The sequence below is a fragment of the Sulfitobacter sp. SH22 genome (genome assembly GCF_965641905.1).
Classification (GTDB): domain Bacteria; phylum Pseudomonadota; class Alphaproteobacteria; order Rhodobacterales; family Rhodobacteraceae; genus Sulfitobacter.
In genome coordinates, this window is sequence record NZ_OZ282573.1 from 1,369,890 (window position 1) to 1,427,045 (window position 57,156).

General features: G+C 60.4%; 52 protein-coding genes (2 of these 52 running past the window's edge). 26 read left to right on the top strand and 26 right to left on the bottom strand.

Going from position 1 to position 57,156, the window contains the following annotated elements; genetic code table 11:
• The 8 genes from ACSQ13_RS08725 to ACSQ13_RS08760 all read right to left on the bottom strand — a co-directional run.
• Positions 1–582, bottom strand: the 5' portion of a protein-coding gene (locus ACSQ13_RS08725; RefSeq protein ID WP_295512002.1) for a hydroxymethylglutaryl-CoA lyase. 276 nt of this gene lie to the left of the window's left edge; only the first 582 of its 858 coding nucleotides appear in the window; its start codon is at positions 580–582; the stop codon falls past the left edge of the window.
• A gap of 53 nt (positions 583–635) precedes the next feature.
• Positions 636–1,289, bottom strand: coding sequence for a glutathione S-transferase family protein (locus ACSQ13_RS08730; RefSeq protein ID WP_176249382.1), 654 nt, complete (start codon positions 1,287–1,289; stop codon positions 636–638).
• Positions 1,286–3,235, bottom strand: a complete 1,950-nt coding sequence (locus ACSQ13_RS08735) for an acetyl-CoA carboxylase biotin carboxylase subunit (RefSeq protein WP_176249383.1) — start codon at positions 3,233–3,235, stop codon at positions 1,286–1,288. The genes ACSQ13_RS08730 and ACSQ13_RS08735 overlap by 4 nt, the downstream gene beginning before the upstream one ends.
• A 131-nt stretch (positions 3,236–3,366) precedes the next feature.
• Positions 3,367–3,783, bottom strand: coding sequence for an ASCH domain-containing protein (locus tag ACSQ13_RS08740; RefSeq protein WP_295512000.1), 417 nt, complete (start codon positions 3,781–3,783; stop codon positions 3,367–3,369).
• Positions 3,784–3,793: 10 nt separating this feature from the next.
• Positions 3,794–5,398 (bottom strand): carboxyl transferase domain-containing protein, encoded by a 1,605-nt coding sequence (locus ACSQ13_RS08745; RefSeq protein ID WP_176249385.1) that lies wholly within the window; start codon positions 5,396–5,398, stop codon positions 3,794–3,796.
• A gap of 34 nt (positions 5,399–5,432) precedes the next feature.
• The gene (locus tag ACSQ13_RS08750; RefSeq protein ID WP_295511998.1) at positions 5,433–6,956 is read right to left on the bottom strand and encodes an AMP-binding protein; all 1,524 of its coding nucleotides are present in this window, start codon (positions 6,954–6,956) and stop codon (positions 5,433–5,435) included.
• A gap of 3 nt (positions 6,957–6,959) precedes the next feature.
• Positions 6,960–7,448 (bottom strand): lysozyme inhibitor LprI family protein, encoded by a 489-nt coding sequence (locus tag ACSQ13_RS08755; protein WP_295511996.1) that lies wholly within the window; start codon positions 7,446–7,448, stop codon positions 6,960–6,962.
• A complete protein-coding gene (locus ACSQ13_RS08760) occupies positions 7,445–8,608 on the bottom strand; it encodes an isovaleryl-CoA dehydrogenase (RefSeq protein WP_176249388.1) in 1,164 nt (387 codons plus the stop codon). Before ACSQ13_RS08760 ends, ACSQ13_RS08755 begins: the two co-directional genes overlap by 4 nt.
• Positions 8,609–8,750: 142 nt before the next feature.
• Between ACSQ13_RS08760 and ACSQ13_RS08765 the strand changes: the two genes are divergently transcribed.
• Complete coding sequence (locus ACSQ13_RS08765) at positions 8,751–9,221, top strand: pyridoxamine 5'-phosphate oxidase family protein (RefSeq protein ID WP_295511994.1); 471 nt, start codon at positions 8,751–8,753, stop codon at positions 9,219–9,221.
• A gap of 57 nt (positions 9,222–9,278) precedes the next feature.
• Here the strand turns inward: ACSQ13_RS08765 and ACSQ13_RS08770 are convergent, their stop codons facing one another.
• Positions 9,279–10,469: a DegT/DnrJ/EryC1/StrS family aminotransferase gene (locus ACSQ13_RS08770; protein WP_295511993.1), complete on the bottom strand. Its 1,191-nt coding sequence runs from the start codon at positions 10,467–10,469 to the stop codon at positions 9,279–9,281.
• A gap of 4 nt (positions 10,470–10,473) precedes the next feature.
• Positions 10,474–11,145, bottom strand: a complete 672-nt coding sequence (locus ACSQ13_RS08775; RefSeq protein WP_295511991.1) for an HAD-IA family hydrolase — start codon at positions 11,143–11,145, stop codon at positions 10,474–10,476.
• A 118-nt stretch (positions 11,146–11,263) separates the two neighbouring features.
• Here ACSQ13_RS08775 and glmU point away from each other — a divergent pair, with 118 nt between their 5' ends.
• The 4 genes from glmU to ACSQ13_RS08795 are packed head-to-tail and all read left to right on the top strand — an operon-like array spanning position 11,264 to position 15,702.
• Positions 11,264–12,616, top strand: coding sequence for a bifunctional UDP-N-acetylglucosamine diphosphorylase/glucosamine-1-phosphate N-acetyltransferase GlmU (gene glmU, locus ACSQ13_RS08780; RefSeq protein WP_176249392.1), 1,353 nt, complete (start codon positions 11,264–11,266; stop codon positions 12,614–12,616).
• A gap of 2 nt (positions 12,617–12,618) precedes the next feature.
• Positions 12,619–14,439 (top strand): glutamine--fructose-6-phosphate transaminase (isomerizing), encoded by a 1,821-nt coding sequence (glmS, locus tag ACSQ13_RS08785; protein ID WP_295511990.1) that lies wholly within the window; start codon positions 12,619–12,621, stop codon positions 14,437–14,439.
• Positions 14,439–14,996, top strand: coding sequence for a pyridoxamine 5'-phosphate oxidase family protein (locus ACSQ13_RS08790; protein ID WP_176249394.1), 558 nt, complete (start codon positions 14,439–14,441; stop codon positions 14,994–14,996). Before glmS ends, ACSQ13_RS08790 begins: the two co-directional genes overlap by 1 nt.
• Positions 14,989–15,702 carry a DNA alkylation repair protein gene (locus ACSQ13_RS08795; RefSeq protein WP_295511989.1) on the top strand — a complete coding sequence of 238 codons (714 nt, stop codon included), beginning with the start codon at positions 14,989–14,991 and terminating at the stop codon, positions 15,700–15,702. The genes ACSQ13_RS08790 and ACSQ13_RS08795 overlap by 8 nt, the downstream gene beginning before the upstream one ends.
• Before the next feature lie 154 nt (positions 15,703–15,856).
• Here the strand turns inward: ACSQ13_RS08795 and ACSQ13_RS08800 are convergent, their stop codons facing one another.
• Positions 15,857–16,354 carry a hypothetical protein gene (locus tag ACSQ13_RS08800; protein ID WP_295511988.1) on the bottom strand — a complete coding sequence of 166 codons (498 nt, stop codon included), beginning with the start codon at positions 16,352–16,354 and terminating at the stop codon, positions 15,857–15,859.
• A 125-nt stretch (positions 16,355–16,479) separates the two neighbouring features.
• Here ACSQ13_RS08800 and moaA point away from each other — a divergent pair, with 125 nt between their 5' ends.
• From moaA to ACSQ13_RS08815, 3 genes are read left to right on the top strand one after another with little or no spacing between them, the layout of a single operon-like run.
• Positions 16,480–17,487: a GTP 3',8-cyclase MoaA gene (moaA, locus tag ACSQ13_RS08805; protein WP_295511986.1), complete on the top strand. Its 1,008-nt coding sequence runs from the start codon at positions 16,480–16,482 to the stop codon at positions 17,485–17,487.
• Between the two features lie 7 nt (positions 17,488–17,494).
• Positions 17,495–18,778, top strand: coding sequence for a 3-deoxy-D-manno-octulosonic acid transferase (locus ACSQ13_RS08810; RefSeq protein WP_176249398.1), 1,284 nt, complete (start codon positions 17,495–17,497; stop codon positions 18,776–18,778).
• On the top strand, positions 18,778–19,794 hold the full coding sequence (locus ACSQ13_RS08815; RefSeq protein WP_295512024.1) for a glycosyltransferase family 4 protein: 1,017 nt from the start codon (positions 18,778–18,780) through the stop codon (positions 19,792–19,794). Before ACSQ13_RS08810 ends, ACSQ13_RS08815 begins: the two co-directional genes overlap by 1 nt.
• 22 nt (positions 19,795–19,816) lie before the next feature.
• Here the strand turns inward: ACSQ13_RS08815 and ACSQ13_RS08820 are convergent, their stop codons facing one another.
• From ACSQ13_RS08820 to ACSQ13_RS08840, 5 genes are all read right to left on the bottom strand, one after another.
• Positions 19,817–20,980, bottom strand: a complete 1,164-nt coding sequence (locus ACSQ13_RS08820) for a M20 aminoacylase family protein (RefSeq protein WP_295511985.1) — start codon at positions 20,978–20,980, stop codon at positions 19,817–19,819.
• A gap of 45 nt (positions 20,981–21,025) precedes the next feature.
• Positions 21,026–22,195: a M20 aminoacylase family protein gene (locus ACSQ13_RS08825; protein ID WP_295511983.1), complete on the bottom strand. Its 1,170-nt coding sequence runs from the start codon at positions 22,193–22,195 to the stop codon at positions 21,026–21,028.
• A 20-nt stretch (positions 22,196–22,215) separates the two neighbouring features.
• Positions 22,216–23,559: an NAD(P)/FAD-dependent oxidoreductase gene (locus ACSQ13_RS08830; protein ID WP_295511981.1), complete on the bottom strand. Its 1,344-nt coding sequence runs from the start codon at positions 23,557–23,559 to the stop codon at positions 22,216–22,218.
• A 135-nt stretch (positions 23,560–23,694) separates the two neighbouring features.
• The gene (gene argE / locus ACSQ13_RS08835; RefSeq protein WP_295511979.1) at positions 23,695–24,855 is read right to left on the bottom strand and encodes an acetylornithine deacetylase; all 1,161 of its coding nucleotides are present in this window, start codon (positions 24,853–24,855) and stop codon (positions 23,695–23,697) included.
• A 12-nt stretch (positions 24,856–24,867) separates the two neighbouring features.
• A complete protein-coding gene (locus ACSQ13_RS08840) occupies positions 24,868–26,700 on the bottom strand; it encodes an ABC transporter ATP-binding protein (protein ID WP_295511978.1) in 1,833 nt (610 codons plus the stop codon).
• A 323-nt stretch (positions 26,701–27,023) separates the two neighbouring features.
• Between ACSQ13_RS08840 and ACSQ13_RS08845 the strand changes: the two genes are divergently transcribed.
• From ACSQ13_RS08845 to ACSQ13_RS08860, 4 genes are all read left to right on the top strand, one after another.
• A complete protein-coding gene (locus ACSQ13_RS08845; RefSeq protein WP_295511975.1) occupies positions 27,024–28,745 on the top strand; it encodes a peptide ABC transporter substrate-binding protein in 1,722 nt (573 codons plus the stop codon).
• 98 nt (positions 28,746–28,843) lie between these two features.
• Complete coding sequence (locus tag ACSQ13_RS08850) at positions 28,844–29,911, top strand: ABC transporter permease (RefSeq protein ID WP_295511974.1); 1,068 nt, start codon at positions 28,844–28,846, stop codon at positions 29,909–29,911.
• Positions 29,904–30,902, top strand: a complete 999-nt coding sequence (locus ACSQ13_RS08855; RefSeq protein ID WP_176249406.1) for an ABC transporter permease — start codon at positions 29,904–29,906, stop codon at positions 30,900–30,902. The genes ACSQ13_RS08850 and ACSQ13_RS08855 overlap by 8 nt, the downstream gene beginning before the upstream one ends.
• Positions 30,903–31,202: 300 nt before the next feature.
• Positions 31,203–32,249, top strand: coding sequence for a YeeE/YedE family protein (locus ACSQ13_RS08860; protein ID WP_295511973.1), 1,047 nt, complete (start codon positions 31,203–31,205; stop codon positions 32,247–32,249).
• A 4-nt stretch (positions 32,250–32,253) separates the two neighbouring features.
• Here the strand turns inward: ACSQ13_RS08860 and ACSQ13_RS08865 are convergent, their stop codons facing one another.
• The 3 genes from ACSQ13_RS08865 to ACSQ13_RS08875 form a co-directional block, all read right to left on the bottom strand.
• Positions 32,254–33,537, bottom strand: a complete 1,284-nt coding sequence (locus ACSQ13_RS08865; protein ID WP_295511971.1) for a DUF3422 family protein — start codon at positions 33,535–33,537, stop codon at positions 32,254–32,256.
• Between the two features lie 329 nt (positions 33,538–33,866).
• The gene (locus ACSQ13_RS08870) at positions 33,867–35,306 is read right to left on the bottom strand and encodes an NAD(P)(+) transhydrogenase (Re/Si-specific) subunit beta (protein WP_176249409.1); all 1,440 of its coding nucleotides are present in this window, start codon (positions 35,304–35,306) and stop codon (positions 33,867–33,869) included.
• A gap of 13 nt (positions 35,307–35,319) precedes the next feature.
• Entirely contained in the window at positions 35,320–36,894 is a 1,575-nt protein-coding gene (locus ACSQ13_RS08875) for a Re/Si-specific NAD(P)(+) transhydrogenase subunit alpha (RefSeq protein WP_176249410.1), read from the bottom strand.
• A gap of 235 nt (positions 36,895–37,129) precedes the next feature.
• On the opposite strand from ACSQ13_RS08875, the gene ACSQ13_RS08880 reads away from it, so the two are divergent.
• The gene (locus tag ACSQ13_RS08880) at positions 37,130–37,882 is read left to right on the top strand and encodes an SDR family NAD(P)-dependent oxidoreductase (RefSeq protein ID WP_176249411.1); all 753 of its coding nucleotides are present in this window, start codon (positions 37,130–37,132) and stop codon (positions 37,880–37,882) included.
• Positions 37,883–38,209: 327 nt separating this feature from the next.
• Here ACSQ13_RS08880 and ACSQ13_RS08885 read toward each other — a convergent pair whose 3' ends face one another.
• The 5 genes from ACSQ13_RS08885 to ACSQ13_RS08905 all read right to left on the bottom strand — a co-directional run bounded on the left by ACSQ13_RS08885 (position 38,210) and on the right by ACSQ13_RS08905 (position 42,296).
• Positions 38,210–38,986: a gamma-glutamyl-gamma-aminobutyrate hydrolase family protein gene (locus ACSQ13_RS08885; RefSeq protein WP_176249412.1), complete on the bottom strand. Its 777-nt coding sequence runs from the start codon at positions 38,984–38,986 to the stop codon at positions 38,210–38,212.
• A gap of 78 nt (positions 38,987–39,064) precedes the next feature.
• Positions 39,065–39,490, bottom strand: coding sequence for a GlcG/HbpS family heme-binding protein (locus ACSQ13_RS08890; RefSeq protein WP_176249413.1), 426 nt, complete (start codon positions 39,488–39,490; stop codon positions 39,065–39,067).
• Between the two features lie 69 nt (positions 39,491–39,559).
• Complete coding sequence (locus ACSQ13_RS08895) at positions 39,560–41,713, bottom strand: malate synthase G (RefSeq protein WP_295511969.1); 2,154 nt, start codon at positions 41,711–41,713, stop codon at positions 39,560–39,562.
• A 104-nt stretch (positions 41,714–41,817) separates the two neighbouring features.
• On the bottom strand, positions 41,818–41,991 hold the full coding sequence (locus tag ACSQ13_RS08900) for a DUF2256 domain-containing protein (protein WP_435988238.1): 174 nt from the start codon (positions 41,989–41,991) through the stop codon (positions 41,818–41,820).
• Between the two features lie 65 nt (positions 41,992–42,056).
• Positions 42,057–42,296 (bottom strand): hypothetical protein, encoded by a 240-nt coding sequence (locus ACSQ13_RS08905; protein WP_295511965.1) that lies wholly within the window; start codon positions 42,294–42,296, stop codon positions 42,057–42,059.
• A 102-nt stretch (positions 42,297–42,398) separates the two neighbouring features.
• On the opposite strand from ACSQ13_RS08905, the gene pepN reads away from it, so the two are divergent.
• From pepN to ACSQ13_RS08920, 3 genes are read left to right on the top strand one after another with little or no spacing between them, the layout of a single operon-like run.
• Positions 42,399–44,951: an aminopeptidase N gene (pepN, locus tag ACSQ13_RS08910; protein ID WP_295511964.1), complete on the top strand. Its 2,553-nt coding sequence runs from the start codon at positions 42,399–42,401 to the stop codon at positions 44,949–44,951.
• Positions 44,952–44,954: 3 nt separating this feature from the next.
• Positions 44,955–45,689, top strand: a complete 735-nt coding sequence (locus tag ACSQ13_RS08915; RefSeq protein ID WP_295511963.1) for an SDR family oxidoreductase — start codon at positions 44,955–44,957, stop codon at positions 45,687–45,689.
• Entirely contained in the window at positions 45,689–46,123 is a 435-nt protein-coding gene (locus ACSQ13_RS08920) for a hypothetical protein (protein ID WP_176249419.1), read from the top strand. The genes ACSQ13_RS08915 and ACSQ13_RS08920 overlap by 1 nt, the downstream gene beginning before the upstream one ends.
• Positions 46,124–46,206: 83 nt before the next feature.
• Here ACSQ13_RS08920 and ACSQ13_RS08925 read toward each other — a convergent pair whose 3' ends face one another.
• On the bottom strand, positions 46,207–46,806 hold the full coding sequence (locus ACSQ13_RS08925; RefSeq protein WP_373030198.1) for a transglycosylase SLT domain-containing protein: 600 nt from the start codon (positions 46,804–46,806) through the stop codon (positions 46,207–46,209).
• Positions 46,807–47,231: 425 nt separating this feature from the next.
• On the opposite strand from ACSQ13_RS08925, the gene ACSQ13_RS08930 reads away from it, so the two are divergent.
• The 5 genes from ACSQ13_RS08930 to ACSQ13_RS08950 all read left to right on the top strand — a co-directional run bounded on the left by ACSQ13_RS08930 (position 47,232) and on the right by ACSQ13_RS08950 (position 51,415).
• Positions 47,232–47,810: a hypothetical protein gene (locus ACSQ13_RS08930; RefSeq protein WP_295511961.1), complete on the top strand. Its 579-nt coding sequence runs from the start codon at positions 47,232–47,234 to the stop codon at positions 47,808–47,810.
• The gene (locus ACSQ13_RS08935; protein WP_295511960.1) at positions 47,734–48,540 is read left to right on the top strand and encodes a hypothetical protein; all 807 of its coding nucleotides are present in this window, start codon (positions 47,734–47,736) and stop codon (positions 48,538–48,540) included. Before ACSQ13_RS08930 ends, ACSQ13_RS08935 begins: the two co-directional genes overlap by 77 nt.
• A 186-nt stretch (positions 48,541–48,726) precedes the next feature.
• On the top strand, positions 48,727–50,238 hold the full coding sequence (gene gatB / locus ACSQ13_RS08940) for an Asp-tRNA(Asn)/Glu-tRNA(Gln) amidotransferase subunit GatB (RefSeq protein WP_176249420.1): 1,512 nt from the start codon (positions 48,727–48,729) through the stop codon (positions 50,236–50,238).
• Positions 50,239–50,331: 93 nt separating this feature from the next.
• Entirely contained in the window at positions 50,332–50,799 is a 468-nt protein-coding gene (locus tag ACSQ13_RS08945) for a thioesterase family protein (RefSeq protein WP_295511959.1), read from the top strand.
• Positions 50,800–50,893: 94 nt separating this feature from the next.
• A complete protein-coding gene (locus ACSQ13_RS08950) occupies positions 50,894–51,415 on the top strand; it encodes a hypothetical protein (RefSeq protein WP_295511957.1) in 522 nt (173 codons plus the stop codon).
• Here the strand turns inward: ACSQ13_RS08950 and ACSQ13_RS08955 are convergent.
• Positions 51,412–51,669: a BolA family protein gene (locus ACSQ13_RS08955; RefSeq protein ID WP_176249422.1), complete on the bottom strand. Its 258-nt coding sequence runs from the start codon at positions 51,667–51,669 to the stop codon at positions 51,412–51,414. The genes ACSQ13_RS08950 and ACSQ13_RS08955 overlap by 4 nt on opposite strands.
• 74 nt (positions 51,670–51,743) lie before the next feature.
• Here ACSQ13_RS08955 and ACSQ13_RS08960 point away from each other — a divergent pair, with 74 nt between their 5' ends.
• The 5 genes from ACSQ13_RS08960 to ACSQ13_RS08980 all read left to right on the top strand — a co-directional run.
• A complete protein-coding gene (locus ACSQ13_RS08960) occupies positions 51,744–52,373 on the top strand; it encodes a J domain-containing protein (RefSeq protein ID WP_176249423.1) in 630 nt (209 codons plus the stop codon).
• Between the two features lie 207 nt (positions 52,374–52,580).
• The gene (gene cobS, locus ACSQ13_RS08965; protein ID WP_176249424.1) at positions 52,581–53,567 is read left to right on the top strand and encodes a cobaltochelatase subunit CobS; all 987 of its coding nucleotides are present in this window, start codon (positions 52,581–52,583) and stop codon (positions 53,565–53,567) included.
• The gene (locus tag ACSQ13_RS08970; protein WP_176249425.1) at positions 53,560–53,952 is read left to right on the top strand and encodes a hypothetical protein; all 393 of its coding nucleotides are present in this window, start codon (positions 53,560–53,562) and stop codon (positions 53,950–53,952) included. The genes cobS and ACSQ13_RS08970 overlap by 8 nt, the downstream gene beginning before the upstream one ends.
• Positions 53,949–55,826, top strand: coding sequence for a cobaltochelatase subunit CobT (gene cobT / locus ACSQ13_RS08975; RefSeq protein ID WP_176249426.1), 1,878 nt, complete (start codon positions 53,949–53,951; stop codon positions 55,824–55,826). Before ACSQ13_RS08970 ends, cobT begins: the two co-directional genes overlap by 4 nt.
• A 55-nt stretch (positions 55,827–55,881) precedes the next feature.
• Positions 55,882–57,156 carry the 5' portion of an aminopeptidase P family protein gene (locus ACSQ13_RS08980; RefSeq protein WP_295510729.1) on the top strand. The gene runs 516 nt beyond the window's last position, so 1,275 of the gene's 1,791 nt are visible here — the first part of the coding sequence; it begins with the start codon at positions 55,882–55,884; its stop codon lies off the right edge, out of view.

The window sequence follows — 57,156 nt, forward strand, 5'->3', positions numbered from 1 at the left end:
CACCGCCAGCAGCATCTTGGCAATGCTGTCAGGCGTCCCTGCGCCGATGGTATCGCCCAAAGACACCTCGTAACATCCCATGGCAAACAGCCGGTCGGCCACCGCAGCAACCTGCGCAGGCGATACCACCCCGTCATAGGGGCATTTGATGACGCAAGACACATAGCCTCTTACAGGCATGTCCACATGCCGCGCCTCTTCCAGAATGGGGGCGAAACGCTCGAACGCCTCGTCAATGCTGGCGTTGATGTTCTTCTTGCTGAACCCCTCACTGGCCGAGGCAAAGATCGCGATTTCATCGGCCTTGGCCGCCACCGCATCCTCATAGCCGCGCATGTTCGGCGTCAACGCTGCATAGCGCACCCCCTCGGCACGTTTAATCCCGGCCAGAACCTCACCCGATCCCGCCATTTGCGGCACCCATTTGGGGCTGACAAAACTCGCCACCTCGATCCGTGAAAACCCGGCCCGGCTTAGCAAATCGACCAAGGCAATCTTTTCGGCCACCGGAATTTCGCGCGCCTCGTTCTGAAGCCCGTCCCGAGGCCCCACCTCGAATATTTCACAAACGCCCTTGTCCATTTCCGTCCCTCCCCTTCATTTTGCCAAATAAACTCAAAATAACGCCATTGGCCTCACACGACCGGCCAAGGTTCGAAAAACCCCTGTTCAAACAAGGCCCCTTCCGTAGGCAGGGATTTAACGAACCCCGCCCGCTCCGAAAGCCGGCCAAACCACGCAGCCACCCTTGGATGGTCGTCGGTCCTGGCGAAAAACTGCCCCATGTAAACGGCCTGCCCGACCCCGATATCGGCAGCCGTAAACCCGCTGGACAGCAGATAATCCCGCCCCTCCAGACGCGCCTCAATGGCATCATAGCATTTCTTCACCCGTGCGGCTTCCAATTTCATCACAATCGGGCTGCGCATGGCATCATCGCGCAAGGCCACATGTTGCTGGGTCAGGGCTGCGCAATGCTGGCTGACGGTTTCCGCAAAATGCATCCAGACCAGCCACTGCTGGCGCTCCGGCGTGCCGGGCATCCGGCCCAGCCCCTCGGGGCTGAACCGCTCGCACAAATATTCGCCAATCGCGCCGGTCTCGAACATCGCCTCGCCGTCGATCTCAAGCGACGGCACGCGCCCCGCGGGCGAAATCGCCAGATAGGCCGGATCGCGCAGGGATTTGTCAAAAGGATGCACCACGACTTCAAACGGCACATCCAGTTCATGGAGCAACCACAGGCTGCGCATCGACCGGCTCTGCGGAACGTGGTGCAGGGTGATCATGCCGCGTCCGCCTCGGCTTCGGGCTCCAGCCGCACCAGCGCCGCCCCTGCTTCGACCTGATCGCCGGCCACGGCCAAGACCTCGGCCACAATCCCATCCCGCGCGGCCAGCAGGCTGTGTTCCATCTTCATCGCCTCCAGCACCGCCAGACGGTCGCCCTTGGCAACCGCTTGCCCCACAACAGCATCGACACTGCGCACCAGCCCCGGCATCGGTGCCTCGACCAGATTGCCATCGCCGTGGCCCCCGGCCGCACGGGCCAGCGGGTCGATCACCTCGAACACCAATCCGTAACCGTCAAAGACCGTGACCTGACCGTCCTTCACCGCAACAGCCGCTGCACTGTGCCCGCCGACCTGCCAGCCGCTGCCCGCACGCCGGGCCACAACCTCGGTCCCGTCGACCTGCCAAAGCTGTTCGCTTGGCGACAGCACCTGCACCTTCAACAGGTGATCCTCCCCGCCCCAGGTCAGACCGACCTGACGCACCAACGGCTGCCACAAGGTGAACCCCGTATCGCTGCCCGCGTGCAGCAGACCCAAAGCCGCCATGCCTGCCAGCGCCGCATGACGCGGCTGCACGTCGGGCGCGACAGTCAGGCTGTCGATCTCGCGGCCAATCAACCCGGTATCCACATCCCCCGCACCAAAGCCGTCATGCCCGGCCAGCGCGCCCAGAAACGCAAGGTTGGTAACAGTGCCGCCCACTTCGCAATTCTTCAAAGCCGAGCGCAGCTTGGACAGGGCAATTTCCCGCGTCGGCCCATGCACGATGATCTTGGCAATCATCGGGTCGTAAAACGGGCTGATCGTATCCCCCGCCCGCACACCGCTATCGGCACGGGCTCCGTTCTGGAACGCCAGATGGGTCAGCGTGCCTGTCGCAGGCAAGAAGCCTTTCGGCACATCCTCGGCATAAAGCCGCGCCTCGAACGCGTGGCCCTGAATGCCCAACGCATCCTGGCGCATCGGCAGGCTTTCCCCCGCCGCCACGCGCAATTGCCATTCGACCAGATCAACGCCGGTGATCGCCTCGGTCACGGGGTGCTCCACCTGCAACCGCGTGTTCATCTCCATGAAAAAGAACCCGTCAGGGCGCAGCCCGTCCGACCCGTCCACAATAAATTCGATGGTGCCCGCACCGGCATAGCCGATCGCCTCGGCCGCCGTCACCGCCGCCTGCCCCATGGCCTCGCGCATTTCAGCGGTCATGCCGGGGGCCGGCGCTTCCTCGATCACCTTCTGGTGGCGCCGTTGCAGCGAACAATCGCGCTCGAACAGATGCACCGCACGGGTGCCGTCCCCGAACACCTGCACCTCGATATGACGCGGCTTGGTCACGAATTTCTCGACCAGCACATCGGCATTGCCAAAGGCGGTTTTCGCCTCGGAGCGCGCACTGTCCAGCGCGGCCTGAAACCCGTCCGCCGCCTCGACCAGCCGCATGCCTTTGCCACCGCCACCCGCAACGGCCTTGATCAACACCGGATAGCCGATCTTGCCCGCCTCGGCCGCCAGCAGGGCATCGCCCTGATCGGCCCCGTGATAGCCCGGCACAACCGGTACACCTGCCTTTATCATCAAGGCCTTAGCGGCGTCTTTTAATCCCATCGCACGGATCGCCTTGGCCGATGGTCCGATAAACACCAACCCCGCCGCCTCGACAGCATCCACAAAATCGGGGTTCTCTGACAAAAACCCATAGCCCGGATGGATCGCCTGCGCGCCCGTGTCCAGGGCCGCCTGAATGATCACCTCACCACGCAGATAACTCTGCGCCGGGGCAGACCCGCCGATATGCACCGCGGTATCTGCCATCGCCACATGCTTGGCCGACCTATCCGCATCCGAATAAACCGCGACACAGCGCACGCCCATGGCTTGAGCCGTTTCCATCACACGGCAGGCAATCTCGCCCCGGTTCGCAATCAAAATTGTATCAAACATCACCCAATCCCCTTAAACCTTATCTTCATTTTGCCAGATAAACTCCGGGGGTCTGGGGGCTGGCCCCCAGCAAACCCTGCGTCTGGGGGCCGGCCCCCAGCAATCCCTCGCGATCACCGAAAAAGCTCCCATCAGGCGAAATCCTCAATCAGCTTGAACCGTTCACACATCAGCTTCATGTCTGGCTTGAACCCGCCGCTACGATGGAAATACGCCTCGTATTTTTCGCGCCAGTCGGCCAGATCGCGAAACTCGCCCTGCGCGGCGACAAATTCGGCGTCCATCTCGTTGAAACGACGGGTCGATACCTCGACCGTTTCGATCATAAAGGCAGGCGTGCCATCCCAGTTCAGCGCGATGTCGCGGCGGCCAATCTCGGGGTATGCATCCCCGCCCGCGCCATAGGCCGATGCGGCCTCGCAGGTGGCGGTCTTTTTGCCGGCCCGCACCAAGGCGATGATCTCGGCACATAGTTTCGGGTTGTCGCCAAAGCGGAATGTTTCCGCCTCCGGATTGGCATCGACGATCTGTTGTAATGTCTTTATCATGGCGATCCCCTCACATCCGGAACACGCCAAAGCGTGTGTCCTCGATCGGTGCATTCAAACTGGCCCGCAGCGACAGCGACAGCACATCGCGGCTTTTGCGCGGGTCGATCACGCCGTCATCCCACAGCCGCGCCGAGGCATAAAGCGGATGCGACTGTTCCTCGAACATATCGATCGTGGGCTGCTTGAACTTGGCCTCGTCTTCCGCGCTCCAGCTTTCGCCAGCCCGTTCAATCGCATCGCGCTTGACCGTGGCCAGAACCCCTGCCGCCTGCGCGCCCCCCATGACGGAAATCCGCGAATTGGGCCATGTCCACATAAAGCGCGGGGAATAGGCCCGCCCGGCCATGCCATAGTTGCCCGCACCGAATGACCCGCCCACCAGCATGGTGATTTTCGGCACGTTGGTGGATGCTACGGCAGTCACCATCTTGGCCCCGTGCCGGGCGATGCCTTCGTTCTCGTATTTGCGCCCCACCATGAAACCGGTGATGTTTTGCAAGAACACCAGCGGGATCTTGCGCTGCGAACACAACTCGACGAAATGCGCGCCTTTTTGCGCAGATTCCGAAAACAGGACCCCGTTATTGGCGATGATGCCCACAGGGCAGCCTTTGACATGGGCAAAGCCGCAGACCAGCGTTTCACCATAGCGCGATTTGAATTCGTCAAAGCGGCTGCCATCTACCAGCCGCATGATCACCTCGCGGATGTCGTAGGGCGTGCGCAGATCGGCGGGGACAACGCCCAGCATCTCGGCGGGGTCATAGGCGGGTTCCTCGCTGGGCTGCCATTGCACGGTGGCGGGTTTGGCACGGTTCAGCCCCGCCACGGCACGGCGTGCCAGCGCCAGCGCATGGGCGTCATCCTCGGCCAGATAATCGGCAACACCGGACAGACGGGTGTGCACGTCGCCGCCGCCAAGGTCTTCGGCGGTCACGACTTCGCCTGTCGCGGCCTTGACCAGCGGCGGGCCGGCCAGAAAGATCGTGCCCTGTTCCTTGACGATGATCGACACATCGGACATCGCCGGCACATAGGCCCCACCGGCGGTACACGACCCCATCACAACCGCGATCTGCGGGATGCCCTTGCCGCTCATCCGAGCCTGATTATAGAAAATCCGGCCAAAGTGGTCGCGGTCGGGAAAGACCTCGTCCTGATTGGGCAGGTTCGCGCCACCACTGTCGACCAGATAGATGCAGGGCAGATGGTTTTCCTCGGCGATTTCCTGGGCGCGCAGGTGTTTCTTGACGCTCATCGGGAAATAGGTGCCGCCCTTAACCGTCGCGTCATTGCACACGATCATGCAGTCGATGCCATGCACCTGCCCCACGCCCGCGATGACGCCCGCACAAGGGGCCGCCCCGCCATAAAGGCCGTGCGCCGCCAGCCCGCCAACCTCGAGGAAAGGCGATCCGGGGTCCAGCAGGTTCGCCACCCGTTCACGCGGCAGCATCTTGCCCCGGCTCTCGTGGCGGGCACGTGATTTTTCACCGCCCCCGAATGCAGCCGCCTCGGACGCTTCGCGCACGGTTTGCAACGCTTCAAGATGGGCGGCTTCGTTGGCTTTGAAGCCTTCGGATGAGGGCAGCGCCTGCGAGATCAGCTTCATGTGGGTCTCCTTGGGTGTATCAATTGGACAGCGGTCACGGGGTCTGCTCGCTTGTGGCAAGCGCTTTGAGGTCTTTGCGGATCACCTTGCCCGTCACGGTCATCGGCAGCGCATCCAGAAAGGTGATTTCGCGCGGGTAGGAATAGCTGGCCAGACGGGTTTTGCACCAGTCTTGCAGGGTTGCCGCGTCAACGCTGCTGCCGGTTTTGCGCACCACATAGGCCTTGACGATTTCGGTGCGCAGGGCGTCCGGTTTGCCCACCACACCGCAGGTCGCGACATCCGGATGGGTCAGCAGGCAGTCCTCGATCTCGGCGGGGCCAATGCGGTAGCCCGACGAGGTGATCACGTCATCCTCGCGGCCGACAAAGCGCAAATAGTCGCCTTCCCAGATGCCGCGATCGCCGGTGATCATCCAGTCGCCGCGGAATTTTTCGGCCGTGGCTTCGGGGCGCTGCCAATAGCCCAGCATCATCGCCGCAGACCCACGCCGGATCGCGACATCGCCTTCGGCCAATGTGGGGGTGCCATCACTGTCGATCACCGCCACGTCATGGCCCGGCACGGCCTTGCCGATACAGCCCGCACGGGCCGCAAACCGCGCGGCGCAACTGGACGCGACCATGTTGCATTCGGTCTGGCCGTAAAATTCGTTGATCGTCAGGCCGAAGGCGCTTTGGCCCCATGCCAGCATCTCCGCGCCCAGCGGTTCACCGCCCGACGCGACCGAGCGCAAACCTGAAATTTCGGCCCCCGCCGCCTTGAGCATCCGCAGCGCCGTTGGTGGAAAGAACACGTTGCGCACGCCGCCATCCGCGATGATGCGCGCGCAGTCTTCGGGCGAAAATTTGGGCAACCGCGCCGCGACCACGGGCACACCCAAGGCCAGCGCGGGCATCAACACGTCAAACAGCCCGCCGATCCATGCCCAATCCGCAGGGGTCCACAGGCAATCGCCTTGCGCGCCCAACACATCATGGCTCAGCGATACGCCGGGCAAATGCCCGGTCAGAACGCGGTGGCCGTGCAGCGCGCCCTTGGGGCTGCCCGTGGTGCCCGATGTGTAAATCAGCACCGCCGGATCGTCCGGGCCGGTATCGGCAAAGGGTACCGGATCGCCCGCGATGCCCACGGTTTGCGCCATCCATGCCTCGGCCAGATCATCCAGAAGATCGCGCCCTTCGGCGTCGGTCAGCACCAGCGTGATGCCAGCATCCTGCACGCGGGATTTCAACGCGTCATACTTGAAGAGCTTGAACAAAGGCACTGAAATCGCACCAATTTTCCAGATCGCCAGATGGGCCGCCGCACACCACGGGCTTTGGCTAAGCAAGACCCCGACGCGGTCGCCCGCCCGCACGCGGGGCAGCAAGCTGCGCGCCAGACCATCGGCCATCCCGGACAGATCGCCATAGCTGACATCCCTGCGGACATCGCCCGTCAAATCAATAATCGCCGTGCGGCCTGCATCCTGCGCCAGACATTGTGCGGCCATGTTCAGCCGCGCAGGAATGTCCCACGCCCCCGACATATCCAGACCGGGCAAGGGGCCAGCCATCGCCTAGTCCCAAGGCTCGAGGATCAGGGCCTGTTTGGCGGTTTGCTGCATAAGACAGCTGACTGTCGCGGGTCCCTGCCCCGAACCACCGCCCCAAAGCGACGCCTCATAGGCGCAGGCCTTGTCCCGAAACGGAATCCACGCACGTTGCATGTCGCGCAGGGCTGTTGCCGCCCCCGGCAGGTCTTTCATCGACGCCGGGCGCTCGCCATCAAGCCGTTTTGCCTGTTCCATCGCCGCCTTGTAATGGCTGTTCAACAAACCATCCCAATAGGTGTACTCCCGGTTAAGACAGCCGCCCATGCCATAGGTGCTGTTGCCGCCGGGTGTATCTTCCATGCATTGCCCCGCCGATGCGCCAACGCAATTGATCTTTGCGCCATAGCTGTCGGCCTCTTCCAGACAAGTTTGCGTAACCCTGTCGGTATATTGCAAATCCTGCGCCATCACGGGTGCGGCCAGCAGCGTCAGCACTGCAGCGAACCGGATCATGCCATTGCTCCCATCATCTCGCGGCCCACCAGCATGCGCCGGATTTCCGACGTGCCTGCCCCGATCTCCATCAGCTTGGCATCGCGGAAGATGCGCCCCACAGGGTTGTCGGACAGATAGCCCGCGCCGCCCATGGCCTGCACCGCCTGGTGCGCCTGTTTCATCGCCTCTTCGCTGGCATAAAGGCAGCAAGCCGCCGCATCCGCGCGGGTCACCTCGCCGCGATCACAGGCCTTTGCGACCTCGTAGACATAGGCACGGGCGGAATTCATCGCAGTGTACATATCGGCCATCTTGCCCTGCATCAGTTGGAAGCTGCCAATCGGCTGGCCGAATTGTTTGCGCTCGGCCATGTAGGGCATGATCTCGTCCAGACAGGCGGCCATGATCCCCAGACCGATGCCCGCCAGAACGACACGTTCGTAATCAAGCCCCGACATCAGAACACGCACGCCGCGCCCCTCTTCGCCCAAGACGTTTTCGAACGGGACTTCGACATCGTCAAATATCAGCTCGGCGGTGTTTGACCCGCGCATGCCCAGCTTGTCGAAATGCGGGCTGGTGGTGAAACCCTTCATCGATTTCTCGATCAGAAAGGCGGTGATCCCCTTGGACCCCGCATCGGGGTCTGTCTTGGCGTAAACCACCAGCGTATCGGCATCGGGGCCGTTGGTGATCCAGTATTTATTGCCGGACAAACGATAGTGATCGTTGCGCTTTTCGGCGCGCAGTTTCATCGACACCACGTCGCTGCCCGCCGATGGTTCAGACATGGCCAGCGCGCCGACATGGGTGCCCGCACACAGGCCCGGCAAGAATTTCGCCCGTTGTTCAGGTGTGCCATTCAGGCTGATCTGGTTGACGCACAGGTTGGAATGCGCCCCGTAAGACAGCGAAACCGAGGCCGAGGCCCGCGCGATTTCCTCGACCGCGACGGTATGCGCCAGATAGCCCATGCCGGTGCCGCCGTATTCTTCGCTCACGGTCATGCCCAGCAAACCAAGGCTGCCCATCTCTTCCCAAAGCTCGGCGGGGAATTCGTTTTTCAGATCAATGCCGGCGGCCATCGGTTTGACCCGCTCTTGCGCCCAACGGTGAACCATATCGCGCAGATCATTCACATCGTCGCCCAAATCGAATTTCATGCTGGCGTTGAACATGGACCCCTCCCAGAGTTTATTGAACAGTTGTTCATTACTTTACACCCTCAGAGGATTCGGTCAAGCAAATCCAAGTCGCATGGAACCCGATCCCCCGCGCCGCTGTTAGCTCATTGAACAAGTGTGAAAGGACGCGTTGAAGATGAGTACGTCATTGAAGGAAGAATTCTGGGACCGGATCGAAGATATCCGCACAGGCATGTTGGGCACAAACACGGCACGTTCCGTCCCGATGAGCCATTATGTCGATGAGGATGCGAACGCGCTGTGGTTTATCACGGCCAAGGGCACCGATCTGGCGAAAACCGCACAGTCGGGTGTAGCGGCTGAATATGTCGTCATCAGCAAGGACGAACATCTGTATGCGCGCATTGATGGCAAGGTGCAGGCGGTGACAGACCCCGCCAAGCTGGACGAACTGTGGTCGGCAATCGCAGGCGCGTGGTTCGAGGATGGCCGTCAGGATGAAGACGTCCAACTGCTGCGCATGGACCTGACAGAGGCCGAGGTCTGGGCGACCGGTGGCAGCCTGTCCTTCCTCTATGAAATCGCCAAGGCCCATATCACAGACGAAAAACCCGACATGGGCCAGCATGGCACCCTCGGGTTCTAATCCGTTTATGCAAATCAAATGAAATCAGGGCGCTTTCATGCGCCCTTTTTTCATGCGCTAGGCCTGCTGGTAAACTGCGCTGACTTCCTCGCGGATGATGCGGGCGATCAGGGTGCAATCGTCAATGCTGAACGTCAGCGGCACCCGCATGTCGATCAACCCGGCCAGCACCGCATCGCTTTTGGGCAGCGGGTCAGACGGTGCATAACGCCAACTGTCATAGCGGCTGGTAAAGCCCAACGGCTCTGCCGCGCCGAACCATTTCAGCTCTACTCCACGGGCCAGACAGCGGCGCAAGACATCCCGCACCTTGTCAGCGGCCCAGCCTTGCAACAGAAACTGGATCGACGATCCCACGATGCTTTCCCCCGCCGCCCGTTCGATCACGGTCAATCCGGGGGTGTGGCGCATTCCGGCCTCCAGAGTGAAATACCGCTCGTTCCAGCGTGCCACCTGCGCCTCAAGCTTGCGCAACTGGGGCCGCAACAGCGCCGCGCGCAGATTGTCCATGCGGCCTGATATGTTGGGGGTCTCGTATTTGATCCGGTCAAAGGTTTCTGGCGGCGGACCTGCCAGATGCTTTTCGTACAGCATGTAAGACCCCGACAACATGATCGCACGCGCGGCCATTTCGGCGTCATCGGTGACCAGCAGACCGCCCTCGCCCGCATTGACATGTTTGTAGGTCTGGCAGGAATAACACCCGATCGCCCCCTGCCGTCCCGAAGCCACGCCATTCCACGCGGCCCCCATGGTGTGGGCGCAATCCTCGATCACGGTGACGCCGGCGGCATCGCACATGGCCATCAGCGCATCCATGTCGCAGATATGGCCCCGCATATGGCTCAGCAGCAGAACCTTGGCCTGATCCAGCTTGCCCGCCAGATCGTCCAGATCAATGACCAGCCCGTCGGTCACATCAACAAACACCGGCTCGGCCCCGACGGCCGCAATCGCGCCGGGCACAGGGGCCAGCGTAAAGGCGTTCGACAAGACCTTGTCGCCCGGCTTTACCCCCACGGCGCGCAATGCCGTTGCCATCGCATAGCCACCTGATGCCACGGCCAGACAATATTTCGCACCGACCAATGCCGCGAATTCCTGTTCAAGCAACGCAGTTTCCGCGATTTCATCACCCGCAGTGTTATAGCGGTGCAACCGCCCGTGGCGCATCACCGCAACGGCGGCGTCAATCGCATCGTCGGGTATGGGCTCTTGCTGGGTAAAGCTGCCCTTGAACACCTCCATGCCCTTAGATGCCCCCGATCAAGGTCGGTACCAAGGCGGGCAAATGCGCATAGTCATGCAGCAACGCCTCGGGGTTGAGGGCGGCCATATCCTCGCCCGAGGGGCCGAAAGTCACGAGAATGCACGGCACACCGGCGGCGGCGGCGGTTTTGCGGTCGGTATTCGTATCGCCCACCAGACAGCATTGCGCAGGGTCGCCCCCCGCCCGCCGCGCGGTTTCGTACAGATGTTCAGGGTCGGGTTTGCGCACGGCCAGACTGTCGGCCCCCAACATCGCCCCGAAGGCATCACGAATGCCAAGCCGCGTCAGCAAGATATGCGCCAGCCCTTCGGGCTTGTTGGTGCAGATCGCCACGCGGTAGCCTGCAATTTTCAACGCCTCGACCGCATCCATCGCACCGGGATACAAAACTGTATGTGTATCAATGTCTTGAGCATAAGCCTTGAGTAAGACAGGGTAATATCGGTCAATCGTCGCCTCGTCCTCGGCGCGGCCCAACCGTTCCATCCCCAGTCGCAGCATCGCGCGCCCGCCTTTCAAGGCTGTGCCCGCGTCATGGCGCGCATCCAGCAGATCGCCCGCGCCCATATCGCGAAAACAGGCGTTGGCCGCTGCAATCAAATCACCGCTGGTGTCTGCCAATGTGCCGTCCAGATCGAATACAACCGTTTTCATCGGCGTTCCTTTGCTTAGAGATGTTGCAGGCCGAAATCTTCTTTGATGCCCGCCAGACTTGCGCATAAACGCCAACAAGGTAAAGAGAGCCCAAGTCAATTTATTAAAGAGATTTTATATGGAAGTCGCACTGATCCTATTGGCCGCAGGCAAAGGCACGCGAATGCAATCGGATTTGCCCAAGGTTCTGCACCCCGTCGCGCATGCCCCTTTGCTGGAGCATGCGATGGCATCCGGTGCGGCCCTGTCACCTGCCCGAACCGTCGTCGTTGCAGGCCACGGTGCCGATCTGGTGCGCGCCGCCGCCGAAGCCTTTGACGATGAAGCTCAGGTCGTTGTCCAAGAGGAACAGCTGGGCACCGCACATGCCGTCGGTCAGGCCCGCGAAGCGCTGGCAGGCTTTGAGGGCACGGCGATTGTCCTTTATGGCGACACGCCTTTTGTACAGACAGAAACCCTCGAGGCGATGTGCGATGCCTTGCGCGAGAATGACGTTGTCGTGCTGGGGTTCAACGCCGCCGATCCCGCGCGCTATGGCCGTTTGGTGATGCAGGGCGACAGCCTGGACCGCATCGTCGAATTCAAGGATGCAACAGATGAAGAGCGCACCATAACCCTTTGTAATAGCGGCGTTGTTGCTTGCAATTCAGACCTGCTTTTTGATCTGATCGATGCGGTTGGCAACGACAACGCGTCCAAAGAATACTACCTGACCGACATCATCGGCATCGCACGGGCACGGGGCCTGAAAGCCACGGCCGTGACCTGCCCCGAGGCCGAGACGATGGGCGTGAATTCCCGCGCGGATCTGGCCGCCGCCGATGCCGCGTTTCAGGCGCGCGCCCGGGCTGCAATGCTGGAAGACGGCATTACCCTGATGGCCCCCGATACCGTCTATTTCGCACGCGACACCTATATCGGCCGCGACACGGTGATCGAACCCAATGTGGTTTTTGGCCCCGGTGTCACCATTGAATCCGGTGCCACGATCCGCGCCTTCAGCCATCTTGAGGGCTGCCATGTGTCGCGTGGCGGCGTCATCGGGCCCTATGCCCGCCTGCGCCCCGGTGCCGAACTGGCCGAAGACGTGCGGATCGGCAATTTTGTCGAAATCAAGAATGCCCAGATCGACGAAGGGGCAAAGGTCAACCACCTGAGCTATATCGGCGATGCAACGATCGGCGCGCGCGCCAACATCGGCGCAGGGACAATCACCTGTAATTATGACGGCGTGATGAAGCACCACACCCATATCGGCGCGAATGCCTTTATCGGGTCCAACACCATGCTTGTGGCCCCCGTCCATATTGGCAACGGGGCAATGACCGGGTCGGGGTCTGTTATTACATCCGACGTAGAAGCCGACGCTTTGGCACTGGCGCGTGCGCCCCAGGTTGAGAAACCGGGGATGGCGCGCAAATTGTTCGAAATGTTAAAGGCCAAAAAGGCAAAACAGCAGAGAGGCAGCTAATTATGTGCGGTATTGTAGGGGTCCTCGGGCAACACGAAGCAGCGCCCATCCTTGTTGAAGCATTGAAACGTCTGGAATATCGCGGCTATGACAGCGCCGGGATTGCCACGATCAACAATGGCCGTCTTGACCGCCGCCGCGCAGTGGGCAAGCTGGTGAACCTGTCGGATCTGCTGGTTCATGAACCGCTGGCTGGCAAGTCCGGTATCGGCCACACCCGCTGGGCCACCCATGGCGCGCCTTCGGTGACCAACGCGCATCCGCATCAGGCCGGCCCTGTCGCTGTCGTGCATAACGGCATCATCGAAAACTTTCGCGAATTGCGTGCCGAACTGGCGGCGCTTGGTGCCGAATTCGTCACGGAAACCGATACCGAAACCGTCGCCCTGCTGACACAGCACTATATGTCCCAAGGCATGGGTCCGGTCGATGCGGCCACCAAGACCCTCACGCGCCTGCACGGTGCCTTTGCCTTGGCGTTCCTGTTCGACGGCGAAGAAGACCTGATGATCGGTGCCCGCAAAGGTGCGCCGCTGGCCGTGGGCTATGGCGACAACGAAATGTATCTGGGCAGCGATGCGATCGCCCTGTCGCCGATGACCAACCGCATTACCTATCTCGAAGAAGGCGACCGCGCGGTCCTGACGCGCGGTTCGGTCGAGATCTTTGACGCCAATGGCGCGCGCGCCAACCGTGCGATCAAAACCATCAGCCTTGATACCACCCGCGTCGACAAAGCCGGCCACAAACATTTCATGGCCAAGGAAATCGCCGAACAACCCGGCGTGATCGGCGAAGCCCTGGGCCATTACATCAACGCCAAGGGCGAGATTTCCCTGCCCGACCCCGGGCTTGATTTCAACGCCTTCGACCGCATCACCATGGTTGCCTGTGGCACCGCCTATTACGCCTGCCTGACCGCAAAATACTGGTTCGAACAAATCGCGCGGCTGCCGGTCGAGGTCGATTTCGCCTCCGAATTCCGCTATCGCGAACCGCCGATCCCCGGCCGCACCCTTGCGCTATTCGTCAGCCAGTCCGGTGAAACCGCCGATACCCTTGCTGCCCTGCGCTATTGCGAGGGCAAGGCCGATAAAATCGCGTCCGTCGTCAACGTCACTGAATCCTCGATCGCCCGCGAAAGCGATCTGGCGCTGCCCATTCATGCAGGCGTCGAAGTCGGCGTTGCCTCGACCAAAGCGTTCACCTGTCAGTTGACCGTGCTGTTCCTGATGGTCCTCAAGGCCGCCTATGAACGGGGCACCATCACCCAAGAACAACTGGCCGATCACGTGTCAGGCCTGCGGGCCATGCCCTCGCTGATCAACACCGCGCTCGAACAGAACTCGGCCATCCGCGATGCCGCCTACAAGCTGTCCTCGGCCCGCGACGTGCTGTTTCTGGGCCGTGGCGCGATGTTCCCCCTCGCCCTTGAAGGTGCGCTAAAACTAAAAGAAATCAGCTATATACATGCCGAAGCTTATGCATCAGGTGAGCTGAAACATGGCCCTATCGCCCTCATAGATGAAAACGTTCCAGTGGTCGTAATGGCCCCCAAGGACAACCTGTTCGATAAAACCGTCAGCAACATGCAGGAAGTCATGGCACGCAAGGGCAAGGTCATCCTGATCTCTGACCGCTCGGGCCTCGACGAAGCCGCCGAAGGCACCTGGGGCCAGATCGAAATGCCCCCCGTGGCCGATGCGCTTGCCCCGATCCTCTATGCGATCCCTGCGCAGTTGCTGGCCTATCACACCGCGATTGCAAAGGGCACGGATGTCGACCAGCCCCGCAATCTGGCCAAGTCTGTCACGGTCGAATAATGGCCAAGCAGTTCGACCAGATCAGCGACGACCACCGCGACTTCATTCAGGCGCAGCACATGTTCTTTTGCGGGACAGCGGCGGATGAAGGGCGGGTCAACATCTCTCCCAAAGGGATGGACAGCCTGCGGGTCCTGGGGCCGAACCGTATCATCTGGCGCAACATGACAGGGTCCGGCAATGAAACCGCCGGCCATCTGGCGCGGATCAACCGGATGACGCTGATGTGGTGCAGCTTTGGCGCGCGCCCGATGATCATGCGCGCCTATGGCACCGCACGGGCCGTGCACCCCCGCGATGCCGATTTCGCCCCCCTGCAAGCGATGTTCCCGCAGGCCCTTGGTGTCCGGCAAATCTATGATATGAGCGTCGACATGCTCCAGACAAGCTGCGGCTATGCAGTCCCGTTTTACGAACACAAGGCCGACCGCGACGTTCTCAAAAAATGGGCCGAGGACAAAGGCGCAGCTGCGATTGAAACCTATTGGGACGACCGCAACAGCACCACGATCGACGGCCTGCCCACCTTTATCACTCAGGATCCCCCCAATGCATGAGCCCTATTTGGCGCAACTGACAGCGCTTGCCGATCCGGAACGCGCGGCCCAGATGCTGGCCTATCACAAGATCGACCGGCCCTATCTGGGGGTGACCAACCCCGAGATCAACGACCTGACCAAAACCTGGCGGGCCGAACTTGATCTGGCAGACCGTCTCACCGTCGCCGATGCGCTATGGCAGACCGACATTTTCGAGGCCCGCGTCGCCGCCGCCAAACTGCTGACCCAGGCCCGCCTGCGCCCCGACGACGAAGCCGCCTGGCAGATGTTGCAAAGCTGGGTGCCCGACTTCGACAGCTGGGCCATCGCCGACCACGTCTGTATGGCGATCCAGAAGCGCCTGATCGCCGATCCCTCCCGCCTCGACACCGTCGAAAGCTGGACAACCTCGGATCAACTCTGGACAAAACGCGCCGCCCTTGTGGCAACCTTGCCCTGGACCAAACAAAACAACCCCAAACCCGAAGAACTCGCCGCGCGTGAACGCATTCTCGGCTGGGCGGCAGGGTATTTACCGGTCAAAAACGGCATCATGCAAAAAGCCATCGCCTGGTGGGTCCGCGACCTCAGCCGCCATGATCCGGCCCGCGCCCAAGCTTTCATCGACGAAAACAGCCACCACATGAAACCCTACGCCATCAAGGAAGCCTCACGCCACCTTCCCGCAGCCGAGCAAACCACCCCAGACGCCCCAAGCGCCTGATCCGTCTTCTCTGGCTCGAAAATATCCCGGGGGGCGCGGGGGGCTGGCCCCCCGCTCTTTCAAATAGTGATCGGGCTAAAAAAATCGGGGCGAAAGCCCCGTCATGTCTCTAAGGTCTCGGGCTCAGCGCCCCCCGATACTGCAGACCCCGAACCTACCCCGCCGTTGACACTTCAACGCTGGTCAGATCCGTCAGCGACGCCCCGATCAAGCGCAATGCTGACAAGGACATGCGGCTGCCCGCCGTGGGTGGCCCGTCAATCGGGATCAACATCACCGTGGATGACTTGCCCGTGGCGGGGTTGGTGACACGGCCCTGCATTTCAGTTTTCACCAGCGGCGTTTTCATCCAAAGACCGGGCTCTGTCGCACTGCCCAGCGATGCCACCGTCGTGCCCAACAGCCGCGCCCCTGCGGCCACCGGTGCCACGGCCGCTGCGCGCTGCGCGGCGGTGGTGGTATCCAATGCCTCGACCGTGCGGGCCGCGGGCGGCGGCGGGGGGGCCGATGTCACAGGGTCCAGCACGGTCTGCGCGACTTGGGCAGCCTCAGGCACAGCCGCGACTGCGGTTTCGGCGGGTGTGGCTGTCGCGTCACGCGCACCGGGCCATGCAAGGCCCAACCGTTCGGTCACCGTGCCGCACGCGGACACTCCCACCCCCATAGCGCAAAGAAGTACATATTGTTTCATGACCCAATGAATACCCCTCCCCACCTGCTGCTTCAATAACCTTATTCTCCCTTGCCCCGCGATGGGCCGATGTTTACCTATAGGGTATGAATGCACCATTGATTGACCCTTTCGCCCGCGCCATCACCTATCTGCGTGTCTCTGTCACAGACCGCTGCGATTTCCGCTGCGTCTATTGCATGTCCGAGAACATGAACTTCCTACCCAAAAAGGAACTTCTCACGCTCGAGGAACTGGACCGGCTGTGTAGCAATTTCGTTGACCTCGGGGTGCAGAAATTGCGCATCACCGGGGGCGAGCCTTTGGTGCGCAAGGGCATCATGACCTTCTTTGACAGCATGACCCGCCATCTGGATGCAGGCACGCTCAAGGAACTGACGCTCACGACAAACGGCAGCCAGCTGGAACGCTTTGCCGCTGACCTTTATGCCGCGGGCGTGCGGCGTGTGAATGTGTCGCTTGATACGCTGGACGACCAGAAATTCGCCGATATCACCCGCTGGGGTCGCCTGCCCCAGGTGTTGCGCGGCATTGATGCGGCGCAGGCTGCGGGGTTGCGGGTCAAGATCAATGCCGTTGCCCTCAAGGGGTTCAACGAATCCGAACTGCCCAGCATGACCGCATGGTGTGCCGATCGTGGTATTGACCTGACCTGGATCGAAGTCATGCCGATGGGCGATCTGGGCAACGAGGACCGCCTTGGCCAGTATTGGTCCCTCAAGAATGTGCGCAAATCCTACGAGGATCATTACACCGTCACCGATCTGGCGGAAAGTTCCGGTGGCCCTGCCCGCTATGTGCGGCTGGAAGAAACCGGCCAGAAGATCGGTTTCATCACGCCGCTGTCCCATAATTTCTGCGAAAGCTGCAACCGTGTGCGGATCACCTGCACCGGTGAAATCTTTATGTGTCTGGGTCAGGAAGACGTCGCGGACCTGCGCGCGCCCCTGCGCAACCACCCCGATGACGACGCGCCGTTGAAAGACGCCATTCGCGCGGCGATCAACCTCAAGCCCAAGGGCCATGATTTCGATTACTCCCGCCAAAAGCTCGACGGGCAGATGCCCCGCCACATGAGCCACACAGGCGGCTGACCCAGTCATGTCCGCCCCTTTTCTGTATCGCGCGTGGGTCGTCGCAAGCATGGGATTGGTCCCGTTCTTTGCGCGTTCCCAAACCGCCAAGCTGCGCGAACAAGGTGTGTCTGTCAGGCGCGCCCATGAAAAGCTGGGCCATGCCACCCAAGACCGCCAGACCTCGGGCCCGCTGATCTGGCTGCATGCCGCATCGGTCGGGGAAAGCCTGTCGGTGCTGGCGCTGATCACCCGCATGGGGCTGCTGTTGCCGCGCGCGCAGTTTTTGATCACATCGGGCACCGCCACATCGGCCAAGCTGGTGGCGCAACGCATGCCGCCGCGCACGGTCCATCAATTCGCCCCGCTGGATGCCCCCGGCCCGCTCAAGCGGTTCTTGCGACACTGGCGTCCCGATGCCGCGATCTTTGTCGAAAGCGAATTATGGCCGCAGATGCTGCGCCGGACCCATGCCACGGGCGCGAAAATGGCTTTGGTCAATGCGCGTTTGTCCGAAAAATCCGTCGCGACATGGCGCAAACATCCGAAGTTGGCCCGCTATCTGTTTGGGGTCTTCGATCTGATCCTGACCCAGAACGATGCGATGGCCCATAATATGGTCAGCATGCACGCCCCGTCGGATCGGGTGGCGCGGGGGATTAACCTCAAATCCATGGCAGGCCCCCTGCCCGTTGACGAGGACGCGCTGTTCGAGGCGCGCGCGGCACTTTTGCACCGCCCTGTCTGGGTCGCGTCCTCGACCCACGAGGGCGAAGAAAACGCAGTCTTGCACGCCCATCGGGCGCTGTTAAAGCAAGTCCCCGACCTGTGTCTGATCCTTGCCCCGCGCCACCCTGAACGCGGGGACAGCGTCGAAGCGTTAATCACCGACGCGGGCCTGACCTGCACCCGGCGCAGCCGTGGCGAAAAACCCGATGCTCAGGTCTATCTGGCCGATACGCTGGGCGAGCTGGGGCTGTGGTATGCGGTAACGGATATTGTGTTTCTGGGCGGATCGCTTTTGCCGATCGGCGGGCATAATCCCTTTGAGGTGGCCCAATCCGGTGCAGCCGTCTTGTCGGGCAGCCATGTGTCGGCCTTTGCCGAAACCTATGCCCAGCTTGAAACCGAAGGGGCGGCGCGGATTGTGACGGATGGCGCTGATCTGGCCGCGCAGGTTGGCATCTTGCTGTCGCAGCCCAAAGAGCGGGCCACCATGACCGATGCCGCAAAACGCTTTGTCGCGGGGCAAGAGGACCAGCTGGACGGGATCGCCACACGAATTCTGTCTGCCTTGGGGCTGAAAGAGTGATGAAACCAAAGCTGTTCGTCACCAATTTCAACAAGAATTTCACCGGCGTATCGGCCACGGCTGCCAATGTGATCCGCGCCCAGATGGGCCGTTATGATCTGGCGCTTGTGGGCCGCCCCCTGCCCGGTTGCCCCGATCCCGTCACCGTCAGGCAGGCCCGTGCAGCATCCGCCCGCGGGGCGATCTGGCATGTGCGGCGCAACACCGAAATGCGCGCCGCCCTTTGGGCCCGCGACATCCTGCGCCTGCCGATTAAAATCGTCTTTACCTCAGCGGCTCAACGCCGGCATTCGGCCTATCCGCGCTGGCTGATCAGCCGCATGGACGCCGTGATTGCCACGACCGACAAGGCCGCCAGTTTTGTGCCCCATGTCCGCGCGGTGGTGCCTCATGGCGTGGATACTGCCCTGTTTCACCCTGCCCCCGACCGTGCAAAGGCGTGGGCCGCGTTGGGATATGGCGGCAAGACCGGCATCGCCACCATCGGCCGCATTCGCCCCGAGAAGGGCACGGATCACTTTGTAAACGCGATGATTGATCTGTTGCCGGACCACCCCGATACGGTCGCCTTGGTTCTGGGCAAAGCGACCCGCGATCATCGGGCGTTCCTTGCCAGCCTGAAAGACCGGATCAAAGCCGCCGGCCTGACCGACCGCATCCTGTTTCCCGGCGAAATCCCTGCCCAGGACCTGCCCGCCGTGATGCGCGGCCTGTCGCTGGTCGTGCAGCTTCCGCAATACGAAGGCTATGGCATGGTGCCGCTTGAAGCGATGGCATCGGCCGTGCCGTTTGTGGGCTATGAGGCCGGATATTACCGTGCCTTTAGCGCGCAGGGTCGCGCAGGTGTGATCGTTGACACACCATCGGCCGCCGCAATGGCCGCAGGGCAGATCCTTGCTGGCAAGGTTGACGCGATGGGCGATATCGCCCGCGCCCATGTATCGCAAAATTTCAGCGCCAAGGCCGAGGCCGACGGGATCGACGCCGTGTATCAGATGATTTGGGCGCAGGGTTAACCCCCCGCGCCCGAAGCTTGACCTAGCCCATTGGCATCCGCTGTTCGGCAAGCCCTGCCCACCAGCTGCACCCTGCCGGAATCACGTCATCGTTGAAGTTGTACATCGGGTGATGCACCATCGCCGTGTCGCCATTGCCCACCAGAATATAGGCACCGGGGCGCTCTTCGAGCATAAAGGCAAAGTCTTCGCCGCCCATTACCAGCGGGGCCTCGTCGCATTGACCTGAAATGCTGCGCGCCACATCAGCGGCGAATTCGGTCTGTTCGTCGTGGTTTACCATCACCGGATAGTTGCGGATGTAGTTCACCTTGGCCGTGGCCCCGAATGTCGCAGCGATACCTTCGCAAATCTCGGTCACGCGTTTTTCGGCCAGATCGCGCAGGTCGTTCGACAAGGTGCGCACGGTGCCCAGCAGATTGACTCGCTGCGGGATCACATTGAACGCCTTGGAGGACGATTCAATCGAGGTGATGGACACCACGATATTGCCAATCGGGTCGGCATTGCGGCTGACGATGGTTTGCAGCGCGGTGATCATTTGCGCGGTGACAACCATGGTATCAATCGTTTCGTTCGGCTTGGCGGCGTGACCGCCCAGACCTTCGACTTCGATCTCAAGCAAATCGGTCGCAGCAAAGAACGGGCCCGGACGGATGCCGAAGCTGCCTGCTGGCATGCCGGGCCAGTTCTGCATGCCGTACACTTCTTGGATGCCCCAGCGGTCCATCATGCCGTCTTTGCACATCTCGCGGCCACCGCCACCGCCTTCTTCGGCGGGCTGAAAGATCACCACGACAGTGCCGTCAAAATTGCGGGTTTCGGCCAGATATTGCGCGGCCCCCAGCAACATCGCCGTGTGGCCGTCATGGCCGCAGGCATGCATCGCGTTCGGTGTCTTTGACGCATATTCGACGCCGGTTTGCTCATGGATCGGCAGCGCGTCCATGTCGGCGCGCAGGCCGATGACCTTGCCCGATGTGGTGGCGTTGCCCTTGATCACCCCCACAACGCCGGTGCGACCAATGCCCTCGACGACTTCGTCACAGCCAAAGGCGCGCAGTTTTTCGGCGACCGTGGCAGAGGTGCGGTGGGTTTCAAACAGGATTTCAGGGTGTTCGTGCAGATCGCGGCGCCATGCGGTGATCTCGGGGTGAAGTTCGGCAAAGCGGTTCTTAACAGGCATGATAGTTCCTTGGTTGGGAGAGTTGTAGCCGGGCGTGGGGCTGGTTTACCCCGCGCTTGGCAATCGTGTTTCGACCATCTCGGCGAACCAGCTACAGCCGGCGGGGATGGCGTCGTCGTTGAAGTTGTACATCGGGTGGTGAACGGTGGCACCGTCGCCGTTGCCCAGCATGATATAGGCACCGGGACGTTTGTTCAGCATATAGGAAAAATCCTCGCCGGCCATGATCGGGGGCGTGTCGCGGTCCACGCCGGGGGTCACGTTTTCCGCAACTTGCGCCGCGAAATGGGTGTTGTCCTCGGCGTTGATGGTCACCGGATAGCCGCGGTCATAGGTTATATCCGCACTGCATTGATAGGCCGCACAGGTATGGGTCACAATCGCCTCAAGACGTTCCTGCGCCAGATCACGGATGTCCGCATCAAGGGTGCGCACCGTGCCGCGCAGACGCACGGTTTGCGGCAGGACATTGTGGCTGTCCGTGTCAGACCGCAGGGTGCAGACCGACACAACAACCTGTTTGATTGGGTCCACATTGCGGCTGGCGATGGATTGCAGGGCAATCACCACATGGGCGGCGGCAAGGTTGGTATCAATCGCCTCGTGGGGGGCGGCGGCATGTCCACCCTGCCCGGTGATCGTGATGTCGAATTCATCGGCAGCGGCCAGCAAGGCACCGGCGCGAATCGCAAACTCACCCACCGGATGGCCGGGCATGTTATGCAGCCCGTAAACCTCATCGATGGACCAACGCTCCATCAGGCCCTCTTCGACCATGACATTGCCCCCGCCGCCGCCTTCTTCGGCAGGTTGAAAGATCAGCACCGCGCGGCCATCGAAATTGCGTGTCTCGGCCAGATATTGCGCCGCACCCAGCAAGATCGCCGTGTGCCCGTCATGACCGCAGGCATGCATCTTGCCCGGATGGGTCGAGGCATAGTCCAGCCCCGTTGCCTCGGTGATGGGGAGCGCGTCCATGTCGGCGCGCAACCCGATGGTGCGGCCCGAATTGTTGGTTTTGCCTTCGATCACCGCGACGATTCCCGTTTCGGCGATGCCCGTGGTGATGTCCGTGATGCCAAAGCTGCGCAGTTTTTCAGCCACGAACGCGGCGGTTTTGGGCAGGTCGAACTGCAGTTCTGGGATCGTGTGCAGGTGGCGGCGCCATGCGGTGATATCGGCATGGGTCTCGGCAAAGCGATTCTTGATCGGCATAGGATGCTCCGGTACTAAATTCAGACACTGGGGCCCAAGACGATTGGGCTGCCGTCGCTAAAGCGCGACAGGCGAAATCTGGTCAGATCATGCCCTACATCGCCGCCAGTTGCCAGTGCAGCCAACACGCGGCCCATCCCCGGCCCGATGCCAAACCCGTGGCCCGACATGCCTGTGCCGATGGTAAGCCCCGGCAAACTGGGCACGTGATCCACCACGGGCACAATATCGGGCATGGTATCAATCATGCCTGCCCATGCCGCCTTGAGACGGATTGGCGGCAGATCAGGGAAAAGTGCTGCAAAATTGCGCAAAAGCCGGTTGACCTTGCCCATATTCGGGGCCGGATCCAGAATGCGCATCACTTCGAAAGGCGATGTCTCATCCCCGCGCCACTTGCGTCTGGTGCCCCATGCATCGGGGAACCCTTTTGGCGCAAAGGGGCGCAACACCTGCCCAAAGGGATCGGCCCTGAGCTGGGTGAGGTACTGCGGAAAATTGCGAAAGGCATCAGGCCCGATGAACAATTCCGGCGCACCCGGAGGGGCCAGCGTATAGCCGCCATCCTCGCGGCGTCTGAACGCCACTTTGGGATTTGCAGCCGCCCCTGCATAAATTTCAGGCAAAGGTTCGGTCGCCGCCACGGTTTCACGCACGGAAAGCTGGGGGATGCTGACCCCGTGATTGCGCAAGAACAGGGACGACCAGGCTCCGCCCGCCAGGACCACCTGCGATGCCATGATGCGACCGTTTTCGGTGATCACGCCTGCCACACGGCCCGCCGCAATATCCAACGCGCGCACGGCACAGTTCTCCACGATCTGCACCCCTTCGCGCGCTGCAATCGCGGCCAAGGCGGGTACCGCGACCCAGGGTTCGGCCCGCATATCCGATGCCGTGACCAAGGCCCCGAGCGCCGGTGTCGCAATGCCCGGAAACATCGCGGCGGTTTGGGCCGCGGACAGAATCTGGCTGTCGACACCATTGGCACGCGCATGGGGCAACCATGCCTCGTACCCCGCAAGCTGGCTGGCTTTGCCTGCGAGATAGGCAATGCCGCCCTGGCGCAGGCCGATGTCGATATTGGTCTGGCCTGCCAGTTCATGCCAAAGGCGCTGCGCCTCGGCCATGATCGGCATTTCATCGGGGTCGCGGCCCTGCTGGCGGATCCAGCCCCAGTTGCGGCTGGATTGTTCGCCCGCGATGCGGCCCTTTTCCAGCAGGATGACGCGGTGGCCGTCGCGGGCCAGAAACAGGGCGGTACAGACGCCGATGATGCCGCCGCCGATGACCACCATATCGGCCTGATTGTCGTGCGGACCGGGATAGGTGACGGGGGTCGTGGTGTTGATGGGAAACTGCATGATCTGCGGGTTCAGTCCGGGGTTTGGCCGGGTTGGGGGCCAGCCCCCGGTGCCGCGCTGCGGCCCCTCCCCCGGGATTTTGGTCCATTTGGAATTAAGGAAATGGGGAGGGTTGCCAGTGTCATTTCACCCGTGTCATTTCAACCGTTCGATCAGGTCGCGCATGAACTGGTGTCCGGCCTCGAACTGGGAGATTTCGATATATTCATTGGGCTGATGCGCCTGCGCGATATCACCCGGCCCGCAGATCACAGCGCTATAGCCTGCGTCCTGGAACTGGCCGGCTTCGGTGCCGTAGCTGACCTTGTGACTGGCGTTGTCACCGGTGATCTGGCGTACAAAGGATTCGGCAAGACCGTCCTTTTCCGGTTGCAAGGCGGGCACGTCGAAACGCGGGGTGACTTCGATATAGGTTTCCGGCACGACTTCTTGCATCTGCTTTTCGACTTCGCGCACCTTTTTCAGATAGGCGGTGCCCCAAGCGTTTTTGTCTTCGCCCGGCACGACGCGGAAATCCATTGCGAAATAGCAGTCTTTGGCGGTGATGTTATGGGCGGTGCCGCCTGAAATCTGGCCAACGTGGCAGGTGGTAAAGGGTGGATCGAACATCGCGGCCAGATCAGAGGGCTTGCGCGCGAAGTTTTCGGTGTTCATTTCGTTGGCCCATTCGACCAGCTTGGCCCCTGCCATGATCGCGTTCACGCCGGTGTGCATCAGGGAGGAATGAACTTCGAAGCCGACCACATGGGTGTTGAAACCGCAGCCGCCCTTGTGCCCCGTGACCGCCTGCATCGTCGAGGGTTCGCCCACGATCACCAGATTGCCCTTGGGCAGCACCGGTTGCATGGCTTTGATCATCGGGGGCGCACCGGTGCAGCCGACTTCCTCGTCAAAGCTGAGGGCGATTTGCAAGGGCCGTTTGATATCGCTGTATTTCGCCTCGACCATGGCCCAGATCGCCATGGCGTCGAACCCTTTCATGTCGCAGGTGCCGCGCCCGTAGTAGCGGTCATCGCGTTCGACCACGGTGAAGGGGTCGGTGTCCCACGGCTGGCCGTCAACGGGCACCACATCGGTATGGCCCGACAGGACAACAGCCCCTTCGACCCACGGGCCGACATGGGCAAACAGCGCATGTTTGGGCTGGCCGGGGTCGATGTAGCGGTGGCTGTCGATGCCGTGGCTTGCCAGATAATCGGCCACCCAGTCGATCAGGGGTATGTTCGTATCCCGCGAGACTGTGGGAAAGCTGATGAGCTTTTCCATGAGTTCAAAGGGGGTCATGCGTTCTGCCATGGGGGCGATCCTTTAGTATCCGCTGTCGGTCAAAAGCACCTGATGGCCGGGGGATACGGTTTTATAGACGGAGGGTTCGGGCGTGTAGCTGACCGAATGGATCGGCGAGGGAATCGGTTTGAAATTCAGCTCGCTTTCCTTTTTGCGTTTGCGCGGATCGGCGATGGGCACCGCCTTCATCAGGGCCTGCGTATAGGGGTGCTGCGGGTTTTCGAACACCTGCTGGCGCGATCCCAGCTCAACGATGCGGCCCAGATACATGACGCCGACCTGATGGCTAACCCGTTCGACCACAGCCATGTCATGGCTGATGAACAGGAAGGACAGCTCGAGCTCTTGTTGCAGTTCCAGCATCAGGTTCACCACCTGCGCCTGCACCGATACATCCAGTGCCGATACCGCTTCGTCGGCGATGATCAGCTTGGGGTTCAGGGCCAGAGCACGGGCAATCGCGACACGCTGGCGCTGGCCGCCAGACAGTTCGTGGGGAAAGCGGCGCATAAAGCTGCGGGGCAGTTCCACACGGTCAAACAGCATCTCGATGCGCTTGGTCAGGGCCTCTCCTTTGAGGGTGCCGTAGTTGTGGATCGGTTCGGCGACCTGATCGGACAGCTGCATTTGCGGGTTCAACGAGGCAAACGGGTCTTGAAAGATCATCTGCATATCAAGGCGCGCTTCGCGCAGGTCATGGGAATTGAGCGCCATGATGTCCTTGCCCGCGATGTCGATCTCGCCCGAGAGCGGTTCAACCAGACGCAAAATCGACCGGCCCGCAGTCGATTTACCGCACCCGGATTCGCCAACAAGGCTAAGGGTCTGGCCCTTGTTTATGGTGAACGACAGGTCTTCGACGGCGTGGACATTGGCGATGGTGCGGCGGAAGAACCCGCCCTTGACCGGAAAGCGCGTAGTCAGGTTTTTCACTGTCAGCAAGGTTTCGGTCGTGCCCTTGATCGGGACGATTTCCTTGTCCTTGTTGCCCAACAGTTTCATCGGCTCGGGAAAGGGCTTGCCGGTCATCTCGCCCAGCTTTGGCACGGCGGCCAGCAAGGCCTTGGTATAGGGGTGCTGTGGGTTCTCGAAGATTTCCTCGACCGTGCCCTCTTCGACCTTGTTGCCGCGGAACATGACGACAACGCGGTCCGCCATTTGCGCAACGACAGCCATGTCATGGGTGATGAACATCACGGCGGTGCCGGTTTCACGTTTCAGCCGGTCGATCAGCGCAAGGATTTCGGCCTGAATGGTCACATCCAGCGCCGTTGTGGGTTCATCTGCAATCAACAGGCGTGGCGAACAGGCCAAGGCCATCGCGATCACCACACGCTGGCGCATCCCGCCGGACAATTCATGGGGATATTGCTTGAGCCGTTGGTCGGGTTGGGGGATTCGCACCTGTGTCAGCAATTCCAGCGCGCGGGCTTCGGCCTCGGCCTTGGTCATGCCTTTGTGCAGCCGCAAGCCTTCGGTCAACTGGCGGCCCACGGTGAAAACAGGGTTCAGCGCGGTCATCGGTTCCTGAAAGATCATGCCGATTTCATTGCCGCGAATTTCGCGCATCTGATCCTGGTCGGTCTGTGCCAGATCCACCGCAGCATTATTCTGGCGCTCAAATAATAGGCGCCCGCCGGTGATTTTCCCACCGCCGAATTCCACCAACCGCATCAAAGACAGCGACGAAACGGATTTTCCCGAACCGGATTCGCCGACCACACAAACGGTTTCGCCGGATTTAATGTCGAAACTGACATTCTCGACCCCTACAACGGGGCCGTCCTGGGTTTGAAATTCGACCCTAAGCCCTTGAATTTGTGCAATTGGTGTCGATGTGCTGTCGTCAAGCATGAGATAATCCAACGCTGGTAGGTGAAGTATTGCGCAAACGCTAAGACCATTCGTCACCCAGTGTCAAACAACACGGGACGTCGTGGCGTTACCGCTCTCACGACGCTTGCATTTTGCGCGAATTCTGTTTCGATGGCGCTACGTGCGCTTGGGGAAGCAATATGGCGAAGGGCAACTGCAAATTAATTGAACAGTTGTATTTCATCCTATTGACCTTTCTGACGCGATGATAAGAAAGTTGGGGCCATGTCGATGATTTGGCATCCAACAATAAAAATGCGGCACCACCAAAGAAATCACCGGTGCCCAACAAGGAGTAAGTTATGACGTTGAAAACCCTTTTGATGGGTGCAATTGCCTTGACGGCTCTTGCCCCCGCTGCATTCGCAGCCTCCCACGAGGGAGAGCGCGGACGCGACGGCGAGGTCAAGATCATCTATTGGCAAGCGCCATCGATCCTGAACCCCTATCTGTCCGGCGGCACCAAGGATCTCGAAGCCTCCAGCCTCGTGATCGAACCTTTGGGCCGTTATGACGAAACCGGCGCATTGGTGCCTTTCCTGGCCCAGGAAATCCCGACCGTTGAAAACGGCGGCGTTGCCGAAGACCTGAAATCCATCACATGGAAGCTGAAAGAAGGCCTGATGTGGTCTGACGGCACGCCTGTGACATCGGCTGACATCAAGTTCACAGCCGAATATTGTATGCACCCTGAAGGCGGTTGCGCACAGGGTTCCAAATATGACGGTGTTACATCTGTCGATATCGTCGACGACTTGACTGTTACGGTCAATTTTTCTGACGCAAAACCAAACCCTTACGGCCCGTTCATGGGTGCTCAGGCACCGATCATTCAGGCGGCTCAGTTCGCGGAATGTCTGGGTGCTAAGGCACCTGAATGTACCGAAGCCAACTTTAACCCGATCGGCACCGGCCCGTTCATGGTTACGGATTTCCGTCCGAACGACGTGATCCAGATGGTTGCCAACCCGAACTTCCGTGACCCGAACAAACCAGCCTTTGCATCGCTGACCTTTAAAGGTGGCGGCGACGCGACAGCAGCGGGTCGTGCGGTTATGGAAACCGGCGAATACGACTATGCATGGAACATGCAGCTGGCGCCTGACGTACTGGCCAAAATGGCCGAAGGCGGCAAAGGTCTTCCTATCTCGGCATTCGGCACATTGGTCGAACGTATCGAGATGAACATGACCAACCCATCGGCAGACCTGCCCGAGGGCGAGCGGTCCACCGTGATGCACCCGCATCCGTTCCTGTCGGATTTCAACGTCCGCAAGGCGCTTTCCATGGCAATCGACCGCCCGCTTCTGGTTGAAGTCGGTTATGGTCAGGCCGGTCGTCCAACCTGTAACCTTGTTCCTGCCCCTGCACTCTATGCATCCGACAACACCGAATGTCTGACGCAGGATCTGGAAGGTGCCAAGGCACTGCTGGAAGAAGCCGGTTATACCGATAGCAATGGCGACGGTATCCGTGAAAAAGACGGCGTAAAGCTGTCGGTTCTGTACCAGACCTCGACCAACGCTGTCCGTCAGGACTTCCAGGCGTTGATCAAAGACTGGTGGAACCAGATCGGTGTCGAAGTCGAACTGCGCAACCTTGACGCGTCTGTCTTCTTTGGTGGTGACCCAGGTTCGCCTGACACGTTCCAGAAGTTCTATGCAGACGTTGAAATGTACGCAAACAACTTTGACGGCACAGACCCACAGTCCTATCTGTCGGCCTACCGTTGTGGCAACGAACCAAAGCCATCCAGCCAGTGGCAGGGTGAAAACATCAACCGCTTCTGTAACGCGGAATATGATGAACTGCTGGACGAATTGTCCCGCACAGGTGAATTGTCCAAGCGTGGCGAAATCGCCAAGCGTCTGAACGACATCATCACCAAAGAAACCATGACAATCGTTCCACTGGTTGACCGTGGTCGTGTATCGGCTGCCTCCACCACTTTGGGTGGCGTTGTGCTGAACACATGGGATTCCGAGCTTTGGAATGCCGCTGATTGGTACCGCATCAAGGAATAATACTTTCCTTCTTTGGGGGAGCGTGTTCTACGCTCCCCCTCTCCGGACCGACCACCTGAATCACCATCACCACAGACTGACCTGCAAAGGCGCCGCGCATGCTGACTTTCACCATTCGACGACTGCTATTGTCGATCCCGACGCTTTTGTTCATCAGTATGGTTATTTTCCTGCTGCTCCAGCTCGCCCCCGGCGATCCGATGGCGCAGGTTCCGCTGACCGTGCCCCCAGAAGTCAAACAAAAGATGCGCGAAGCGCTTGGCCTTGGCCAGCCGATCTATGTGCAATATTACAAATGGCTGATCCAGTTCTTCTGGGTTGAACCGCAGGTGTTCCTGGATTGGGCGACACGGGACTCCTTCCTTTTGGGCTGGCTGCCGGACACGCATTTCTCGACCTTCATCGACCCCGATACCGGTGCCGTGCGCCCCGTGCAGCGCACCATCAGCTGGCAGACCCGCAGCCCGATCATGGATATCGTGATCCAGCGGATGCCACAGACCCTTTGGGTGGTGGGGCTAAGCTATGTCGTTGGCATCCTGATCGCGATCCCGATCGGTATCTATTCGGCCTATCGCCACTATTCGCTGTTCGATCAGGCCGGTACTTTCATCACCATGGTCGGCTTTTCGATCCCGCCCTTCTTTACGGGCCCGCTGCTGATTGTGGTGTTTTCGGTCACGCTGGGCTGGTTGCCGTCGATCTATGACACCACCCATGTGGTCACCGACTGGGCCAGCTTTAAGATCCAGTTCATGCAGATGATCATGCCGGTCATGGTGCTGGCGCTGCAAACAACGGCCCAGATCAGCCGCTATATGCGCGGTGCGATGCTGGACAACCTCAATCAGGATTACGTGCGCACTGCGCGGGCCAAGGGCCTCAAGGAATCCTCGGTTGTGTTGGTGCATGTGCTGCGCAATTCGATGATCCCCGTTGTGACGGTGATTGCGCTTGGGATGCCCGCGATCTTTGGCGGCGCGATCATTACCGAAAACGTGTTCAAGGTGAACGGCATCGGCCAGCTGCTGCTGACTGCCCTGTTCGCCAATGACCTGCCGATGGTGATGACGCTGACCTTTATCTTTGCCATCCTGATTGTTCTGTTTAACCTGATTGCCGATGTTTTGTACGGCCTGCTTGACCCGAGGATCCGCTATGACTGAGCAAGCCATTCCAGCAAGCCCCATCGAGGCCGACATCGAAACCTTTGGCGCGTTGGTCGACAAGGAACCATCCAAGCCGCCGCGCAGCCAATGGATCGACGTCTGGCAGCAGTTCCGCAAACACAAAGGTGCCGTGTTCGGCGGTGGCTTTTTGCTGTTCATCACGCTGGCGGTGGTTTTCGGCCCCTTCCTGTGGGACGTTGACCCCAAGGCGCTGGACATCCGCAACAAGAACTGGCGCCCCGTGTACCAGTTGCTGTTCGACAGCGAGGCCAAGGCCGGTTGGGCACATCCGTTCGGCACAGACCAGCTGGGCCGCGATATCATGGCGCAGATGATTGCAGGCGGTCAGGTGTCGATGGCCGTGGGCTGGCTGGCCATGGCGCTGGCACTGGTGATCGGCTCCGCGATTGGCGTGATCTCGGGCTATTTCAAAAAGCTCGATTTCTGGCTGATGCGCTTCACCGATCTGGTGCTGTCCCTGCCGATCCTGCCCCTGACACTGCTGGCCGTGACGCTGTTCCGCCAGCCGCTGAATTCACGTTTTGGGCCCGAAGGCGGGATGTTCATCCTGATCGTGGGCATCATCGGCCTGACATCCTGGATGCAAACCGCGCGGATCGTGCGCGGCGACATTCTGGCGCTGAAAGAACGCGAGTTCATTCTGGCCGCGCGGTCGATCGGGACGCGGTCGGGCAAGATTATCCGGCGGCACCTGCTGCCCAACGTCATCTCGCCCATCATGGTGTCGGCGACCCTGGGTCTCGCCACAGCGATCATCACCGAAAGCGCATTGAGCTTTCTGGGGGTCGGTTTTCCGTCGGACTTCCCCACCTGGGGCAAGCTGTTGTCGGACGCGGTCAGCCGGATGCAGGAATTCCCCGAGCGGGTGTTGTTGCCGGGAATCGCGATTTCGCTGACGGTGTTGAGCGTGAACTATCTGGGCGACGGTTTGCGCGATGCCCTGGACCCGCGGTTGCGGGGGCGGTGACCGGACGCGGGCTTGGGTCTGTCGGGCTGCTGGCGGATTTGAGTATTTAAGAAAGGGTGAAGGGGGGATATTGGTCCTCCCTTTTTTTATGGGTGAATAAGGAAGCGACACCGGTGCGCGGCGGGTGACGTGGAACGATAGCTGCCATGGGGCGCAAAATCGGGGGAATGGTTCCTGTAGGGCGCGCGGAACGCGGGAAAATGTTCCGGTTCACACCCTATAATACACATATGAATTGCTTGATATCAGCGTTTTTTCGCGCCAATTGGGAAATAATTCCATTTCGCAGAGGATCAGGCGATGTTTGAGTCATTCGGTTTTGAAAACACCACCCCGCAGCAGGCATCTGTTCTGCTTGCCATTATCATTGGCCTGCTGTTCGGCGTCTTTGGACAGATTACCAAGTTCTGTTTCCGCAGGTCCCTGATCGGCGCGGATCGGGTTTCGGCTGCGGGTGTGTGGCTGACGGCGCTTGCCTTTGCCGTTGTCGGGACCCAGGCCGCCGTGTCGATGGGTTGGATCAGCTTTGCCGAGCATCGCTATATGGTATCTGATCTGCCGGTTGCCGCGATTGTGGTTGGCGGGTTGCTGTTCGGGGCCGGTATGGTGTTGACCCGTGGCTGTGTGTCGCGTCTGACCATTCTGGCGGGCTCCGGCAATCTGCGGGCAGCACTTGTTGTCGTTGTGTTTGCGATTGTTGCCCATGCCACGCTGAAGGGGGTGTTGGCCCCCCTGCGGGTCGCTTTGGGGAGTGTCACCGTTGATATGGGCGACGCCATCAGCCTTGCCGCCCTGCCCGGTGGCGCGTGGCTGTGGACGGCAGTGATTGCCGTGCCTGCGTTGGTCTATGCGCTGCGCTCGGGCAACGGGGTTGGCACCTTGGGTATGGCGGCGGTCATCGGCCTGCTGGCCCCACTGGCCTGGGTCGGCACCGGTTTCATCCTGTTTGACGAATTCGACCCCATTGCGATGGAAAGCCTGTCGTTCACCTCCCCCGCCGCCGAAACGCTGTTCTGGGCCATCGCAAGCAGTGCTGTGCCTGCCGGTTTCGGTGTTGGCCTTGTGGGCGGCGTCATCGTCGGGGCGTTGCTGGCAAGCCTGACCTTTGGCGGCTTTGCCTGGCAGAGCTTTGAGAGCCCCGCCCAGACCGGTCGCTATTTGGCAGGTGCCGCGCTGATGGGCGTTGGTGGTGTGCTGGCGGGCGGCTGCACTTTGGGTGCCGGTCTGTCCGGTGTCCCTACCCTGTCGCTGGCAGCGATCATGGCCATCGTGATGATCGGCGTTGGTGTGTTGACCATGAACGCCCTGCTGCGCGCTGCCCCTGAGGGCCGCGTGGCACATGGCTGAGGCCCTAGTGGATCTTGCTGCGTAGCCGCCGCAGCATCCACCACACCACCAAGACCACAATCGGCACAGCGACGGCAGTCAGAACGCCCTTGCTGATTCCGAAGGGTTCGGCCAGCGGATAGAGCGCATAGCTGGCAAGCGACACGGCGTAATAGCTGATCGCGACCACGGACAGCCCTTCGACGGTGTGTTGCAGACGCAGCTGTAAATCCGACCGCCTGTCCATGCTGGCCAGAATTTCCTGGTTCTGGGCAGAGCGTTCCACATCCACCCGTGTGCGCAGCAGTTCCGAGGCGCGAATGGCGCGGGCCGACATGGACTGCAACCGCATCTCGGAGGATTTGACCGTGCGCATGGCGGGCTCGTAGCGGCGCATCATGAATTCATCAAACCCTTGCCGCGACATGAACCGCGTTTCGCGCAGGGCCGATATCCGTTGGGTGACAATCGCCTGATAGGCCTCGGTCGCGCCAAGGCGATAGGAGGTTTGAGCCGACAGGGTTTCAAGCTGCACTGAGATGTCCAACAGCTTGTGCAACGTGTCTTCGGCCATTGCATCAGAGGCGCGCATGGCGGCCATCAGGTTGGTCAGTTCCCTGTCCAGATCATTCAACTGCCCGCCGAAATCACGCACCTTGGCAAAGCCCAGCATCGACATGGATTTATAGGTCTCGATCTCGCACATCCGCTGGACGATACGTCCAAGGCGACGTTCACCTGTCTGGGGGGCGGCAAAGATCGCCACGCGCATGTGACCGGCGGAATCGATGCGGAAATCGCAGGCCACTGTGGCCGCATCATCCAGCACATTCGCCACCGCAAGGCTTTCGGGGACAAACCAGTCGCGCAGGACATCGGAGATCTGCCCATTGTTTTCCGGCCGTTGGACCAACCGCAGCAGGATCGAGGTGATCCGTTCCGCGTTCAGGCCAGCCCGCCAATCTGCGGGAAACACGTCGAATTCTGCGGGGTCAAAGGGGCGGTCGCTGATCTGGTCTGAAAACACCGTATAGGTCACGAATTCGGTGTGCTGTTCCCATTTCAGCGCGAACTTCCCCATCGGGCCGTAATAATGCGTGGCATTTTCAGCGGGGAGCGGCGCGCCGTAGTGTTTCAGCAGTGCCGACAGGTGTTCAAGATCAACAGATCTGTCGCGGGTGGCGGCATCGCCGGGGGGGCGCACGGCGAGATAGGCCGCGACATGCGGGGCACCAAGCGACGGAAACGGGCGCGCGTGCAATTCGCTATTGAGCGCGTAACGCAGGGGGTGGTCCTTGATCGAAGCCATTCGGGTCCTCGTCGGTCAAAACGGTTATTTGCGCCAAGATACAACAATCGGCGGCAAAGGATATATAAAATATCGAATATTTCCAGAGCCTTACGGTGTACCATTGAATACCACGCGGGGCTTTGCGCGGGTCTGTGTCGTCAGGTTGTAGCGACGTCAAAGGTTTATGCGGCTTCATTGTCCACAAGGGCAGCCGACAGAACGCCAAAACGGGATGTCCAACGACCGGGTTGGCGTAAACCTCGGGGGCGACAAAACGCGAAACGCCCCGTCATTTCTAACGGGGCGTTCCAGTTCGGTAGCAGCGGGATGGTTTCCCGCCTGACCTATCAGTCGATCAGCGGCAGCAGCTTGTCCAAGCTGGCCTTGGCATCGCCATAGAGCATCCGCGTGTTGTCCTTGAAGAACAGCGGGTTTTCGATGCCGGAGTAGCCTGTGCCCTGCCCGCGCTTGGACACGATCACGTTCTTGGCCTTCCAGCATTCCAGAACCGGCATACCGGCGATGGGGCTGTTTGGATCGTCCTGTGCGGCAGGGTTTACGATGTCGTTGGACCCGATCACAATGGCAACATCCGTGCTGGGGAAGTCGTCGTTGATCTCGTCCATCTCCATCACGATGTCATAGGGCACCTTGGCCTCGGCCAGCAGCACGTTCATGTGACCCGGCAAACGCCCCGCAACGGGGTGAATGGCGAAACGCACGTTCTTGCCTTGGGCGCGCAGCTTTTTGACCAGCTCGCTGACCGCTTGCTGTGCTTGGGCAACCGCCATCCCGTAACCTGGAATGATGATGACGCTATCCGCTTCGTTCAGCATCGTCGCAACGCCGTCGACTTCGATTGCGACCTGTTCGCCTTCGACCGCCATCTGTTCGCCTGCAGGGCCACCAAAGCCGCCCAGAATCACGCTGACAAAGGACCGGTTCATCGCCTTGCACATGATGTAAGACAGGATCGCCCCCGAAGAACCGACCAGCGCGCCAACAACGATCAACAGATCATTGCCAAGGCTAAAGCCGATCGCCGCCGCGGCCCAGCCGGAGTAGCTGTTGAGCATCGACACAACCACCGGCATGTCGGCACCACCGATGCCCATGATCAGATGGTAGCCAATGAACAAGGCCGCCAGCGTCATCAGCAACAGCGGCAGGAAGCCACCGGTGTTGAAGTACCAGATCAGCGTCAGCACAGCGACAGCCGCCGCCGCGATGTTCAGCATGTGACCGCCGGGCAGTTTTTCCGCCTTGGAGGACACGCGACCCGCCAGCTTGCCATAGGCAATCACCGAGCCGGTGAATGTCACCGCACCGATGAACACGCCCAAGAACAGTTCGACCCGCAGAATGCTCAGCTCGACACCGGATTTCTTGGCGATCAACGCCGCGAAAGTGCCCAGTTCATAGGGGTCACCGCCGTCAGCGATGAAACCACCCACGCGGCCGATCTCGAAATGTGCGATCAGACCGACGAACACCGCTGCCAGACCGACAAGGCTGTGCATCGCGGCAACCAGTTCGGGCATCTGCGTCATCTGCACCTTGGTCGCCAGCTGATAACCGATGGCACCGCCACCGGCGATCAGGATGATCGACAAAAGCCAATAGCCGGAACCCGGCCCGATCAATGTTGCAGCCACGGCCAAAGCCATACCCACAATACCGTACCACACCGCGCGTTTCGCGCTTTCCTGCCCGCTCAACCCGCCAAGCGACAGGATAAACAGGATTGCTGCGACCACATAAGCCGCTGTTGTGAAACCAAAATCCATGATTCCCGCCCCCTTAAGATTTCTGGAACATGGCGAGCATGCGCCGTGTCACGAGGAAGCCGCCGAATATGTTGATCCCACACATGAAGACCGACAAAGCCGCCAAAACAATCACCAAGAAGGAACTGGAACCGATTTGCATCAGCGCGCCCAGAATGATGATCGACGAGATCGCATTGGTCACCGCCATCAACGGTGTGTGCAAGCTGTGCGCCACGCCCCAGATGACTTGGAAACCGATAAACACCGACAGAACAAACACGATAAAGTGCTGCATGAAGCTGGCCGGAGCCACCAAACCAACCGCCAGCAGCAACGCGCCGCCAACAGCCAGCAATGTGACCTGCGACTTGGTCTGCGCCTTGAACGCGGCCGTTTCAGCGGCGCGCTTTTCTTCCGGTGTCAGTTCCTTGACCGGTGCCTTTTTCGGGGCAGCCGCAATCGCTGCCACTTTGGGGGGCGGCGGCGGGAAGGTCACTGCGCTTGCGTGGGCGATGGTCGCGCCACGGATCACGTCGTCTTCCATGTTGTGGTTGATCACGCCGTCTTTTTCCGGCGTCAGATCGGTCAACAGGTGACGGATGTTGGTCGAATAAAGCGTCGACGCCTGCGTCGCCATCCGGCTTGGAAAATCGGTATAGCCAATAATGGTCACGCCATTATCGGTGACGATCTTTTCGTCCATCTTGGTCAGCTTGCAGTTACCGCCCTTTTCCGCCGCCAGATCGATGATCACCGAACCGGGTTTCATCGCCGCGACCATGTCTTCGGTCCACAGCTCAGGCGCTTCGCGGTTGGGGATCAACGCCGTGGTGATGACGATATCGACTTCGGGGGCCAGTTCGCGGAACTTGGCCAGCTGCGCTTCGCGGAATTCCGGCGAAGACACCGACGCATATCCACCCGAGGTGGAGCCGTCTTTCTGTTCTTCCTCGAAATCGAGGTAGACGAATTCGGCACCCATCGATTCGACCTGCTCGGCCACTTCGGGACGCACGTCAAACGCGTAAGTAATCGCACCCAGGCTGGTCGCAGTCCCAATCGCGGCAAGACCGGCAACACCGGCACCGACAACCAGAACCTTGGCCGGGGGCACCTTGCCCGCCGCCGTGATCTGACCGGTAAAGAAACGACCAAAGTTATTGCCCGCCTCGATCACCGCACGGTAGCCTGCGATGTTCGCCATCGACGACAAGGCATCCATTTTCTGCGCGCGGCTGATCCGGGGGATCATTTCCATCGCGACAACGGTGGCCCCTTTGTCAGCGGCGGCCTTCATCTTGGCCTCGTCCGCGACAGGGCTGAAGAACGAGATCAACGTCTGACCGCTGCGCAGTCTTTTCATCTCGGCGTCGTCCGGTGCGCGCACCTTGGCAACCACATCAGCGGCTTTCCAAAGCGCCGCCGCCGTCTTGACGACCTCAACACCAGCAGCGGTATAGGCTGCATCGTCAAAACCCGACGCAATCCCTGCGCCTGTTTCGATCATGCACTCATGACCCAGTTTTTGCAGCGCAAGTGCTGACTCGGGGGTCATCGCAACGCGGCGTTCCCCCTCAAATACTTCCTTTGGCGTCCCGATCTTCAATCCAGAATCCCCCGTGTTGCCGTGTCGCGACCACCGTGGCGCAACATTATTGCTCTGAGCAGTACCGCTTGGGTTCCTATAGTACAAGTCGTGGCCAGGGATTGAAGGCCAATTCTGCCCCCTGCTAGCGCTAAAAGTTCGATTTCCGGGCATGCGACGTTGCGTGACAGTGCCGCATGGCTTGCGCCCATCGGCCCCGGTCGCCAGCATGGTCTAAATTCAAAGGGAGAAGATCATGGAATTGAACGGAAAACACGCATTCATCACCGGTGGCGGCACCGGCATCGGTCTGGCAATCGCGCAGGATCTGGCCGCCAAAGGTGCGCATGTCACCATCACCGGCCGCCGCCAAGACGTGCTGGACGAGGTCGCAGGCCCGAACATGACCGGCGTGGCAATGGATGTGCGCAACGAGGATGACGTGGTCGCCAAGATCGCCGCTGCCGTTGCCGCCCATGGTCCGATCCAGATTTGCATTCCCAACGCAGGCATCGCCGAAGGCAAAGCCGTGCATAAAACCGATATGGAATTCTGGCGCAACATGATGGCGACCAATCTGGACGGCGCGTTTCTGACGATCCGCGAATCGTTGAAATCCATGCGCGAAACCGACTGGGGCCGCGTGATCGCGATTTCCTCGATGGCGGGTCTGCGCGGGCTGCCCGGTGCCGCGGCATATTCCGCCTCCAAACACGGGATGATCGGGCTGGTCCGTTCCCTCGCCGAAGATTACATGGGCCAGCCCTATACGTTCAACGCCATTTGCCCCGGCTATGTGGACACGCCGATTGTCACCCGCAACACCGCGTCCATCTCGCAACGCGCTGGTATCTCCGAGGAAAAAGCCCGCGCGATCATGGTAAATTCCAATCCCCACAAACGTCTGATCGACGTCTCCGAAGTCTCTGCGGCAGCCGGCTGGTTGATCGGCCCCGGTTCCCAAAGCATCAATGGCCAGTGCATTCAGGTCACCGGCGGCCACATGTAGGCCGGGCGTCAGGTCCAATCGGTCAAAAGTAGAATTGGCTTCAACATTCATTAACCATGCGCCGCTAGTCTCGGTGCATGGTTAATGTCTCTGTCATCCTCGATTACGCACTGCGCGCTGCCCGCCCCTATGATGGCGGGCCCGCATGATAAAGCTGTCCTTTAAAAGCCGTCGCAAGCCCGGCACGCCGCCACCGGTCGGTTCCGAACCACCCTTGCCGGTGCAGATACAGCGAAATCCGCCCGGCTATGTCTGGCGGTCACGTCGCAAACCCATTGCATCCCCGCCCCGCCATACCTTTGACTTCAAAGCGGAAAAACACCCAGCCTAGGCGGTTTGCAACAATCCCTGACGCTTGCCCACAACCCAGGCTTTTGCGGCTTCGCCGAACCGTTCGAACAAGGGGCGCGACACCGGATCATTGGCGGCGTCCCATTCGGGATGCCACTGCACTGCAAGGGTGAAACCGGGTGCGCCTCTGATATAAATCGCCTCTGGCGTGCCATCATCGGCAAAGCCGTCAATCACCACGCGCGGGCCGGGTTCCTTGATGCCCTGCCCGTGCAAGGTATTGGTCCGCACCTTTGCCGATCCCAGAATTTGATGGAAAACGCCGCCCTGCGTAAAGGTCACATCATGGCGCAGCTCGAATTTTTCCTCGATCGTGCCGTCGGGGGGCATCCGGTGGTTCATCCGCCCCGGCAAATCGCGGATCTCGGGGTACAGCGACCCGCCCATCGCGACATTGACCTCTTGAAAGCCACGGCACACACCGAAAAACGGCTGCCCGCGCTCGACACAGGCGCGGATCAGACCCAATGCAACCGCATCCCGCGCCCGGTCAAAGGTACCATGGGCTTCGGTCTCGGCCTCGCCGTATTCTTCGGGGTGCACATTCGGACGGCCGCCCGTGAACAAAAACCCGTCGCAGGCGTCCAACAGTTCCGGAACGGAGACAAGCGACGGGTCACTGGGGATGATCAAGGGCATACAGCCCGAAACCTGCGCCACCGCCACCGTGTTCATCGTACCGGCAGCGTGGATAGGGTATTGGTCATTCAAAAGGCCGGCGTTGCCAATAATACCGACGACAGGACGTGACATATGCAGCCTCAAACTTGCGAATAGATCAAAGCTTATCGCGTCCCATGCGCGACCTCAACACCTCTTAAAGCGACGGTTTCACGCTTCGGCAGCGATCCCCGCAGCGGCGATGCCGGCCATTCCGGCCTCCACATCATTGTCAGACGTGTCACCCGTGACCCCCACGGCACCGATGACAACGCCCTTGTCATCGCGCAACAAGATACCACCGGGCACAGGCACAACCGCCCCGCCGTAAACCCCGTTCACAGCCGCCATGAAATAGGCCTGCGCCTCGGCCCGCGCCATCTGCGCCTTACCGGCCATCCCAAGCATCACCGACCCGTAGGCCTTGCCATGCGCAATACCGAAACGCCCCGGTGCAGCACCGTCTTCGCGCTCGAACGCCTGCAGATGTCCGCCCGCGTCCAAAACCACGACCGACAAAGGCTTGAACCCCATCTCGCGGCCTTTTTTCAGCGTTTCTGCAATAATCACCCGCGCCTGCTCTAACGATACCATCATTCTAAACCTTTTTCATTTTGCCAAAAAACTCCGGGGTGCGCGAGGGGCTGGCCCCTCGCTCCCGAACCATCACCCTTGTGCGGCCTTCAACTCCAGCCGCCGCGCGTGCAACACAGGCTCGGTATAGCCCGAAGGCTGCACCCGCCCCTTCATCACCAGATCACAGGCCGCCTTGAACGCGATCCCGTCAAAACCCGGTGCCATGGGGCGGTACAGCGGATCACCCGCGTTCTGCCCGTCAACCACGGCTGCCATTTTCTTCAAACCGGCCATCACCTGATCCTCGGAAATCACCCCGTGATGCAGCCAGTTCGCCAGCGCCTGCGCAGAAATCCGGCAGGTGGCGCGGTCTTCCATCAGGCCCACATTGTGAATGTCAGGCACCTTGGAACAGCCCACGCCCTGATCGATCCACCGCACCACATAGCCAAGGATACCCTGGGCGTTGTTCTCGATCTCTTTTGCGATTTCCGCGTCCGACAGGTTGCGGCCCGTCAGAACCGGGATCGTCAACAGCGCCTCCAGCGTGCCACGGGCACCGCCGGCCTTGATCTCTTCCTGCCGCGCCAGCACGTCAACCTGATGGTAATGCATCGCGTGCAGCGTCGCCGCCGTTGGCGATGGCACCCAGGCGCAGTTCGCACCGGCTTTGGGGTGGCCGATCTTGGCCTCCATCATGGCGGCCATCATGTCGGGCATCGCCCACATGCCCTTGCCGATCTGGGCCTTGCCCTGCAAACCGCAGGCCAGACCGATATCGACGTTGCGATCCTCATAGGCGGCGATCCACGCTGAATTCTTCATCTCGCCTTTGGGCACCATGGGTCCCGCCTCCATCGAGGTGTGGATTTCATCACCCGTGCGGTCAAGGAAACCGGTGTTGATAAAGGCCACCCGCGATTTTGCCGCGCGGATACATTCGGCCAGATTGGCCGAGGTGCGGCGCTCTTCGTCCATGATGCCCAGCTTGACCGTGTTGGCAGGCAGAGCCAGCACGTTTTCCACATGGGTGAAAATCTCGTCGGCAAAGGCGACTTCGGCAGGGCCGTGCATCTTGGGTTTGACCACATAGACCGATCCCGCGACCGAATTGCGCATCCCGCCGGTCTTTTGCAGGTCGTGCATGGCAATCAGCGTGGTGATCATCGCATCCATCAGCCCCTCGCCCACTTCCAGACCGTCACGGTCCAGCACGGCGGGGTTGGTCATCAGGTGGCCCACATTGCGGATCAGCATCAGCGACCGGCCTTTGACGGTCAGCGCACTGCCATCCGGCGCGGTATAGTCGCGGTCGGGGTTCATCGCGCGGGTGACCTGCTGGCCGCCTTTTTCGAATGTCTCCGACAGATCGCCCTTCATCAGGCCCAGCCAGTTGCCATAGGCGACAACCTTGTCTTCGGCATCCACGGCGGCAACGCTGTCTTCGCAATCCATGATCGTGGACAGCGCGGATTCCATCAACATATCCGACACATGCGCCGGGTCGGTTTTGCCAATCGGGTGATCCGCGTCGATTTGCACTTCTATATGCAGCCCGTTGTGTTTCAGCAAAATCGCCGTCGGCGCGTCTGCATCCCCGCGGTAGCCCGCAAATTGCGCAGGATCGGCAAGGCCGCCCGCACTGGCCAAGGACAGAGCGCCGTCAGACAGTTTGATCCCCGACACATCCGCCCAAGAGCCGGACGCCAGTGGTGCCGCCTCGTCCAGAAACGCCTTGGCCTTGGCCACAACCCGTGCGCCGCGCGCCGCGTCATAGCCCTTGCCCTGCGGCAGGTCGCCCAGCGCATCGGTGCCATAAAACGCATCATACAGGCTGCCCCAGCGGGCATTGGCCGCGTTCAGGGCAAAGCGGGCATTGGTGATTGGCACAACCAGCTGCGGGCCGGGCACCGACGCGATTTCAGGGTCAACGCCAGCGGTATCAATGGAAAACGCCGGCCCTTCAGGCACCAGATAGCCGATTTCGCGCAAAAACGCGGTATAGGCAGCCGCATCGTGATCCTGACCGGCACGTTCCTTGTGCCATGCGTCGATCTGCGACTGCAGGTCTTCGCGCACCTGCAACAGGTCGCGGTTCTTTGGCCCCAGATCATGCACGAGATCAGAAAATCCACTCCAGAAAACATCGGGTTTCACACCGGTTCCGGGCAGCGCTTGGGTTTCGATGAAGCGGACCAATTCGTCCGCGACCTGCAAGCCGTTCTTATCTGTGCGTTGGGTCATTGAATGCTCCTAGGGGTTACGTCTGCGATCGCTTTCGTCAAATGCTTAAAAGGTAACATCCACTTGAGCAAGTCATATTGGTAAAATTATATTACCAATATGGCTCAAACCCGCTTTTTCAGCGCCCCGCGGCACCTGTCAGAACAGGTGCGAACCGCATCCCAGTCTCTGGCCCATTTCTTGCGCCACATGAAAGGCAACCCGCATGCGGCGCAGATTTTCGTGGGCAGATCGGCTTTCTTGCGCATTTTGGGCATCGGGGGCCTCGCAGGGATCATCAAACAAAAAACAGGCAGGTCCTGAACGCCAGAACCTGCCCTGAAATACTCGTTAAATCGGAAACTTAATTACTGTCCATGGTGCCTGTGGCCACCGGATCAACGGGCGCAGCCGTCGATGCGGCACCTGCGTCCTGTTCGATCAACACGCCATCTGTTGCAATGTCATCGCGGCCGTTATCGATGATGAAAAACAGCAATAGCATCACCATCATCACACCAAAGACCATGGCGGCCATGATCCCCAAAAGGGCGGGTTTATGTTGCTTTTCCTGGGTGTCGATGTTTGTGTCGGGTGCTGACATGATCATTCTCCGTTCAATAGTTTCTCGCTCCCGCCTTGCGGGTGCTTCTTCGGGGGATTAACTTTGGAACAGGACATTCAGTTCCGAAATAAAGGAAATACCATGCGCGACGCTGCCCCACAGACGATATACCTCGCCGATTACACGCCTTTCGGCTTTATTATCGACAGCGTTGCCCTTCACTTTGATCTGGACCCGCACAAGACCCGCGTCAAAAGCACCATCGCGTTCCGGCCAAACCCCGATGCCACAGACCCCACGTTCTTTTTGCACGGTGAAAAGCTGAACCTGATCAGCGCCAAGATCGACGGCAAACCCGTAACGCCCGATGTCACCGCCGAGGGCCTGACCTGCGACGTGCCAAACGCCCCCTTTGTTTGGGAATCCGAGGTCGAGATTGACCCGACCGGCAACACCGCGCTTGAGGGGCTCTATATGTCGAACGGCATGTATTGCACCCAATGCGAGGCCGAAGGCTTTCGCAAGATCACCTATTACCCCGACCGCCCCGATGTGATGGCCGTGTTCACCGTGACCATCAACGGCCCGCATCCGGTGCTGCTGTCCAACGGCAACCCTGTGTCCAACGACACCAACAGCGCCGAATGGCACGACCCCTGGCCCAAGCCCGCCTATCTCTTCGCGCTGGTCGCTGGCGATCTGGTCGCCCATCCTGGCAGCTTCACCACAAAATCCGGCCGCGATGTCACCCTGAACCTCTATGTGCGCCCCGGCGACGAGGGCAAATGCGCCTTTGGCATGCAGGCGCTGAAGGATTCGATGAAATGGGACGAAGAAGTTTACGGCCGCGAATACGACCTTGATCTGTTCAACATCGTCGCCGTCGATGATTTCAACATGGGCGCGATGGAGAACAAGGGCCTGAACGTCTTCAACTCCTCTGCCGTTCTGGCCTCGCCCGAAACCTCGACCGATATGAACTTTGAACGGATCGAGGCGATCATCGCCCACGAGTATTTCCACAACTGGACCGGCAACCGCATCACCTGCCGCGACTGGTTCCAACTGTGCCTCAAGGAAGGGCTGACCGTGTTCCGCGACAGCCAGTTCACCTCCGACATGCGCTCGGCCCCAGTCAAACGCATCAGCGATGTGATCGACCTGCGCGCCCGCCAGTTCCCCGAAGACCAAGGCCCGCTGGCCCACCCCGTGCGCCCCGACAGCTTTCAGGAAATCAACAACTTCTACACCGCAACGGTCTATGAAAAAGGGGCCGAAGTCATCGGGATGTTGAAACTGCTGGTCGGCGACAAGGCCTATGCGGATGCGCTCGACCTCTATTTCGACCGCCATGACGGTCAGGCCTGCACGATCGAAGACTGGCTGCGCGTGTTCGAGGACACCACCGGCCGCGACCTGACCCAGTTCAAACGCTGGTATTCACAAGCCGGCACCCCGCGTCTGTCGGTGACCGAAGACTGGGACCACGGCAAACTGACACTGACCTTTAAACAGCACACCCCGCCCAGCACTGCCACGCCTGATCCGCAACCGCAGGTGCTGCCCATTGCCGTGGGTCTGATCGACCAGGACGGCGACGAGGTCGAGGAAACCAATATCCTCGAAATGACTAAAGCCGAACAAAGCTTTGTCTTCGACAACCTCGGCACCCGCCCCATTGTGTCGATCCTGCGCGGCTTTTCCGCCCCCGTGGTGCTGACCCAAGACTTAAGCGATGCCGACCGCGCGCATTTGCTGGCCTATGATACCGACCCCTTCAACCGTTGGGAACAGGGCCGCATTCTTGCGCGCAAATCGCTGCTGGCAATGATCCTCGAGGGCAAGAAACCGAACAAGGACTGGCTGAAAGGCATCCGCGCCGTGATCAGCGACGAACATCTTGATCCGGCCTACCGCGCGCTGATGCTCAGCTTGCCCTCGCAATCGGATCTGGCCCGCGCCTTGGCCGAAGACGGCCACACCCCAGACCCCGACATCATCTATGCCGCGGTCGAGGCCACCCGCGATGCGATGGCGAAATCCTATGCCAATCTGGTCCCGACGCTCTATATGCGCCACACGGTGACGGATGCCTATGAACCCAATGCCGCGCAATCGGGCAAACGGTCGCTTGCCAATGCGGCCTTGTCGCTGCTTACCCGCACAGACGACGGTGCCATGGCGCAAAAGCAATACGGTGCCGCCGATAACATGACCCAACAGCTTGGTGCCCTGGCGAACCTGATCCGCGCGGGCAAAGGCAGCGGCGCGTTAAAGGCGTTCGAGGCACAGTGGAAAGACGACCGTCTGGTGATGGATAAATGGTTCGGCCTGCAAGTCATGGAAGCCGACCCCGAAGAGGCCCACGAGGTCGTCGAAACCCTGACCGAACACGCCGATTTCAACTGGAAGAACCCCAACCGCTTCCGCTCGGTTCTGGGGGCCTTTGCCGCCCATCATGCCGGGTTCCACCACGCGTCGGGCGCGGGCTATCGCCTGCTGGCCGACTGGCTGATCAAGCTTGATCCGCTGAACCCGCAAACCACGGCACGGATGTGTTCCGCCTTCCAGACATGGAAACGCTATGACGCGGACCGGCAGGCCTTGATCAAAACCGAACTCGACCGCATTCTCGCCCAGCCCGACCTGTCGCGCGATACAACCGAAATGCTAACCCGTATCAGGGGGGCCTAAGCCATGCGTCCGATCCTTCTCATCACCGGTGCCTCTGCCGGCATTGGTGCCGCCTGCGCCCGTCTGGCCGCGCCCAGCTATGATCTGGCCCTGAACTACCGCTCCGATACTACAGGGGCCAAAGCGGTCGCCGCACAGGCCGAAGCCCAAGGCGCACGCGTTTTGCTGTGTCAGGGCGATGTCGCCGACCCTGCCGATGTGGCGCGCATCTTTGACCAGATCGACCAACACTTTGGCCGCCTCGATGCGCTGATCAACAACGCGGGCATCGTCGACCAGATCGCCACGGTCGCCGACATGGACCACGCCCGCCTGAAACGCATGTTCGATGTGAATGTGATCGGGGCGATGATGGTGGCCCAGGCCGCCGCCGCCCGAATGCAAGCCCAAGGCAACGGCGCGATCGTCAACATGGGGTCGATCGCGGCGCGGCTCGGGTCGGCAAATGAATTCGTGGACTATGCCGCCTCCAAAGCCGCCATTGACGCCTTCACCAAAGGCCTCGCCAATGAACTTGCGCCCCAAGGCATCCGCGTCAATGCGATCCGCCCCGGCCTGATTGAAACCGAAATCCACGCCAAAGCAGGCGCACCAACCCGCGCCCAAGACCTTGCCAAAAACATCCCCATGCAACGCACAGGCACCGCCGACGAAGTCGCCAGCGCCACGTTGTTCTTGCTGTCGGATGCGGCCAGCTACATCACCGGCACGACATTGGACGTCAGCGGCGGGCGCTGATGCCCGCCCCGTTCACCTACCAGCGACAGGGGCGCAGCATCGGGGCGATGGTGCTGCTGGCAGCGATCTGGACGGCGCTGGCCTGCGCCTGGGTTCTGATCGACGCCGCTCCGCTGATCCTCGGGATCATCGCCGCCTGCACCCTGCCCGCCCTCTATGATGTGGTCAAAAACCCCGCAGCCGGCCTCAGCCTCACCCAAGAGCAACTCCACTGGCACAGCGGCCCCCGTACCGCCGAAATACCGGTCACGGAAATCGACCGCCTCCGCCTCGACACCCGGCTCGACTTTTCAGTCCGCGCAACGGTCATGCTGAAAAACGGCCGCAAAATCCGGATTCCGTTCGAGGCGACACCCCCCCATCACAGCTTTGAACAGGCGCTAAACGCCCGAAACATCAAAACCGAACGCCATCATTTCAGCCTCAGGCAATGACCCCCCGCTTCTCTGGCTCTTAAATATCCTCGCCGAAGGCATCCCGCCCCCAGCGCCCATTCCCAAGATCGAAAAAACGCGCGCTATGGCCGCGCCTTGGGCCGGACCCGGTCCACAGGGGTACAATAGCTCTGCCCTCGCAGCCACCGCGCCATATCTCCCCGCTTGGCCTCGCTGCGCATGGGCCCCCAATCCGCCGCGACACCGCGCCCCTTGGGGCCATAGATCACCCCGTCCCGCGGGACCGTCACCGCCATGATCCGAATGCCACAGCTCAGGTTCGCGCCGCCGCTTTTCAGCGCCTCACCGCTGCCCGCATTGCATTTGTACCCCCGTGCAGTGGCGGGCAAAATCTGCAACAACCCGTACCACAGCCCCCCACCGCCGACAGCATAAGGCTTGTAGGTGCTTTCATGTTTTGACAGCGCTGACAGGAAACCGACCCAAAACGCGCGACGTCCCCTTTCATCTGCTGTGGGGTATGCGGGGCACCAGTCGCCGATATCTGCCGGCACCATATCAACCAGAGGTTTGCCGTGGCTCTTGAGCGCCGACAGCGCCACCCGTGTCCAAAGCGCATGCCCCGGCTGATGCTGGAACCGCGTGCGGGGCAGGTTTGCGGGCCGTGCCGGGGGCGACAGGTTTTCCCGGCTCAACCGGGCGCGCGGTGTCAGATCCGTCAGCCCCGCAGCGGCGGGTGCATCCGCAGTCTGCCCGACGGCAACCGATGGCAACGGCACCACCGCATCTGACCCGATAGAGCCATCCGCCCGCGCAATCGGGCGCAGCAAATCATCGGCCTGCGCAACCGCATAGGTTGCGCACCCGATCAGGGTCAAACTCAGAACTGAAAGTCGTCTCACGTCCTCATCCCCCCTGTTCTCCCTTGAAATTCAGGCAAATCACCATTCCCGCAAGCTGTTTCAACAAAGCTGTCGCATTTCGGCTACCGTTTCCAACCCTCATACAATTCGTCAGAATTTAGCCCGAAACACACGCTTTGGCTGTAGATAAATCGCACATGAACCTTGCCGCAGCCATGTTCGCGCCCAAATCTGCGGCCATCTTAATCTGATACGAGACGTTCACACGAAAGACTGGACAAAACATGATGCAGATTAAGAACTTTTTCAAACGCAAGAAAACGTCATCTATTACACATGGCGCTGTCAACATGTCTTCGATCCCGTCCCTTGCTGATCTGTCCGAAAAATTAACGAACGCCAAGCTGTGCCAGCGGCAATCCCGCGAGCCGCTGGCAAAACCCGATCGGGATATGCTGAAGATCAACTGTCCCGACCCCACTGCCGAAGAACGCGCGCGCGATGGCTATCAACAGACAGGTCAACGTCTGGTGCGTCAGGAAAACTGGACAGCCCTAAGCCAGGTGATCCGCCAGCATGATGACGCCAGTACCTTGACCCAAGGCGCAATGCCGGTGGCGGATTTGATCGCCTTTGGTGCCCGTGGCGATGTGGTCATGGCTGCCGAACACGCGATCCGCGAAAGCGACACCTGCATCGCCAAGGAAGTCCTGACCGGCATCGAAGACTTTGAACATGTGCTCGAAGAATATCCCAACGACTATATCGTGGCCTGCATCGTGGCCCATGCCCATATCGACGTCGGCTGGGCGTGGCAACGGGTGGGATGCGGAAATCCCGCAGCGCAACCGCGATGCCTTTGAGGCGCATTTCGCCCGCGCCCAAGAGATCATCGAACCGTTTTTGGACCAACACCCCGACAGCCCCCTGCTGGCTGCAACCCATTGCGCCCAGGTCTGCGGACCCGTCGGGGCAAAAAGCGACGTGGCTGACAGATACGAACACCTGATTGACCTCAACCCCCGCAATCCCGGGCCAATGCGGGCGATGGGCAACCATCTTCTGCCGCGCTGGTTTGGCAGCTATGCCCAGCTTGAGCTCGAGGCCCGGCGCACAGCGGCGCGCACGGCAGATATCTGGGGGGCTGGCGGCTATACCTGGGTGCAGTTCGACGCGATTTCCTGCGATGACGAAGCCTGCGCGCATCTGGACCTGCAATTCTTTATCGACGGTCTGCGCGACATTCTGGAGCGCAGCCCGGATGCCTATACGGTGAACCTTCTTGCGGCCTATTGTGCCAACACCATCGGTCAGGGCTTTACCGGCAATGACGAAGCCGACCAGGTTCGCGCCCAGATTGCCGCTTGCACGGAATGGATTGTGCGTGAACATCTGACCGAATTGCACCCGATGATCTGGGCCCATGCGGCACACGGGTTTGACAACAACCTGCGCATCCGTTCACCGCATAAATTTGCGGCTGCGGGTCAGGATGATGCCATGCGGATCATGGCAGGCCTGTTCAAAGCAGAGATCGAAGCCGGTAAACGCATCGTATTCACGGAAAACGGCCCGCAGGCCCACGCCTTTTAGGGCATTCCGTTTCCATGTCGCTCCGTTCGGGATGCCGTCCGATGACCGTCGCGCCATCGCGCCGGACTGGCCCTTGCGCCGGTCCGGCGCGATGGCTTTGGGCGACAGGGGCCAAGCCCCCTCTTGCAGCACCCCGCCCCCTGTCTTATGACCGACACAGATCCCTAAGATGCCAAAGGTGCCCGAATGCTTGACCTGACCTATGACACCCCAAAAGTCCGCACAATTGCCGGTGCCAAACATGACTGGGAACTGGTCATCGGGATGGAGGTCCACGCGCAGGTGCTGTCGAACGCCAAACTCTTCTCGGCGGCATCCACCAAATTCGGCGCAGAACCCAACAGCAACGTGTCATTCGTCGATGCCGCAATGCCCGGGATGCTGCCCACGCTGAACGAATTCTGCGTTGAACAGGCGGTGCGCACCGGTTTGGGCCTCAAGGCGCAGATCAATCTGGAAAGCGCGTTCGACCGCAAGAACTACTTTTACCCCGATCTGCCGCAAGGCTATCAGATTTCCCAGCTGTACCACCCCATCGTGGGCGAAGGCGAAGTGCTGGTTGAAATGGGCGACAACACCGCGCGTCTGGTGCGCGTCGAACGCATCCACCTTGAACAGGACGCGGGCAAATCCATTCACGATATGGACCCGAACATGTCGTTTGTGGATTTGAACCGCACCGGTGTTGCCCTGATGGAAATCGTCAGCAAACCCGACATCCGCGGCCCCGAAGAAGCCGCCGCCTATCTGACCAAACTGCGCCAGATCCTGCGGTACCTGGGCACCTGCAACGGCGACATGCAGTCCGGTGCCATGCGCGCCGACGTGAACGTGTCGATCTGCCTGCCCGGCCAGTATGAAAAATACCAGGCGACGCAAGATTTCAGCCATCTCGGCACCCGCTGCGAGATCAAGAACATGAACTCCATGCGCTTTATCCAGCAGGCCATCGACGTCGAAGCCAAACGCCAGATCGCCATTGTCGAAGGTGGCGGCGAAGTTGTGCAGGAAACGCGGCTGTTTGACCCGGACAAAATGGAAACCCGTTCTATGCGGTCCAAGGAAGAAGCCCATGATTACCGCTATTTCCCCGACCCCGATCTGCTGCCACTGGTGATTGAACAGGCGTGGGTCGACCAGATCAACGCAACCCTGCCCGAACTTCCCGACGCCAAGAAAGCACGCTTTATCAACGATTTCGGCCTCAGCGACTATGATGCATCGGTGCTGACGGCAGACCTCGACAGCTCCAGCTATTTTGAGCAAACCGCCCAAGGGCGTGACGGCAAGATGGCCGCGAACTGGGTGATCAACGAACTCTTCGGTCGTCTCAAGAAGGACGAGAAAACGATCAATGAAAGCCCCGTCACCCCCGCCCAGCTGGGCGGCGTGGTTGATTTGATCGCGTCCGATGCCATTTCCGGCAAGATCGGCAAAGACCTCTTCGAGATCGTCTATACCGAAGGCGGCGATCCGGCCGTGATCGTTGAAGAACGTGGCATGAAGCAGGTCACCGACACCGCAGCCATCGAGGCCGCCGTGGACGAGATCATCGCCGCCAACCCCGATCAGGTTGCCAAAGCCCGCGAGAACCCCAAGCTGGCCGGTTGGTTCGTGGGTCAGACCATGAAAGCCACAGGCGGCAAGGCAAACCCCAAGGCGGTCAATGAAATCGTGGCGAAAAAGCTGAACGGCTGAGGGCGGCGCGGAATTTTTCAAAAATTCCGGCCCGTTTTCTTTCAAGAAAACGCCCCCCGCCCAAAGTCTATCGCCCTAACGAGAGGTTGCCCCTTGGAAACGCCCTTTAAATCATCACTGCGCCCCGTCAGGCCCGAATGGATCGACTTTAACGGCCATCTGAACATGGCCTATTATTCGGTGCTGATGGATAACGCGGTCGATGATGCCTACGATGTGCTTGGCTTTGGCCCCGAGTATCAAAAGCAGGGCTGCACCACCTATGTCGCCGAATTCCACATCTGCTATGTGCGCGAATTGCACGAGGGCGCGCAGACCTACTGCACCTTCCAGTTGCTGGATTACGACGAAAAGCGCTTTCACAGTTTTGTGGAGCTTTGGCACGCAGATGGCTGGCTTGCCGCCACCGGAGAGGCGCTGACCCTCCATGTCGATCAATCCGGCCCCCGTGTTGCCCCCATGCCAGACACGATCCTGTCCAAGCTTGACGCGATGAAGCAGGCCCACAGCAGCCTGCCTTTCCCCGACCGGGCGGGGCGCAAGATCGGCCTAAAAAAGTAGCAATGCCTGATAAGTTGTAGAAACTGCGGCGCGATCCCGTTGAAGGACATTTTCCAATGGGGTATGACAGGGCAAGCAACCCCGAAGGACGCACATGCCCCGTTACGAATACAAAGTCGTACCCGCCCCGAACAAGGGCCTGAAAGGCAAGAACGTCAAAGGGGCCGAGGCCCGGTTTTCCCACGCATTACAAGAGCTTATGAATGGTCTTTCCGGCTATGGCTGGGAATATCAACGCGCCGAAACCCTGCCTTCGATTGAACGTGCAGGCCTTACCGGGTCCACCACCGAATGGCGCAATGTGCTGGTGTTTCGCCGCCCCCGCGAGGGCGATGCGGATGCGTTTAACCCCGAATTGCTGCCTGCCCCGCAGGCCTTTGCGCCCGATCCAGACCCGATCGAAGCCAAAAAGAACGAAATTTCCAGCAACCCGCAAGGATATCAGGGGTTCTTTCAAGGCGAAAACGGGGTCGAGGATCACGACGATTTGAACGCGGCCCCTGCCTTGCTCAATTCGCTTGCCAAGCGGCGCAAAAAACCCGCTGCGGGTGACGAGGCCGCAGGTGACGCTGCTGAGGCCGCCCCAGCCGACACGCCCCCCGCCGCCAAAGACTAAACGTCGATATCCAGCGCCAGCGCGTGGATGCGGCCAATCAACTCGGGTCCCAAGGCCCCGTGCACCGCGCGGTGCCGTGCAATCCGGTTCATGCCCTTGAATTTTTCGGACCTGATTTTTACGTTAAAGTGGCTTTCGCCTCCCTCTTGAAAGCCCGAATGCCCTCGGTGGCTTTCGCTATCATCCACAACGCTCAGTTCGGTTGGCGCAAAATCGGCTTCCAAACGGTCGGCAATTTCTTGAGTTACTGACATTTTTTCGCAAAGCCCCCTTCAATCTGGCGCTGCAATCTTTAGAGTGATCGTCCTGAGTCGGAAAGGTCCATATCATGCCCAAGCCTGATCCCTTTGGATTCGACATGTCCGTGTCGTCTTCCAAAAAGAAAAACCCCCGTGGCCGAAGGGGTATGTCCGGTGCATCCGAGACATCACAACGGCTGTGTTCCCACGAGGGATGCCAGGAGCCCGGTAAATACCGCGCACCCAAGGCTCCTGACGTGCTGGATGACTACTTTTGGTTCTGCCAGCAGCACGTGCGCGAATATAATCTCAAGTGGAACTTCTTTGACGGCACCACCGAGGCCGAATTGAATGCCCAAATGTCCAAGGACAAGGTCTGGGAGCGCACGACCAAGCCGCTGGGTGATCCAGAAGCACGCGCCTGGGCCCGTCTGGGCATCGAAGACCCCCATCAGGTGCTGGGCAAGAACGCGACCCAAAACCCCGGCAAAGGCCCCGCAGCGGGGCGCCGTTTGCCACCCACCGAACGCCGCGCGATCGAGATTCTGGAGGCCAAGGACAACTGGACCAAGCCCGAAGTGCGCAAGGCGTATAAGGCGCTGATCAAAGTCCTGCACCCCGACATGAACGGCGGCGACCGCAGCCAGGAAGAACAGCTGCAGGAAGTCGTCTGGGCCTGGGACCAGATCAAGGCCAGCCGCAACTTCAAAGACAAATAAACAAAGCTCCGCGCGCGCCCGCTTGGCATGAGCAGCAGCGCGCGGACGATATCAGGGGGTGCAGCCGGTTGCACCGTTTTTGCACAGACCGCAGGGCGACATTGCCGCAGATGCGAATTGGCCCTTTCCCTCAGGCTTAAGAAAGATATGTTGCCTAACGAAACCGCCCTGACTTGCAGGCGCGCATGATTATGAAGGACGCACAGAATGGCCGAGACCTCATTGGATCTTAACGCAAAACCCACCAAAGAGATCTCCGTTCGCGAAGTCTTTGGCATCGACACAGACATGATCGTGCATGGTTTTGAGGAACGCACAAGCCGCGTCCCGGACCAAGACAGCACCTATAAGTTCGATCCCGACACCACGATGGCCATTCTTGCCGGCTTTAACCACAACCGCCGCGTGATGGTTCAGGGTTATCACGGCACGGGTAAATCCACCCACATCGAACAGGTGGCAAGCCTGCTGAACTGGCCTTGCGTGCGCGTCAACCTTGACAGCCACATCAGCCGGATCGACCTGATCGGTAAGGACGCGATCAAGCTGGTGGATGGCAAACAGGTCACCACCTTCCAGGAAGGCATTTTGCCCTGGGCCCTGCGCAACCCGACTGCGATCGTGTTCGATGAATACGATGCTGGCCGCGCCGACGTGATGTTCGTGATCCAGCGCGTGCTGGAAGTCGACGGCAAGCTGACGCTGCTGGACCAGAACAAGGTGATCGAACCGCACCCCTATTTCCGCATTTTCGCGACCGCCAACACCGTTGGTCTGGGCGATACCACGGGCTTGTATCACGGCACCCAGCAGATCAACCAAGGTCAGATGGACCGTTGGTCGCTGGTGGCCACGCTGAACTATCTGGGCATCGAGGCCGAGACCCAGATCGTTCTGTCCAAGAACCCGCATTACAACACCGACAAGGGCCGTAAGACGATCAAACAAATGGTCACCGTTGCCGATCTGACCCGCACCGCCTTTATGAACGGTGATCTGTCGACCGTGATGTCGCCGCGCACCGTGATCGCATGGGCCCAAAACGCCGAGATTTTCCGCAACGTCGGCTATGCGTTCCGCCTGTCCTTCCTCAACAAATGTGACGAGCTTGAGCGCCAGACGGTTGCCGAGTTCTATCAGCGCCTGTTCGACGAAGAGCTGCCTGAATCAGCGGCCAGCGTGAGCCTTGGGTAAAGGCGCATCCACCATCGGCATCTGTGCCGCCCTGCTGACAGGCAGCGGCGCGCAGGCCTATGATGATGTTGCACTTTATCCAGCCGCGCAATGCGCTGCCTTTTGGCTGGGGTTCGATGACTATGCCAAACGGTCGCCTTTCTTGGACAGTTCGCCCGACCATGTGAAACGATCAGATGCATTTCGCGCTGTTGCTGTCAGACTGGCCCCTGACCGCGTCACCGAAATTGACCGGACGATCCAAGACCAACGCAGCGCAATGGCCCTTTTGGCCGAAGCCGTGATTTACGCCAACGACAAGCCGTCTCGCAAGGTGTTTGAAACACTGACACAAACCTGCGAGAGTTTTGCCAGCAACCATCCTGAGACGCGAGATTTGAAATGAGCAAACCATCAGACAATCCCGCAGACGCGTTCAAAAAGGCGCTGGCCGAAGCGACCAAGGTGATGTCGCATGACCCCGATCTGACGGTCAGCTATTCGGTCGATCCGTCGGGCCTGTCGGGTGACGCGATGCGCCTGCCGCAAGTCAGCCGCCGCATGACCCGCGACGAAGTGTTGCTGGCCCGTGGCACGGCAGATGCGCTGGCGCTGAACCGGCGTTATCACAACGGCCAGACCCATTCGAAATACCTGCCCAACGGCGACATGGCCCGCGAGCTGTACGAGGCGATGGAAACCGCCCGTTGCGAGGCCGTAGGGGCCCGCGACATGCCCGGCACCGCCGGCAACATCGACGCCAAAATCAAACACGACGCGCTGCGCAAGGGCTACGATCAGGCCAAACAGCCCAGCGATGTACCCCTGTCCACCGCTGCCGGATACCTTGTGCGCCATCTGGCCACGGGCCGCGATCTGCCCCCCGGTGCATCCGAGGCGCTGGAACTGTGGCGCGGCTATATCGAAAACCAGGCCGGTGGCACGCTCGAAACCTTGAACGACACATTGGACGATCAGGCCGCGTTCGCGCGGTTTGCCCGCAAGATGATCGTCGATCTTGGCTATGGCGATCAGCTGGGCGACGACCCCGACCAGTCGGATGACGACCAGGACAGCGCCGAAGAAGAAGGCACCGAAGAAGAGCAAGACCCAGATAGCACCGGTCAGGACGAAGACGACGACGAGCAGGCAGAAGCCTCGCCCGAGCAGTCGCAGGACCAGCAGCAGGACGAATCCCAGGCGCAGGTGTCGATGGACGACATGGCCGATCAGGAACTTGGCGACGAAGCCGAGATGCCCGATGGCGACGCCCCGATGGAGCCACCTGCCCCGCCGCAAGCCTCAGACGCGGACCCCAATTATCTGGTCTACCGCACCGACAATGACGAGGTGATCGGCGCAGAAGATCTGGCCGAACCCGCCGAATTGGAACGCCTGCGCGCCTATCTGGACCAGCAGTTGGAGCCACTAAAGGGGGCCGTAAGTCGCCTTGCCAACAAGCTGCAACGCCGCTTGCAGGCCCAGCAAAACCGGTCGTGGGAATTTGATCTGGAAGAAGGCACGCTGGACGCGGGCCGTCTGGCGCGGATCGTGGCGAACCCGACCACACCGCTGTCGTTCAAGATGGAAAAAGACACCGAATTCCGCGACACCTGCGTAACGCTGCTGCTGGATAACTCCGGCTCCATGCGCGGACGGCCGATCTCGATCGCGGCGATTTGTGCGGATGTTCTGGCGCGCACGCTGGAACGCTGCAACGTCAAAGTCGAGATCCTGGGCTTTACCACCCGCGCCTGGAAAGGTGGCCAGGCCCGCGAGGCGTGGCTGAACGAAGGCCGCCCCGTGCAGCCCGGCCGTCTGAACGACCTGCGCCACATCATCTATAAATCCGCCGACGCGCCCTGGCGCCGCACGCGGCCCAATCTGGGGCTGATGATGAAGGAAGGCCTGCTGAAGGAAAACATCGACGGCGAGGCGCTGGAATGGGCGCACCGCCGCATGATGGCCCGCCACGAGTCGCGCAAGATTTTGATGGTGATCAGCGATGGGGCACCGGTCGATGACAGCACCCTGTCGGTGAACCCCGCCAATTATCTGGAAAAGCACCTGCGCGATGTGATCGCCATGGTCGAAAAACGCAAAGCCGTTGAATTGCTGGCAATCGGGATCGGCCATGACGTGACGCGGTATTACGACCGCGCGGTCACGATCACCGATGTCGATCAACTGGCCGGTGCGATGACCGAACAACTGGCCGCATTGTTTGACACCGATCCCCGCGCCCGGGCGCGGGTCATGGGCATCCGCCGCGCGAGCTGAGACGGCGGACGCTCCGCGGGGAGTTTATTTGGCAAAATGAAGAGGGACTTGCGTCATGTTTCAATCGTTTGAGGTGACTTCGAGGCCCGAACAGGGGCCACCGCGTTTGGCGGCGTTGCGGGTCGAATTAGCAGCCGAAGGGCTGGACGGTTTTCTGGTGCCGCGCGCGGATGCGCATCAGGGCGAATATGTTTCCCCCCATGACGAGCGGTTGATCTGGCTGACCGGCTTTACCGGGTCGGCCGGTTTTTGCGCGGCGCTGACGGGCGTTGCAGGTGTGTTCATCGACGGCCGGTATCGTACGCAGGTCAAGGCGCAGGTGGCGGATGTGTATAGCCCAGTGCCCTGGCCCGAGGTGTCTTTGGCCGACTGGCTGCGAGAGCAATTGCCCAATGGCGGGATCGTCGGCTTTGATCCGTGGCTGCATGCCGTGGGGCAGATCGAACAGCTTGAAGAGGCCTTGAAGGGCAGCGGCATCAAGATGCGGCGCTGCGATAATCTGGTGGACCGGATCTGGCAGGACCAGCCTGCGCCACCGATGTTTCCTGCCAAGGTGCATCCCCTTGAGTTCGCAGGAGAACCCCATGCCGACAAATGCGCCCGCCTGGGCGAGGAGTTGCGCAAGAAAGGCGAAGCGGCGGCTGTCATTACCCTGCCCGACAGTCTGTGTTGGCTGCTGAACATCCGCGGTGCGGATATTGCGCGCAATCCGGTCGTGCACGGCTTTGTCGTGTTGCACGGGTCCGCGGCGGTTGATCTGTTTGTCGCCCCCCAGAAGGTTGCCGGTCTGGCAGATCATCTGGGCGACGGCGTGACCGTCCATGCGCCTGATGCGCTGCTGGGCTATCTTGCCACCCTTGCCGGCCCGATCCGGCTGGATAAAACTACGGTTCCGGTGGCTGTGGCCGATGCTGTGGGCGACCGCGTGTCCTGGGGCGATGATCCCTGTGCGCTGCCCAAGGCCTGCAAGAACGAGGCCGAGCTTGCGGGATCGGCTGCGGCGCATTTGCGCGACGGGGCGGCGCTGGTCGAATTGCTGGCCTGGCTGGATGCCCAAACCCCCGGCACGGTGACCGAAGCTCAGGTCGTGCGCCAGCTTGAGACTTGCCGCCGCCGCGACAATGCCTTGCAGGACATCAGCTTTGAGACCATCGCAGGCACGGGGCCCAACGGCGCGATCATGCATTACCGCGTGACCGAGGAAACCGATAGCACCCTTGAAGATGGTCACCTGTTGGTGCTGGATTCAGGCGGGCAATATCTGGATGGCACAACCGACATCACCCGCACCATCGCCATTGGCACCCCGCCGCTGGAGGCAAGGCAGGCC

What these genes read in the sequence shown, in the direction of transcription:
- ACSQ13_RS08820 (WP_295511985.1), bottom strand. Translation starts at nt 20,980, where the DNA reads ATGCCTGTTAAGAACCGCTTTGCCGAACTTCACCCCGAGATCACCGCA.
- ACSQ13_RS08775 (WP_295511991.1), bottom strand. Translation starts at nt 11,145, where the DNA reads ATGAAAACGGTTGTATTCGATCTGGACGGCACATTGGCAGACACCAGC.
- ACSQ13_RS08955 (WP_176249422.1), bottom strand. Translation starts at nt 51,669, where the DNA reads ATGTCAGTAACTCAAGAAATTGCCGACCGTTTGGAAGCCGATTTTGCG.
- ACSQ13_RS08880 (WP_176249411.1), top strand. Translation starts at nt 37,130, where the DNA reads ATGGAATTGAACGGAAAACACGCATTCATCACCGGTGGCGGCACCGGC.
- ACSQ13_RS08860 (WP_295511973.1), top strand. Translation starts at nt 31,203, where the DNA reads ATGTTTGAGTCATTCGGTTTTGAAAACACCACCCCGCAGCAGGCATCT.
- cobS (WP_176249424.1), top strand. Translation starts at nt 52,581, where the DNA reads ATGGCCGAGACCTCATTGGATCTTAACGCAAAACCCACCAAAGAGATC.
- ACSQ13_RS08845 (WP_295511975.1), top strand. Translation starts at nt 27,024, where the DNA reads ATGACGTTGAAAACCCTTTTGATGGGTGCAATTGCCTTGACGGCTCTT.
- ACSQ13_RS08750 (WP_295511998.1), bottom strand. Translation starts at nt 6,956, where the DNA reads ATGGCTGGCCCCTTGCCCGGTCTGGATATGTCGGGGGCGTGGGACATT.
- ACSQ13_RS08770 (WP_295511993.1), bottom strand. Translation starts at nt 10,469, where the DNA reads ATGGAGGTGTTCAAGGGCAGCTTTACCCAGCAAGAGCCCATACCCGAC.
- ACSQ13_RS08855 (WP_176249406.1), top strand. Translation starts at nt 29,904, where the DNA reads ATGACTGAGCAAGCCATTCCAGCAAGCCCCATCGAGGCCGACATCGAA.
- ACSQ13_RS08815 (WP_295512024.1), top strand. Translation starts at nt 18,778, where the DNA reads ATGAAACCAAAGCTGTTCGTCACCAATTTCAACAAGAATTTCACCGGC.
- ACSQ13_RS08865 (WP_295511971.1), bottom strand. Translation starts at nt 33,537, where the DNA reads ATGGCTTCGATCAAGGACCACCCCCTGCGTTACGCGCTCAATAGCGAA.
- pepN (WP_295511964.1), top strand. Translation starts at nt 42,399, where the DNA reads ATGCGCGACGCTGCCCCACAGACGATATACCTCGCCGATTACACGCCT.
- ACSQ13_RS08890 (WP_176249413.1), bottom strand. Translation starts at nt 39,490, where the DNA reads ATGATGGTATCGTTAGAGCAGGCGCGGGTGATTATTGCAGAAACGCTG.
- ACSQ13_RS08850 (WP_295511974.1), top strand. Translation starts at nt 28,844, where the DNA reads ATGCTGACTTTCACCATTCGACGACTGCTATTGTCGATCCCGACGCTT.
- ACSQ13_RS08895 (WP_295511969.1), bottom strand. Translation starts at nt 41,713, where the DNA reads ATGACCCAACGCACAGATAAGAACGGCTTGCAGGTCGCGGACGAATTG.
- ACSQ13_RS08830 (WP_295511981.1), bottom strand. Translation starts at nt 23,559, where the DNA reads ATGCAGTTTCCCATCAACACCACGACCCCCGTCACCTATCCCGGTCCG.
- ACSQ13_RS08885 (WP_176249412.1), bottom strand. Translation starts at nt 38,986, where the DNA reads ATGTCACGTCCTGTCGTCGGTATTATTGGCAACGCCGGCCTTTTGAAT.
- ACSQ13_RS08795 (WP_295511989.1), top strand. Translation starts at nt 14,989, where the DNA reads ATGCATGAGCCCTATTTGGCGCAACTGACAGCGCTTGCCGATCCGGAA.
- ACSQ13_RS08950 (WP_295511957.1), top strand. Translation starts at nt 50,894, where the DNA reads ATGCCCCGTTACGAATACAAAGTCGTACCCGCCCCGAACAAGGGCCTG.
- ACSQ13_RS08870 (WP_176249409.1), bottom strand. Translation starts at nt 35,306, where the DNA reads ATGGATTTTGGTTTCACAACAGCGGCTTATGTGGTCGCAGCAATCCTG.
- glmU (WP_176249392.1), top strand. Translation starts at nt 11,264, where the DNA reads ATGGAAGTCGCACTGATCCTATTGGCCGCAGGCAAAGGCACGCGAATG.
- ACSQ13_RS08915 (WP_295511963.1), top strand. Translation starts at nt 44,955, where the DNA reads ATGCGTCCGATCCTTCTCATCACCGGTGCCTCTGCCGGCATTGGTGCC.
- moaA (WP_295511986.1), top strand. Translation starts at nt 16,480, where the DNA reads ATGAATGCACCATTGATTGACCCTTTCGCCCGCGCCATCACCTATCTG.
- ACSQ13_RS08840 (WP_295511978.1), bottom strand. Translation starts at nt 26,700, where the DNA reads ATGCTTGACGACAGCACATCGACACCAATTGCACAAATTCAAGGGCTT.
- ACSQ13_RS08930 (WP_295511961.1), top strand. Translation starts at nt 47,232, where the DNA reads ATGATGCAGATTAAGAACTTTTTCAAACGCAAGAAAACGTCATCTATT.
- argE (WP_295511979.1), bottom strand. Translation starts at nt 24,855, where the DNA reads ATGGCAGAACGCATGACCCCCTTTGAACTCATGGAAAAGCTCATCAGC.
- ACSQ13_RS08755 (WP_295511996.1), bottom strand. Translation starts at nt 7,448, where the DNA reads ATGATCCGGTTCGCTGCAGTGCTGACGCTGCTGGCCGCACCCGTGATG.
- ACSQ13_RS08825 (WP_295511983.1), bottom strand. Translation starts at nt 22,195, where the DNA reads ATGCCGATCAAGAATCGCTTTGCCGAGACCCATGCCGATATCACCGCA.
- ACSQ13_RS08765 (WP_295511994.1), top strand. Translation starts at nt 8,751, where the DNA reads ATGAGTACGTCATTGAAGGAAGAATTCTGGGACCGGATCGAAGATATC.
- ACSQ13_RS08920 (WP_176249419.1), top strand. Translation starts at nt 45,689, where the DNA reads ATGCCCGCCCCGTTCACCTACCAGCGACAGGGGCGCAGCATCGGGGCG.
- ACSQ13_RS08735 (WP_176249383.1), bottom strand. Translation starts at nt 3,235, where the DNA reads ATGTTTGATACAATTTTGATTGCGAACCGGGGCGAGATTGCCTGCCGT.
- glmS (WP_295511990.1), top strand. Translation starts at nt 12,619, where the DNA reads ATGTGCGGTATTGTAGGGGTCCTCGGGCAACACGAAGCAGCGCCCATC.
- gatB (WP_176249420.1), top strand. Translation starts at nt 48,727, where the DNA reads ATGCTTGACCTGACCTATGACACCCCAAAAGTCCGCACAATTGCCGGT.
- ACSQ13_RS08740 (WP_295512000.1), bottom strand. Translation starts at nt 3,783, where the DNA reads ATGATAAAGACATTACAACAGATCGTCGATGCCAATCCGGAGGCGGAA.
- ACSQ13_RS08900 (WP_435988238.1), bottom strand. Translation starts at nt 41,991, where the DNA reads ATGATCCCTGCGAGGCCCCCGATGCCCAAAATGCGCAAGAAAGCCGAT.
- ACSQ13_RS08760 (WP_176249388.1), bottom strand. Translation starts at nt 8,608, where the DNA reads ATGTTCAACGCCAGCATGAAATTCGATTTGGGCGACGATGTGAATGAT.
- ACSQ13_RS08730 (WP_176249382.1), bottom strand. Translation starts at nt 1,289, where the DNA reads ATGATCACCCTGCACCACGTTCCGCAGAGCCGGTCGATGCGCAGCCTG.
- ACSQ13_RS08790 (WP_176249394.1), top strand. Translation starts at nt 14,439, where the DNA reads ATGGCCAAGCAGTTCGACCAGATCAGCGACGACCACCGCGACTTCATT.
- ACSQ13_RS08960 (WP_176249423.1), top strand. Translation starts at nt 51,744, where the DNA reads ATGCCCAAGCCTGATCCCTTTGGATTCGACATGTCCGTGTCGTCTTCC.
- ACSQ13_RS08810 (WP_176249398.1), top strand. Translation starts at nt 17,495, where the DNA reads ATGTCCGCCCCTTTTCTGTATCGCGCGTGGGTCGTCGCAAGCATGGGA.
- ACSQ13_RS08935 (WP_295511960.1), top strand. Translation starts at nt 47,734, where the DNA reads ATGCCCATATCGACGTCGGCTGGGCGTGGCAACGGGTGGGATGCGGAA.
- ACSQ13_RS08905 (WP_295511965.1), bottom strand. Translation starts at nt 42,296, where the DNA reads ATGTCAGCACCCGACACAAACATCGACACCCAGGAAAAGCAACATAAA.
- cobT (WP_176249426.1), top strand. Translation starts at nt 53,949, where the DNA reads ATGAGCAAACCATCAGACAATCCCGCAGACGCGTTCAAAAAGGCGCTG.
- ACSQ13_RS08745 (WP_176249385.1), bottom strand. Translation starts at nt 5,398, where the DNA reads ATGAAGCTGATCTCGCAGGCGCTGCCCTCATCCGAAGGCTTCAAAGCC.